We start from the raw sequence: 56,770 nt of genomic DNA, 5'->3' as shown, positions 1-56,770 counted from the left end.
TGTATATCGGCTATATCATCATTGGCCTCGATTATGCCTTTACGCTGGCAGTCTTTGCGATGTTCTTGATTATTGTCCCCTTTTTAGGCCCATTGATCGGCATTATCCCGGCTATATTTGTCGCCTTGATGAGCGGAGAGCCGTTGATGGCCGTAAAAGTTCTCGTTGTGCTTTTAGTGGTCCAGCAATTGGAAGGAAACTTGGTGACGCCGAATATCATGGGAAGCCGGTTGAATATTCACCCCTTGACGATCATCCTGTTGCTGCTTATTGCCGCAGCACTTTACGGTTTTGTCGGAATCTTAATTGCCATTCCATTATACGCCGTATTAAAAACAGTAGTTCATAACTTCCGTTTATTTATTCGGCTTAGAAAAAAACGTCAAATTTCAAAAGAAGTAGCTGAAAAGAACTAGACAACTAAGGAATTGGTTGTCTTTTTTTTATTTTGAAGGTTCTGATTTGCTGAAAATTATGATATATTGTTGAAGAGATGAATCTCATTTATATTAAGGGGGAAATGAATTGAAAAAGATCAGTTTATTCATGCTTCTTATGGCAGTCATGCTAATTATCGCGGCCTGCGGTTCAGACGACGCAGCTGATAACTCAGGCAGTTCGTCGGGAGACGGCGGAAGCGAAGGTGCAAAGTATACAGTTGGTATCGATACTACATACCCACCATTTGAGTTTGAAGAAGACGGCGAATACACTGGAATCGACATCGATTTGATTACAGCGATTGCCGAAAACCAAGGTTTTGAGATCGAATTCAGCCCAATGGATTTCAGCGGCATTATTCCGGCATTGCAAGCAGGCCAATTGGATATTGCAATCGCGGGGATGAGTATTACAGATGAACGTAAAAATGTGGTGGATTTCTCAGATCCATATTTTGATGCAGGGCTAACTTTGGTCGTTTCTTCAGACAATACGGAAATTGAAACGTTAGAAGATCTACAAGGCAAAACAGTAGCAGTTAAAAGCGGAACGACTGGAGCGGAATTTGCGAGAGCAAACGAAGGCGAATACGGCTTCACGGTTTCCCAGTTTGAAGACAGCCCGTCAATGTTCCAGGAAGTTTCAAATGGCAATGCTGATGTTTTAATTGAGGATTATCCGGTTATCGCCTATGCGATTTCTGAAAGTGGATTAGACTTGAAAACGGTTGGAGAACGCCTAAATGGTGACCAATACGGAATCGCTGTATTAAAAGGCGAAAACGCCGATGTGTTGGAACAAATCAATGCAGGTCTTCAAGAATTGCGCGACAGCGGAGAATACGATGAAATTCTTGGCAAGTACATCGCAGAATAAGAATGGATTGCAGCGCGCAATTGTGCGCTGCATTTTTTGTACAGCATAGAAAAATGATTTGCGCATTCGGTGTCTAGACTCTAGCGCCCGGTCCTCGAAACCTTAAGCTGTTTGAGGCTGGATGGGCGCTTGCGCTTTTCTTACAAAGGAGATGTGTTGATGGATACGATTAGAAATGCCTTTCCCTATTTAATGGAAGGCTTGCAAGTCACGCTTTATATCTTTGTAATTGCCATTATTCTTGGGTTCTTAATCGGTTTGCTTGTCGCATTATTAAGGCTCGCCCCGATTAAAATCTTGAACTGGATCGCAAAAATCTTCGTTGATGCCATTCGGGGAACGCCGTTCATCGTTCAGTTGTTCTTCATTTATTTTGGATTGAATTCCCTTCAGATTTTCTCAATGGACAATACGACTGCGGGGATTGTAACTGTAGCCATCAATGCCGGAGCCTATTTCTCGGAAATTATTCGAGCAGGCATCCAGTCAATTGACAAAGGACAGACGGAAGCGGCGCGTTCGCTCGGGCTGAATGCTACGCAAAACATGCGCTTTATCGTTTTGCCGCAGGCATTTAGAAGAATGCTGCCAACCATTACGAACCAAGCCATCATTTCATTGAAAGACACGTCGCTCTTGTCGGTCATCGGAATTGCGGATTTGACGCAAGAAGGACGGATTCAAGCCAGTGCCACATTTGATGCGTTTAATGTGTATTTGATTGTCGGTGTCATTTATTTTGTGGTCATTTACTTGCTTTCATTGCTGGCTAGTTTTGTAGAAAGGAAGTTTGTATTGCGATGACAATGATCAGAGTAGAGAACTTAAAAAAATCATTCGGCAAGCTGGAAGTTTTGAAGGATATCAGCACGGTGATCGAAGAAAAAGAAGTGGTATGCGTAATCGGTCCGTCTGGATCAGGAAAAAGTACGTTTCTCCGGTGCTTGAACCGTTTAGAAGATATTACCGGGGGCCACGTGTATATTGAAGGCGTGGATATCACCGAACCTAAAAATGATATCAACAAAATTCGCCAGGATGTGGGAATGGTGTTCCAGCAATTTAATTTGTTTCCGCATAAAAGTGTATTGGAAAACGTCACATTGGCACCGATGAAATTAAAGAAGAATGATAAAAAAGCAATTACGGAAAAAGCGTATGAGCTATTGGACAAAGTCGGTTTGCGTGAAAAGGCGAATGTCTATCCAGGCCAACTATCCGGCGGACAGAAACAGCGGGTGGCGATCGCCCGGGCGCTGGCAATGGATCCGAAAATCATGCTTTTCGATGAGCCGACTTCTGCACTCGATCCGGAAATGGTCGGGGATGTGTTGGACGTTATGAAGCAATTGGCGGTAGAAGGGATGACGATGGTCGTTGTAACGCATGAAATGGGGTTCGCACGTGAAGTGGGCGACCGTGTCATGTTTATCGACGGCGGCTATATCGTTGAAGAAAATGTGCCAAGTGAATTATTTGGCAATCCGCAGCATGAGCGGACAAAATCATTCTTAAGCAAAGTATTATAGAAAACACGCCTTGTGCGTGTTTTTTTATGGAGTTTTTCGGTTAGAAGCGTATTTTGTCAGCATTGGGGCGTATTCTCGGCTGGCTTCTATACGTATTTGCGGGATAACTGTGCGTATCTAGAAAAAATCATAAAAAAGCCCGGCTTGATTATTCAAGCCGGGCCATTCGCACTCTTATTCTTCGTCGAATACGTGGACTTTCGTCATTTTGTCGCCGTTTTTCATTGCGCGTGCGATTTTCACGCCAGCTTCGTCAACTTTTCCGAAGACTGTGTGGACGCCGTCAAGATGCGGCTGTGGTTCATGGACGATAAAGAACTGGCTAGATCCAGTGTCTTTGCCGGCATGAGCCATCGACAGGCTGCCTGCTTCATGCTTATGCGGGTTGCCTTCAGTTTCGCATTTGATTGTTTTGCCGCTGCCGCCAGCACCCGTGCCGGTTGGGTCGCCGCCTTGGCTTACGAAGCCAGGAATTACGCGGTGGAATGTTACGTCATTATAGAAACCTGAGTTTGCAAGCTGCTCGAAGTTTGCTACAGTGTTTGGTGCTTCATTTGGGAAAAGTTCGAAATTGATGATTTCGCCGTTTTCCATGTGGATGTGACCTTTTTTAGCCATTAAAAACATCTCCTTTTTAATTGGTTCATTTTCCAGTATATCGATTTTTCGGTTGGCTGTATAATCATTTGCCGTTTAAAGTGCTTTCAGCAAGCCGCCTTCCACGACCAACGATTGCCCGGTCATATACGTATTGGCGGAGGAAGCAAGAAATACCACGACTTTCGCAAATTCTGCCGGTTGTCCGTAGCGTCCGATCGGCAGGCCCGCTACCTTTTGTTTCGTCAGTTCTGCGAGCGGAAGCTGCTGTTTGTCGGCTTCCAGCTGATCCAGTTCGGTGACCCGGTCTGTCTCTATCCGGCCGGGGCCGATGGTGTTGACTAAGATATTGTCGCTTGCCACTTCACGGGCCAAGGTTTTTGCGAATCCCACCATGCCTGCGCGGAAAGTATTGGATAAGATCAAGCCGTCCAGCACTTCTTTCGTCGAAGAAGACGAGATATTGATGATGCGCCCGAATTGCTGCTCTTTCATAGAAGGAAGAACAGCGCGGGTGGTGCGGATATAGGATAATAAATTTTGTTCGAATGAGGCGTACCAGTTCTCATCTGTCACATCGCTGAATCCGCCTGCTTTCGGTCCGCCTGTATTATTGACGAGAATATCGATTTTGCCGAACTCGCTCAGGATGGCGTCGAAGAAAGCGCTGATGTCCTTCTCTTTTGACATGTCGCAGACTTTTGTATGCACGGAAGCACCTGGGCTTTGCTGTTTAATCTCTCGGCATGTTATGTCCAGTTCTTTTCGATGCCGGCTCGAAATGATGACAATCGCTCCTTCTTGCGCGAACTCCAAAGCCGCAGCTTTTCCCAGCCCTTTGCTGGAAGCCATGACTACCGCTACTTTATCCGTTAAACCTAAATCCATTGCCCCTCATCCTTTCTCCAACACTCTACCACCCAGTGTACGCAATAAACGCCTAAAAAGCAGTTAATAAACGAAATTCTCCGACTTTAACGTTTTCAATTTCAATCAATAGTCTGATTGCGTGAAATAGGGGACAATATGATAGGATATAATTATTGAGTAGATTAGGAGTGTTGAAATGGAAGAGCGTGAAATTTTTGATATAACAATCATTGGCGGCGGTCCAACCGGCTTATTTGCTTCTTTTTATGGCGGCATGAGAAAAATGAAAGTGAAAATTTTAGACAGCTTGCCTCAATTGGGCGGACAGCTGACTGAATTATACCCAGATAAATTTATTTATGATGTTGGCGGATTTACGAAAGTCCTTGCGAAGGATCTAGTAGACAATCTAGTTGTCCAAGCAAATTACGGAGATCCTTCCATTTGTTTAGAAGAAACGGTTTCCACGGTTGAACGTCAAGATGACCATTTTGTGATCCAGACAGATAAAGGTCTGCATTACACGAAGGCTATTCTTTTGACTGCTGGAGTAGGGGCATTCCAACCGCGTAAATTGGGTGTTGAAGGTTCTGAAGCATTTGAAGGTACGTCTTTGCATTACGGAGTAAAAGATTTGACGATGTTCAGCGGCAAGAAAGTGGTCGTCCTTGGCGGAGGAGACTCGGCTGTTGACTGGGCGATGATGCTTGAAAATGTTGCTTCCCATGTTACCTTAAGCCATCGCAGAGACAAGATGACTGCACATGAGGCAAACATTGACACGTTGATGGAATCGAAAGTTGAGATTAAAAAACCTTACGGCGTCAAGGAATTGGTCGGCGAGAACGGGCAAGTCCGTGAATTGGTGCTGATTGACAAAGAAGGAAACGAAGAACGCCTCGAAGTGGATCACGTCATCGTCAACTATGGCAATATCACTTCACTTGGGCCAATCAAAGAATGGGGCCTTGAAATGGAGAAAAACTCCGTGGTCGTAAATTCAAAAATGGAAACCAGTGTTCCAGGAATCTACGCAGCAGGAGATATCGCAACGTATGAAGGAAAAGTGAAGCTGATTGCGGTGGGCTTCGGTGAAGCGCCAACAGCGATCAACAATGCAAAAGCGTATTTGGATCCAAAATCGAAGATCCAGCCGCTTCACAGTACAAGCGTATTCAAATAAGAAAAAACGGAGGCTCAGAGCAGCTTCCGTTTTTTTTGTGCTGAAAATGCCGGTTTTTTAAACGAAAAACATAAAAATGTAAATAAAATCCTTATTTCATTGGCGAAATCAGATTTATTACAGATTGTAATATAGTAGAAGATGACGTAACGTAATTGTTATTTTATATCTGTCGGTTTGTCATTGTCTTGAAATCTGTAGGTGGTATGATGACTCCTGTTAGTGAAAAGGAGGAAATTCATTTTATGAAGAAGCAAATCATTACACTAACTGCAATTGCAGCATTAAGTGTAGGAGCAGCCAGCCAAGCTAGCGCTCAATCATCTTATACAGTAGAATCCGGTGACACGCTGTGGAGCATTTCACAAGCGCAGAACGTTACAGTAGAACAATTAAAAGGATGGAACGATTTATCATCCGACATCATTTACCCAAAACAGCAGCTTGAAGTTGCATCAGAAGAAAAGGTTGAAGTGTCACAAGAAAAGTCTACATACACTGTAGCAAGTGGCGACACCCTATTCAAAATTGCACAAGCCCATGGTATTTCACTTGATACGCTAATGAGCTGGAACGGAATTACAGGACACTGGATTTATCCTGGCGACAAATTAGTAGTCAGCGGCGGATCTCCAATTTCTGTGCCGAAAGCACCTCAAGAAGCAGCGCCGGCAAAAACGGCATCTCAAGCAGCTCCTGCTAAAACAGCAGCACCTGCAGCATCAGAGCAATCTGGTAAAGAAATGACGGTTTCAGCAACAGCTTATACAGCTTATTGTGCAGGATGCTCTGGCGTAACTGCAACAGGAATCGATCTTCGTTCAAATCCGAACCAAAAAGTCATTGCCGTAGATCCAACTGTCATCCCGCTTGGTTCAAAAGTTTGGGTTGAAGGGTACGGAGAAGCAATTGCCGGCGATACTGGCGGCGCAATCAAAGGAAACAAAATCGACGTTTTCATCCCGACTCAAAGCGGAGCTTTGGACTGGGGACGCAAATCGATCAACATCAAAATCTTAAACTAATATAGTACATGCTACAAAGCCGAGGTGACCATTCCCTTGGCCTTTTTTTATGGAAAATAAAAGAGCGGAAGCCAGCATTAGAGCCGCTTAGTCTGTTTCTTTCTAAAAAATTCAAAACTTTTTTCTCACAATGCGTGTATTTTTTTTTCAAAAGGGTATTATACGAAAATATTCATTATTTTTAATTTATGAAAAGGGGGCAAGGAAAATGGCAAAAGAAACTAAAAATTATTCAAGGCGCGACTTTCTGAAGACTTCAGGAATTGCGACAGGAGCTCTTATCGGCGGTGGAATTATCGGCGGTCTTATTGGCGCGAATTCAAACAACAACAACGCTTCATCCAATGCACCGGCCCCAAGTGGGGAACAGCACGGGGAAGGGTCAGCCGGCGGAGTCAGGGGATTAATGTTCTTTAAAAATGATGCTGAATTCCAAATTTTAGCAAATGCCACAGAACGTATTTTTCCGGAAGACGATCTTGGACCAGGAGCCATTGGACTCGGGGTGCCTTATTTTATCGATAAGCAATTGGCAGGAGCCTACGGCGAAAATTCAAAAGAATATATGCAAGGGCCGTTTGAAGAAGGCCAAACTACGCAAGGCTACCAGAGCCGCCTGAAGCGAAATGAAATGTTCCGCCAAGGGCTGCAATTAATGCAGCAGGAAGCGCAAAGCCGCTTCGAAACGGATTTCGTAGAGCTTGAAGGAGAGCAGATGGATGAAATTTTAACAGCGTTCCAGGAAGATGAAATCGAAATGAAAGGTGTTTCGGCTTTGTTTTTCTTTAAATTACTGCGCATGGCGACGCTTGAAGGAGCCTATGCAGATCCAATCTATTCAGGCAATGAAGGAATGGAAGGCTGGAAAATGAAAGGCTTCCCAGGGCATCAGGCTTCCTATATTAATCAAATTGAAAGCGAAGAATATGTAGAAATCGAACCGAAATCTCTCGGTATGCAGCATTAACAAGGAGGGGGAATCTCAATGGTCACAACTTTGGATAAAGTAGACGTCGTAACAGTCGGAGTAGGCTGGACGGGCGGCATTGTTGCTGCTGAATGTGCAAAAGAAGGACTGAAAGTCGTGGGCCTCGAACGCGGGCGGGAACGCGGAACGGAAGATTTCGCGATTGTCCATGACGAATACCGCTATGCGGTCCGTTATGAATTGATGCAGGATTTGTCGAAAGAAACGATTACGTTCCGCAATAGACGGGACCAAAAAGCCTTACCTATGCGCCAAATGGGCTCATTTTTGCTCGGAGAAGGCCTTGGAGGATCTGGTACGCACTGGAATGGCCAAAACTGGCGGTTTCTGCCGTATGATTTCCAAATTAAAACAATGACAGATGAGAAATATGGAGCCAATAAACTTCCTCCTGAATACACAATTCAAGACTGGGGCATAACTTATGATGAGTTAGAGCCTTATTTTGACCGTTTTGAAAAGACCGCAGGCATCTCCGGAGAAGACAAAAATCCATTCGCTGGCAAACGCTCAAGCGATTACCCGACTCCGCCAATGAAAAAGACGCCGATATTGAAAAAGTTTGAGTCAGCAACAACTAATCTCGGCTATTCGCCGTTTATGATGCCGTCCGCAAACTTATCTGAAGCTTATGAAAATCCGGATGGCCAGCAAATCAATGCTTGCCAATACTGCGGTTTCTGTGAACGTTTCGGCTGTGAGTACGGAGCGAAAACTTCACCGGAAATTACGGTTGTCCCAACGGCAAAAGATACAGGGAATTATGAAATTAAATTTAATTCAAATGTAGTGGAAATCATGAAAGAGGGAGACCGGGTAACAGGAGTCCGTTATTTTGACACCGTTACTTTCGAAGAATTTATCCAGCCGGCAGAAGTGGTGGTATTGACCAGTTACATGCTGAACAATGCAAAACTTCTCATGGTATCAGAAATCGGCGAAATGTACGATCCGGAAACTGGAAGAGGAACGCTGGGCAAAAACTATGGCTATCAAATCCTTCCAGGAGCATCCGGCTTCTTTGATGAGAAGATGAATGTCTTCATGGGCGCTGGCGCGTTAGGAATGACCATTGATGATTTTAATGGCGACAACTTTGACCATAGCGATTTGGACTTTATCCATGGAGCGAGTTTGTCGATTACCCAAACCGGGAATCGTCCAATTTTGACCAACCCTATTCCGCCGGATACGCCGTCATGGGGAGCCGATTTTAAGAAAGCTTCCATAGAAAACTACTTGAAATCTTTATCGATTGGCGGGCAGGGTGCTTCCATGCCGCACCGTGACAATTATTTATCTCTAGACAGCACCTATAAAGACATTTATGGCGTGCCTTTGCTGCAAATGACGTATAACTTTACCGACCAGGACCGGGCGATGCATAAATACGTATCAGAACGGGCTGCAGAAATCATGCAGGAAATGGGTGCGAAGACGGTAGTAGGAGGAAGCCCGATTTCCGATTACGACATCGTGCCTTACCAGACGACCCATAACACCGGCGGTACGATTATGGGAGCAGAGCCTGAAACGAGCGTAGTCAACAACTACCTCCAGCATTGGGATATGGAAAACCTCTTCGTAGTAGGAGCAGGGAACTTTGCGCATAACGGCGGTTACAACCCGACCGGAACCGTAGGCGCTCTAGCTTATCGCTGCGCAGAAGGAATCATCAACTACAGCAAAAATGGAGGATCCTTAGTTTAAAAAGAAAAGCGGATTGAAAGACTATTTAAGCAAGAAAAAGGAGGAGACATCTTATGGGCGGCTTAGCATCAATTGGAGTTCCAGGATTGATTATTATTTTGGTGATTGTTCTGATTTTATTTGGACCGAGAAAATTGCCGGAAATCGGTGGGGCAGTCGGAAAAACCCTGTCTGAATTTAAACGTTCCGCAAAAGACATTATGGATGACGACGAAAAACCGGAAGTGAAAGAAGAAACAAAATCCGAAAAAATTTGAAGGTGGTTAAATGGATCCGTATGGCGAACGCAAATTAATCAGCCCGCTGCATAAAAAAGCGGTACAGCCAGAAATCCCTGCGGAGAAGATTCCAGAGGCCCCTGCTGCAGAAATAACTGCAGCAGAGCCGCCGACGGAACCGCCAAAAGGGCCTTCTGAAGAACCGGTAGAAACTTTGGTGGACCATCTGGGAGAATTACGCAAGCAATTAATTAAAAGTGCTTTTGTTTTTCTGTTCTTCCTGCTGTTGGTCTTTTCCACTTTGAATTTTTGGTTTCCGTATGTGGTGAGAGGGCATGATCTTGTAATTCTTGGCCCGCTGGAAATTATTAAATTCTATACATCGATTTCTGTCACTTTGGCACTCGGTTTGTCATTGCCGTTTTTAAGCCATTTTCTTTGGCAGTTCGTAAAACCGGGATTAAAAGAAGAAGAATCGAAATTTCTCGGTTTGTATTCACCGGTCATGCTCTTGTTATTCATACTCGGCGTAGCATTCGGCTACTTTATCTTGAATCCGTTAAGTTATCAATTCCTCGTGGGTCTTGGAGCGGCCAATTTTGCCGTAATGATTTCAGCGAATGAATATGTACATTTCTTGATCATGACCACTGTACCTTTGGGGTTATTATTTGAATTGCCGATTGTGGCATTGTTTTTATCTTCCATTGGAATTTTGACTTCCACATCGATGAAAAATGTAAGAAGGTGGTCTTATCTTGTGCTGGCCATAGTCTCGGCTTTGATTACCCCACCGGATTTCATCAGCCAATTGCTGGTGTTGATTCCGATGGCGATCCTTTATGAAGCAAGCATTTACCTCGTCAAAAAAATGGAAGCCAAAAAAGCGGATATTGAATCTTCCGCGGTATAAATGCAGACAGGAGCCTTGTAAATACAAGGCTTCTTTTTAACCTATTTGAAAATTCACTCTTTTATGGATTGTTCAGCGCTTTTTCTATACACTAAAAGAGCAAGGTGAAAGAAATGTTGGAATCCGTAAGAAATGGCAATTCAAAACCATGATGAGGAGGAGCGACATGACGAAGAACTTAAAGCAAATAACTGATTTGAAATCGGTGGATGTCTCAAAACTGGTGGAAGAAAGTGAAGCCGAAGGCTATCGCTTTCTTAGACGGCTCGTCAGCCAGTATGAAGATGGCACCAATACGTTCAATCAAGAAGGCGAAGTGCTCTATGGTGTATGGGACCATCATGATCATTTGGTTGCCATTGGCGGTTTAAACCGGGATCCGTATTCGCCAAAAGAGAGTGTGGGGAGGCTCCGGCGCTTTTACATTTCTCCGAGTGCGAGGCGACAAGGCATTGGCACGGAACTATTAAAAGAAATCATTAATTATGGGCGGGGCCATTTTAAAGAGATCGTGGTCCGCACAGACTCATCAATGGCCGATGCGTTCTACCGGGCCAATGGATTTTCGGCAGACCTGGGGCTTCCGGAAGCGACGCACGGCATCACTTTGGATCAGGAAGCGTCTAAAGCTGCCCAATAATAAAGAAGGAAGAGCGGCTTGCGCCTGCAAGCCGCTTTTTACTGTCTGCGAGAGGATGTTTAGATGCGAAAAGTGGAGATTTGCGATTATCAAGAAGAATGGGAAGAGCTGTTCCGGCAAGAAGCAGAAGAAATTAAGAGGATTTTGGGAGAGGAGTGTGTAGCGGTTCATCATATCGGCAGCACAGCTGTGAGAGGATTGGCGGCTAAACCTGTCATCGATTTGCTGCCGGTTGTAAAAAACATTGAAACGGTTGATCGATTCAATCCCAAATTTGAGCTATTGGGTTATGAAGGCAAAGGAGAAAACGGATTGAAAGGCAGAAGGTATTTTCAAAAAGGCGGCGACTTACGCACTCACCATATGCATATCTACGAAAACGGCAGCGGTGAAATTTATCGCCACTTAGCATTTCGGGATTATTTGAAAAAACATCCCCAAGAAGCGGAAAAATATGGTACTTTAAAAAAGGAATTGGCCATGAAATACCCGACGGATATCGAACGGTATATCGAGGGCAAAGAATCGTTTGTGAAAGAAATGGAAAAACGGGCATTGGAGGAGTTTTAATGGAAATGGCGAACTGGAAAGGTGCAGCAGGCGTCTGTATAAACGACAAGCAAGAAGTTTTGCTGGTTCTCCAAGGGCCGCCTGATGAAGATAAAAGATGGTCAGTGCCGGCAGCAGGACTCGAAGCAGGAGAAAGCCTCCAAGGCTGCTGCAAACGGGAGTTTTTTGAAGAAACCGGACTCCAGGTTATGGTCCAGGAAGAACTGAAAGTGAGAAACGGCGAATACGAGAATTCCGCTGTCTTATTTGAAGTGCATTATTTCCGAGTGGAAATCATCGGAGGTGAGATCCACGTAGATGAAAACGATCCGTGGATTCAGGAAGTCGCCTGGAAACCGATTGCTGGACTGGCAGAACTGGATATGGCTTATCCCGACGACCAGGAATTGTTTGAATCGTTGATTGGGCAATAGCCAAAATACGAAGAATGTTAGGAGATTGCATGAACGCTTTTGTAAAAACACTGATTACTTTATTGGGCATTGCCGGCATGTTGGCGGTTTTTGTTTTTGGCGGCTTATACGTCTTTAATACCGCAGAAGAGGGGCTGCTCGTAACTTTAGGAGCGGTCCTTGTTTCGATGATGATACTGCTTATCTATATCTTAGAACGCCGCAACGGCAAGAAAACGGCGATCTGGATAGCGATATGTATGCTTGTAGGGATCGGGTTTGCGGCCCCTTATTACTACAAAGAAAGCTTTGCGAAAGTCAACGATTCGGAAGTGGACCTTTTTGTTTATGAACCGTTTCAAGGAAATGAGAAACTGGCTAGGCTGGACAGCAAAGCTTCGTTTGCCATTGAAGGCGAACTTCCAATTCTAGACGGTGCAACGGCGCTTTATCCGTTATTTGCCGCATTCGCTGAAGCGACTTATCCAGAAGGGGTGTATGAGCCTTACCGGGGGCCGGTTGCTACGACGACCACTCCTTCTGCTTATAGCCGCCTCATTAAAGGGAATGCCGATATTATTTTCGCTGCAGAACCTTCAAGCGGCCAGCTGCAGGAAGCGCAAGAAGCGGGTGTGGAGCTGAAGTTAACGCCGATTGGACGTGAAGCTTTCGTGTTCTTCGTGAATTCCCGCAATAAAATAAATGATTTGTCGACTGAAGAGATTCGCGGCATCTATTCCGGGGAGATTGAAAGTTGGAAAGAAGTCGGCGGGAAGAACCATGAAATCAGGCCGTTCCAGCGTCCGGAAGACAGCGGCAGCCAAACCATGTTCATCAAATTTATGGGAGATGCGAAAATTGAAAAACCTGAGACGGAAGACCTGACGGGCGGGATGGGCGGCGTTATTGAAGAAGTGGCCAGCTATCGGAACTATAAAAACGCGCTGGGCTATACGTTCCGGTTTTATTCCACGGAAATGGTCAAAAACGATAAAATCAAGCTGTTGTCGATTGATGGCATTGAACCAAGCCGCGAAAATATCCGCTCAGGCGACTATCCGCTAGCTTCGGAATTTTATGCGGTGACTGCCGGCAGCGAAAATCCGAATGTCGAGCCATTTCTGGAATGGATTCTGTCAGCTGAAGGGCAAAAGCTAGTAGAAGAGACAGGATTCGTCCCGCTTAATTGAGGATTAGAAAGCAACGGAAGGGGTATTTACAGGAGTAGGGAGGGATGGTTATGAAAAAGGATAAGCAAGACCATGAAGGGGAAGAATTGCTTCCGGAAGTGGAACCGCGCCGAAATATGCCAGATGAAAAAACCCTAGACCCGATGCCTGACCGAGACTTGGAATACGAAGAAAATTCAAATGAAAAATACAGAGACCATACGAGCGAAAAAGATTGAACAAGCCGAAACTGGCTTGTTTTTTCATATAGTGAAAATGCCAAGGAGGGGTTTGAGTGCCTCAATATCATTTCAAACATGCCATTTGGAAAGAGGAAAGAAATATTACGGACGAAGAATTTCAACAGCATTTGCCGAATAGCCATAAAATGCGAAGCTGGATCCAGGATTCCCAAAACTTAACGGTCAACATTTTGCATATGGAAACGGCGGTTCCGGGATCCGAGGTCATATGGGGATCGCTTATTTACCGCCAAAATGCTGAGAAAAAGCATGACATCCAGGCTTTTCATTTTTTCTTGTCCAACGATTTTCTGCTGACCAGCAAATTGGATTTTGAATCAGACGAAGATTTAAGGAAAGAGCCGCTGCTTGAGCAGATGGAATCCGCCGCATCTGCCGTTGAGCTGATGATGATCATTTTAGGGCATATGGTTAGCTCCATCCTACATAAAATCGATGTATTCGAAGAGCAATTGCGCAATCTGCTATGGGAGATCCGGGAAAAGAACGACCGCGACACGTTGAACAAAATTGAAACGCTGAGGCACCGCATTTTGCTGTGGAAAAATTTAATTCTCGGGTTCCGGGAGATCAAAATGGCCATTCCTGAAACGTTCGGAAAGGAAGTAATGGAGGGAGCCGAATTCAACCGGACATCTATGCGGATTGACCGCTGCCAAATGCTTATCAATTCGTATAAAGACGAGATCAACAACATGGTGGATATGGAGAATGTTGTCGCCAATTACAGAGGAAATGAAATTATGAAAACGCTGACGGTGCTGACCACTTTATTTACACCGGTTATGGCGTTTGGCGCTTTATGGGGGATGAATTTCGACCATATGCCGGAGCTCAAATGGAAGTACAGTTATTTAGCGTCCATCCTACTAATTATTGGCTCTACACTCTTCATGTATTGGTACCTGCGAAAACGCGGATGGACAGGCGATATTCTGAAATCTCTAAGCAGCAAAAAGGAACGAACAAAAGAGCGGATAGGCCGGTAACTTGGTCCATCCGCTCTTTTTGCTACGAATACTTCGGCTTGTCTTTTTCCAGTTCCGCCAATAATTCAGCATAGCGCTGCAAATCCTGGTCGCCATGCTTATCAATATAGGAGGTGATTAAGGTTTTTAATTCTTTTCGCTGGCGTTCGACCGTCACCAGCTTTTCTTTCAGCGACTGCCTTCTCCACAGTTCGGCATCCTTCACATCATCCATTTTTTCGAACATATCAATTTCAGCGAGCAAAACGAGCGCTTCGTTCTTTTTATCCTCGTACTTCTTCAATGCTTTTTCGACTTTTTTTGTGTCGTTTTCAAAAGCCATTCTCGAATACATTGACAAAGTCTCCACCGCCTTCCTCTCAACTTGTTCTTAAAAATCTTTTCCCTATCTAATTCGCATTTATGCCCAAAAACCCTTTTATTTTCGCATAAAATATAAAGATTCTGACTTTTTATTGACGAATTTTTGCGTTTCCCTTATGATAAGAGAAATAAACGAAGGAGGTGGGTATGATGAATCAAACTGGTAAGCGCATGACAGAATGTCAAGAATATCTTTATATTCTGCATGGCGTTACTTTCACTTTAGCAGCTGTACGGGATAAGTCTGTCTTTTTTCAGACAACTGCATCTAAGTGAAATAAACCAGTGAGAGACATCTGCCTGCAAACGGATTTTGTAAAAAGGCATGCGTCTTCGCATGCCTTTTTATGATGCGCGCGTCTCTCGGAACGAAAGGGAGAGAACGATGATTATTAGCCAATTCCAACAAATTATGTGCCATTTTGCGACACAAAAATTATTTAACCAGATTAAGGGAGATATAGCGGAAGGCCAACGAATCGGATTGGTTGGACGCAATGGGGAAGGGAAGACCTCCCTATTAAATATATTGGCGGGAGAATTGCAGCCGTCGGAAGGCTCAGTCACTTGGAAGAAAGGCTGCCGGATTGGATTGTTAAAACAGTCACCGGAGGAGCCGGATGATTGGACGGTTGCGGACCTATTAAAGACGGCTTTTTCTGACCTTGTCCGAATTCAGGGAACACTGGAAGCGATGGAAATGCAAATGGCCACGGCTGCCCCGGAAGAAATGGAGCGTTTGCTTGCCCGCTACGGCACAGTTCAAGAGGATTTTATCCAACGCGGAGGATATGAAATTGAAGCTCGCATTGACCAAGTGTTGAATGGATTGAAGATCAAAGCTTTGAAATTTGAAGCTTGGGGCCATTTAAGCGGAGGCGAACGGACGAAAGTCGGTTTGGCAAAATTACTGCTGCAAGAGCCGGACCTTTTGCTTCTCGATGAACCGACGAACCATCTGGACTTAGAAGCGATTGAATGGCTCGGTGCATTTATTAGCCACTACAAAGGCACCATTGTACTCGTGTCGCATGACCGCTATTTCCTGGATGAAGCCGTCACCCACATTTGGGAATTGGATCAGGGAGACCTCATTCAATACAAAGGAAATTATTCGGCCTACGTCAAAGAGCGGGAAGCCCGATTATTGATCGAGTTTCAACAGTATCAGGACCAGCAGAAAAGGATCAAAAAAATGAAAGATACGGTGAAGCGGTTGAAAGAATGGGCAAATCGCGCGAATCCGCCGAATGCCGGCATGCACAGGCAAGCGAAGAGCATAGAAAAGGCAATTGCCCGCATCGAATTGCTTGACCGGCCAGTGCTCGCGAAAAAGCAGATGGCGCTTGGTTTTCAGATGGCCGAGCGAAGCGGCAAAGATGTGGTGCGCGTTGAAGAGGTCTGGAAAGAGTTTGGAGAAAGAACGCTGTTCCAAGACGTCAACATGCATATCCGTTTTGGTGAACGAGTGGCGATTGTCGGCTCGAACGGCACGGGGAAATCTACGCTGTTGAATATGATTCTTGGAAAAGGCGAACCGGATGCAGGAGAAATCAAACTTGGCAGCAGTGTATCGATCGGCTACCTTTCCCAGCATACGCTTGAAATGGACAACAATCGGACAGTAATCGAAGAGTTCCGGGATGCTATTGCCGTTTCTGAATACGATGCGCGTCCGATGCTGGCAAAGTTTCTATTCTTTGGCAATATGGTCTTTCAGCCAGTTCGCCAACTGAGCGGGGGAGAAAGAATGCGCCTGAGATTGGCGCAGCTGATGCATATGAACCACAATCTATTGATTTTGGATGAACCGACCAATCATTTGGACTTGGAAGCAAAAGAAGTGATGGAAGAAGCCCTTGCCGAGTTTCCGGGGACCCTTATATCGGTCTCCCATGACCGCTATTTCCTGGATAAAATTTTCCCGGTCACTTATTGGATCCATGACCAGACAATGGAACGGTTTGACGGAAGCTACTCTTTTGCCCGTGAAAAAAAGAATGCCATCAGTGTGGCAGGAAAATAAGAAGAAACGAACAAAAATAAAACAGCTTATCCGCTGAAAGGATAAGCTGTTTTATTTAGTCTCAATAGGGTCGATCCAGACTTGAGACCAGTTTTGGATTTCATCCATGACCGGTTTTAATGAAAATCCTTTTTCAGTCAACTCATATTCAATCCGTACTGGCGTTTCCGGATAGACAGTGCGCGTCACAATTCCTTGTGCTTCTAAATTTTTTAAGCGTTCGGATAGGAGGCGGCCGCTAATGCCGATCACATCCGTTAAATGGCTGAATCGTTGAGGCCCTGATAAAAGTTGATAAATGATCAAGCCGGTCCAGCGTTGGCTTAAAAGAGAAATCGCACTTTCAAACCGTGGACAAATAATAGCAGTATCCATATCAATCACTCCTTTGTTTTATCATAGCATATTTACTCTGTGGAGCAAAAGAATTAAGTTACTTGACATATATTTGTTCCATTTATATAATTGGTTACATAAAGTAACTAAAGAAAGAGGGATAGTGCATGAACTTTCATCAAAAGCCGGTCACTTACGTGGGCGAAGTCGGATTAAAAGTAATGGATCTGGAAGGAATGGTCCAATTTTATACAGAAACAATCGGTTTTGAATTGCTTTCTAAAAGCGATGCGAAGGCAGCATTAGGCGTACAAGGGAAAACTTTATTGAATTTGGAAACTTTTGAAGGAGTGGAACCGAAAACGGGCCGCTACGCCGGTTTATATCATTTCGCGATTCTTTTGCCAAGCCGAAAAGAGTTGGGGAAAATTTTGATCCATCTCCACAATAACGGAATTCGCCTCGGTTCATCGGATCACTTGGTAAGTGAAGCGTTGTATTTATCGGATCCGGAAGGCAATGGGATTGAAATTTACCGGGACCGTGAACCGGAACAATGGGACTGGGACGGAAAAGAGGTCAAAATGGCAGTGGATCCTTTAGATGCCCAAGGCGTCGTGCAAGCAGCCGCCGATTCAGGGGAAGCATGGATGGGCATGCCAGCGGATACGGTCATGGGGCACATCCACCTCCATATTTCGAATATGGCAGAGACACAAAAATTCTACGTCGATGGACTGGGATTTGAAGTGCTGACTTCAATGGGAGCGCAAGCGATGTTCTTAGGAGACCAAAAATATCACCACCATATCGGCGTGAACGTATGGAACGGCGTTGGAATTCCGGCGCTTCCTGAAAAGACCGCAGGCCTGCATTATTACACATTGGTGATGGCAGATGAGGCGAAGCAAGCAGAAGTTGCTGAACGCCTTCATCAATTGGGAGCAAAAGTGGAGGATCGCGGAGATTATATGGAAACCCAGGATCCAGCAGGAAATTGGATCCGTTTAGTCGTTTAAATCAAAGAAAGCCGACTCATTTAGAAGAGTCGGCTTGTTTTTTTCTTCAAGGAGCTGCCTGGCCGCAGCTTTCAGCGAGATTGATATAGCTTGGCTCCTCGCTTTTGGCCATCGCTTTTAACGGAGCCGCCTCAGCAACAGAACTTGTTTCCAGTTCACTTAGGTCTTGAATCGTATGATGGTCCGTGGAATGATTTTCACGTGTTTCCATATATGCGTACATTCTTTCCTGGCTATTCATTTCTTCCAATGGATTGCCGTAGAAAGATAAGAGGATCAGTCCAAATGCCCCGACGATTAAAGTGATGCCTAAAAGGGAAAGAAACCCTTTCATAATAACCCCCGCTTTCTTTTGTTGCTTCTTAGTAATCTTTAACGTATTTTCTGTTGAAAAGTTCCCGTTTGCGCCATAATGTAAGTTAAACAAGGTTTCGAAAATCGGGAAACCGCAAGGAGGCAAAAGTATGCTCACATGGAAAACCGATATATGCAAACTGTTCAACATACGATACCCCATCATTCAAGCGGGGATGGCAGGAGGGCCGACAACGGCAGAATTGGTTGCGGCTGTCTGTGAGGCAGGCGGGCTTGGAACTTTGGGAGCTGCCTATCTCACTCCGGAGGATTTGCGAAAAGCCATTCGACAAATAAAAGAACGGACCAGCCAACCGTTTGCGGTGAATATTTTCTCGGAAAGCTCAGAAGACGATTATAGCCGTCTCGCTGAAGTGCAGCAAGCTTTAAATCCTTTTCGAAAGGAATTGGGAATCGAAGAAATTCCTGCGGCATATGCTTCACCGAATTGGAGCCGGCAGCAATTCGACATTTGCCTGGAGCTTCAGGTGCCGATTATCAGTACAGCGTTCGGATGCTTGCCAACTGAACAAACGATCATGGCGAAAGAACAGGGAATCCGATTAATTGCGATGGCCACGACGGTAAGAGAAGCGATCGAAGCGGAACAAGCAGGAGTCGATGCCATCGTTGCCCAAGGCAGTGAAGCGGGCGGGCATAGAGGCACCTTTTCACTTGAAGAACATCCGATGGGTGCGTTGGTCGGGACGATATCCTTGGTGCCTCAAATCGTCGATGCAGTGAAAGTGCCGGTGATTGCAGCGGGAGGAATTGCGGATGGCAGAGGACTTATCGCTTCGCTCGCACTGGGAGCGAAAGGCGTCCAGATGGGAACCCGGTTTTTGCTGGCAGCTGAATCCGGTGCGTCCAGCTCCCATAAACAGGCGGTCGCCGAAAGCACGGAAGAAAGCACCGTAATCACAAAAAGCTTCTCCGGCAGGCCGGCAAGAGGGCTGCGAAACCGATTTATCACCGAGTTCGAAGAAGCAGGAATCGCACCCTTGACGTTTCCTTCCCAAAATACCGTCACAAAAGATATTCGCGCGGCAGCGGCACAGCAAGGAAATAGTGAGTTTATGTCTTTATGGGCTGGGCAAACGACCCGGATGCTGGAGGATGGCCAAAGCGCCAAGGAAATTATCGATTCCATCATGAAACAGGCAGAAGCGCTTTGTAAAACGGAATAAGTTTTGTTTTGGCGGCTGAGCCTATCGGCCGCTTTTTGTTTGGTTGAAACTTTTAGATGATTGAATCGTATAAAAGGTATCAAGAAATCAGCAAGTATAGAGGAGAATTCGTTATGGGAAGTATTTTATTATTTTCAGTGGTTGTTGCAATCGCAGCCGCTGTTATCATTGTTCCGTTAACCGGTGCAAAAGGGGAAGAGGAAAAGGGCAAGTCATTAGTAGTCCCGGCACTTTTGTTTACTGCAGTGATTGGGGCAATCGTTATTGCGCTCGCTTATTATTTCCTCAATATTGACCGGAATTTAACGTCGCTTTGGCCCGTGCTCGCAGTAGCAGCCGGCCTTGGCGCATTATTTTCAAAAGGGTTGGAACAAAAAGCAAAAAGCGTTTTGTTCGGTGCCACACTCTTGTTTGCAGCCTATCTATTTGCAGCGCCGCTCTTAAATGCAGATGAGAAATTTAAAATGGTGGAGATGGATGAGGAAGTGGAAATCGAAGCATTTGATGAAACACAGACTCCAGCCAGCGTACCGCCAAAATTTGCACGAAATAAGATGAAGAAAGCATTTGGACAAGTGCCAAATACGAGCTACTATGAATTGGGGCAGCTGCAAGTACAGAAAGTGAACGAAGAATTCGTTTATATTGCGCCAGTCGAATTTTCGGGTTTCTTTAAATGGTGGAACGCGGATGTCACCCCGGGTTATTTCACTATGAGTGCAACAGATGCATCAGCTAATCCAAAATTCATCCAATCTGAAATGAGCTATACGCCTTCTTCTTATTTCAATAAAAACATTGAGCGCCATATGCGTTTGGAAAATCCGGAAGCAATTTTCTATGGAGAAGTTCAGTTGGAAGTAGATGATGAGGGCAAGCCATACTATATCCGGTCATACGGTGATTTCGTCACTGCTAGAAACGGCTTTGATGTAAAAGGAATTGTCGCAATCGATCCATCTTCCGGGGAAAGCATTACGTATAAACTGGAAGACGTACCCGCATTTATCGATGGAGCCGTTTCGCCGGAATCGGTGAGTTTGGAGAACAGCTACTACGGGAACTATGTACATGGTTTTTGGAACAGCAAATTCGGCAAAAAAGACGTGAAGCTTCCTTCGGATGAAGGCACAGAAGCGAATGTCAGCCCGATTTTTGACGCTGATGGCGAGATGTATTATTTCACCGATTTCACAAGTCCGAAAGAAGGCGTGGATTCGATGCTGGGCTATTCATTGACGAATGCCCGCAGCGGGGAATCGACTTATTTTACAGGAAGTCTGGAAGATTCCTATATGGACTCGCAAGGGAATTTGCAAATCATTGAAAAGCAATTTATCGAGAAGGAGTGGTCTGGTGAAATGCCGGTCCTCTATAACTTCTACGGGGAAGCTAGCTGGTTGACGCCGGTTCTCGATTCAAACGGTTTCCTACAAAACTATTTTATCGTTTCAGCAGCAAATCCGGAGATCTCCGTTTACGCAGGAACGCCAAATGAGGCATTGAAACTCTATAAGACCGCGTTGCAAAGAGGCGGCAGTACAGTAGACGGAAGTTCTGAAGCGGAAGAAGCAAAAACTTCTGGAGTAGTAGAGCGGGTATTTAAAGAACAGGTCAGGGATTTCACTTCCGTTTCGTTCTTGCTTGAAGATGGAACCAACTACATCGTCTCTTCTGAAAATGTGCCGTTAGCCATCTATTTGAAGGAGAATGATCAAGTGAATATGACTTATTTCCAGACAGGCGATATCTTCCTGCCGGTGAAGGAATTGGTGATTGAAGGAGTCAATTGATTGAACGGAAAGCCATTTGCGAATGCAAAGAGGCTTTTCTTTTTCGAGAAATTCTTTTTGCTTTATTGAATAGGGTTTTGCGATTAAACTGATGGAGAGGTGATGCGCGTGCGAAAAGTTTTTTGGTTGGTTGTCTTGCTGGTGCTTCTTTTTTTCGCACGGCCATTGTGGGAAGAAAAAGCCAGTGAGTATGTGGATGTCAGTTTTTTAGAGTCGATTGATGAAATGATTGAACAAGTGGCCGGGAATCCTTCCATTACGAAAGCGGTCGATCAAGCAAAAGAATTCACCGCAGATATCGGCGGGCAATTGCAGACTTTTGTCGGCCAAAGTTCGGCGGAGATGCCGGAGCAAGTGGATAAGCCGGAGCTTGAAGGAACGGAATCATTAGTTGCGATCCATAATATTACGCTCGGAATGTCCAAAGAAGAAGCACAGGCGATTGTGGGCTTACCGTTGCGCTTGATGCGAAATGAGTATGGCACCGACTGGCATAGCTATCATCAAGATTATCAGAACTACATGCTTCTTTCTTATAATGATAAGGGCCAGGTCAACGGCATGTTTACAAATCAGGACCTGATTTCTTCTACCAAAGGGATTACGATGGCTTCGGATCGGGAAGCGGTCAGAGCTGCCTTTGGGAAGCCGTTAAAGAGCCTTCAAAAAGGCAATGTGCAATACATTCTTGATACACGGAATGAGTACGATATGTTTAAAGTAAACCATCTCTATATTACGGTTTTTTATGATATACATGAAGAAAATACGGTCACAGCTATCCAAGTGATCGATGAGAAACTTGAAGCGAAGCGGCCCGACATCTATGCGGAGCCGGATAAGGAATTGAAAGAAGGCTATGAGTTCCTGTTGTTCGAATTGACCAACTCAGCCCGCATCCAAAGGGAACTTCCTCTATTGAAATGGGATGAAACCGCGCGCGGTACAGGGCGCAAACACAGCCAGGACATGGCAGAGAACGATTATTTCAGCCATACCAATTTGGCCGGCCAGTCGCCGTTTGACCGGATGGGCGATGACGGCATCACGTTCTTTGTGGCAGGCGAAAATTTGGCCTATGGACAGTACAACAGCATTTTCGCCCATGAGGGCTTAATGAATTCAGCCGGGCACCGGGAAAATATCGTGAAGCGTGATTTCGGCTATTTGGGAATAGGCGTCGCTTACAATAGTGAAAACCAGCCCTATTACACAGAGAACTTTTTTAACCGGTAGTTGTATAAAGCTGCTATGAGCAAAAATGAAAAAACAGCATCCGCAAGCAATGCGGATGCTGTTTTTTAGTTCATCAAATACCAAGCGAGCAGGACAAGCGGCCCGACAATGAAGCAATAGAGGGCAAAATATCTCAATTTTCCTTTTGCCATGATATTCATAAACCATTTTAATGAAAAATACGTGGCGACAAGCGAGCCGAGGAAAGCGACCGTATAAGGAACCGCCATCTCTGCCAAGTTATCGGCATTCAAAATGTCGGTAAAGCTTAGCATGGCCCCGCCAAAACTGATCGGAATAAACAACAGGAAAGAAAAACGCAATGCCGTCTCTTGATTAATTCCGCGTGCCATCGCGGCCACAATTGTGGCTCCGCTCCGGCTGATTCCCGGAATCAATGCCACGGCTTGCGCGCAGCCGATAATGACGGCATCCTTCATAGTCATCTGGCCGTCTTTGCGCTGGCCATGCATGTTGCGGATCAGCCAGAGGCCAACCCCTGTAATGATTAATGTGCAGCTGACCGTTACAACGGTTGAAAGGTTAGCATCAATCTTTTCTTGGAAAAGCACCCCTATCAGACCTGCTGGAATTGTCGCAACCACTAAGTACACAACAAACATAAAGTCGCGTTTCGTTTCTTCATTTTTCACTTTGAAATAGCTTAGCCCATTTATCACCAGCCGTTTAATATCCTTGCGGTAAACGATCAAGACCGCAATTAAGGATGCGCTGTTCACTAAAAGAGCGAATGTCGAGTTGCTTCCTTCAATTTCCACGCCCAAAAAGTATTGGGCAATCAGCAGATGACCGCTTGAAGAGACAGGGATTGGCTCGGTCAATCCTTGGAAAAGCCCGAGCAGTAAAAATTTAATTGTTAGCCATAATTGGTCCATAGAATAAGTCCTCCAAAAATTTCATCATTCGCCTATTATACGGGACGCATAGCGGCTCGAAAAGTTCGGGCGGACAGAAATATAAATTGATATTTCATGGTAAACTGGGTATACACGTATAGAAGAAAGGAAGTGAACCGCTTTGACAAATAAATTATGGTTTCAAGTAGGGGTTGGAATTATATTAACTTTAGTAATCATCCGATTATTCATCGAAGTCCAATCCATATTTGATCCGTTATTCATCATTGCCCAAACTGTATTTGTGCCGCTATTGCTTGGTGGAGTCCTTTTCTACTTAAGCCGGCCAATCCTGCACTTTTTAGAGAAGAGAAAATTTCCCCGATGGGCGGGCGTCCTTACGATTATCCTATTAATCGTTCTCGTATTTTATCTGTTTTATGTGATGATCGGCCCAATGGTGACAAAGCAGGTCAATTCTTTGGTTGATAATGCACCTGCAATCATCGAAGATGTAGAAGATTACGGCATGTACTTATTTGATCAGCGGGACCGGCTGCCGGATTCCATTGAAGAGCAGATCAATGGGCTGCAAGGGCGTGTCGGAGAGTTTGCCAGCAATATCGGCGGCTGGGTCATTTCGTTCCTGGCAAGTTTTGTATCGGGCGTCGTTACGTTGGTGCTCGTTCCATTCTTCTTGATCTATCTGTTGTTGGATCATGAGAAGTTCGCTCCTTTTATCGCCGGATTCTTTAAAGGAGAGCGCAAAACCTGGATTCGCAAAACTATGAGTGATATAGATGAAACGCTGCAAGCTTATATTCAAGGGCAGCTATTCGTCAGTTTCCTTGTAGGGGTTATGCTGCTGATCGGCTATCTGATCATCGGCTTGGATTATGCGTTATTGCTGGCGCTGATCGGTATGGTGACCAACGTCATCCCGTTTTTAGGGCCGTATATTGCGGTCTTCCCGGCTATCGTTATTGCACTCGTACAAGATCCGATCATGGCCGTTTATGTAGCCATTATCATGCTTGTCGCCCAGCAGATTGAGAGCAATTTCATTACGCCGAATGTCATGGGGAAATCGCTGGATGTTCACCCGCTTACGGTTATTACCCTAATTTTAGCAGCTGGGAATATTGCCGGATTATGGGGGATTATTCTCGCTATTCCGGTTTACGCGGTTATTAAAACAATCGCAAAAAATATTTATGCACGCAGACAGGAAATTCGTCGTACCGCAACAAAAGAAGTTTAAAAGAGTCCCAGATGGCCGCCGTGCCTTCTGGGATTTTTCTATAGAGTATATTGCTTGACTCGAACTAGTCTACCCCCTAAACTAAAAGTATTGGTTTAGGGGGTGAACTAGTTGGATGACCGAATAAAAGAAGCCGTGGATCTTTTTCAGGAAGTGATGTTTTACGGAACGGAAAAAGTCATTAAAGGCGTCGATAATCCGCTTTGGAAAGAATATTCTCCGGAACAGCTGCAAATGCTGAAGCTGATCGGCAAAGAAGGGAAAACCACTTCGAGCAGGCTGGCCGTTTTGCAGTCGGTGCATAAAAGCGCCATTTCCAGCCGGATTAAAAAGCTGCTTCAAAAAGAAGTGATCCGAATTGTCCAAGAGGATCAAAAAGATCGAAGAGAGAAGTTTATCGAACTGACCGATAAGGGAAAAGAGATCCTTATGAAATCGGATAAGGCGGTAAATGAATATATTGAAAACCTTTTAGCCCGGAATATTGAAGACGAGGAAATCGAACAGTTCTTGTCGTTTTTTCGGAAACTGAGACATATTATCAAAATGGATGGAGTGGAATAGATGAGAACGGTATTGAAATTGAAATGGCCGATCACGATTGTCATGATCGCCTTGACGGCAGCTTTGTTTTTGCTCGCCCCGAACTTAACGGAGCAGGCCGAAGAAGCCGGGTCGTTCCAGCTTTCTGAGGAAGCATCTTCTCAACTGGCAGCTACGATCCTGTCAGAGGCGGGGGCCGCTGAACAGACGATTTCCTTAGTCATTGATCTGGACGAAGATTTGGATGAAAGCATGAGAGACTCGCTTTCTTCCATGGCTTCGGAAATTGAGGCATTGGGCGATCCGATTACGGGTGTATTAAATCCGGTAGAAAGCCCGGAACTGGAAGAACAATTGATTTCAGAAGACCAGAAAACGGTCTTGATTCCGGTGACGGTCGATGGAAACGATGAAGAAGTAAACGAGGTAGCGGATGAAATCCGTGAATCGATCCTTCCGGATGATTTAACAGCGTACATTACAGGCGAAGCCATTATTAATAATGATGTCAACATTAGTGCGCAGGAAGGATTGAAACGGACAGAAGTCATTACGGTCATCTTGATCTTCGGTCTGTTGCTTGCTGTATTCCGTTCGATTGTGACGCCGTTCATTCCGCTTGTTGCAGTCGGCATTTCCTATTTGTTGAGCCAATCCATCGTGGCCTTTTTCATCGATTGGTTTGGTTTCCCGGTATCGAACTATACGCAGATATTCCTGGTCGCGATTCTTTTCGGAATCGGGACGGACTACTGCATCCTGCTGCTGAGCCGCTATAAAGAGGAATTGGCTGCAGGGCATGGCGTTGAAGAATCGATCATCAATACGTATAAAACAGCGGGCAGAACACTGCTGATCAGCGGAATCGCCGTGTTTATCGGTTTCTTCGCTATCGGGTTTGCGGAATTCCCGATTTTTAAATCCGCTGTTGCAGTGGCGGTCGGCATTTTTGTGCTGCTTCTGGTTTTATTCACAGTCGTACCGTTTTTTATGGCGTTGCTAAAAGAGAAATTATTCTGGCCGGCGAAAAAATCGGCTGCCCATAAAGACAGCAATCTTTGGATTGCGATGAGCAAACTGTCCATCAACCGTCCGTTGTTGTCGATGCTAGTCGTAGCGGTCATTACGGTACCGCTGCTGTTTACGTATAACAACTCGCTGTCGTTTAACACGGTAGATGAAATCGGTTCGGAATACGAATCGGTGAAAGGGCTGCGCGCTATTGAAAAAGGCTTCGGCAAAGGGGATTCTTTGCCGGTGGAAGTGGTCGTCAAATCGGACGAATCGTTAGTGGATGAAACGACCGTTCCTTATTTCGAAGCGTTGAGCAGAGAAATCGAAAAAGTGGACGGCGTTGAAAGCGTCCGCGCCATTACGCGCCCAACCGGCGAAGTGATTAACGAATTGTATGTGGATGAACAGCTCGGCTTATTGGCTGATGGATTAACGGAAGCCCGCGACGGCCTCGGGGAAGTTCAATCCGGCCTGACGGAGATCGAAAACGGCCTATCTGGCGTTAGCGGCCAAACCGGCGGAGCAGGCGGCCTGGGCGATGCAGCAGCGAGCCTCGCGCAGCTGAACGGACAGCTTGGCCAAGTGACGCAAGGATTGCAGGCGACCGGCAATATCCAGCAGACCGTTGGCGCCTTATCGCAAATTAGCGGGGGACTTACCCAAATCCAGCAAGGGCTGGAAGGTGCGGCCGACCAAGCGGGAGAACTTGGAGCAGGCATTGCCCAGCTCTCAGAAGGCATCAGCGCTGCAAATAGCGGCTTGGGAGAAATTGAAGATGGACTATCGGAAGCTGTCGAAATGATGCAGGCAATGAGCGATAGCGAGACGGTTCGCGATACAGGCTTGTTCATCCCGGAAGGCACTCTTGAAAGCGAAGATTTCGAACAAGTATTAGACCGCTATACATTTGCAGAAGGGACTGGGGTGACGATGGAAGTCATTCTGTCGGACGACCCTTATTCCCATGAAGCGATCGAAACAACGGCTAACATTAAAGAGGCGGTAGAACGGAGTGCGAAAAACACGCCGCTTGAAGATGCAGAAATTGCGTTCAGCGGAATTTCAAGCATCAACAGCGATCTTCAAGATGTATCTTCCAATGACTTCACCAACACTGTGACGATCATGTTGATCAGCTTGTTTGTCGTATTGGCGATCCTCTTCCGTTCGTTGATCATGCCGCTCTACATGATCGGGTCGTTGTTGCTGACCTATTACACATCCATTTCCATTGCGGAACTGATTTTCGTCAACGGCCTTGGCTATGACGGCATCAGCTGGGCAGTGCCATTCTTCGGCTTCGTGATGCTCGTTGCGCTTGGAGTCGATTATTCGATCTTCCTGTTGGACCGTTTCCGCGAAGAGTCATTCAATGGCATCAGCGTGCGCGACGCGATGAGAACATCGATGGCGAAAATGGGGACAGTCATCATTACAGCAGCTATCATTCTGGCAGGTACATTCGGTGCGATGATGCCATCAGGTGTCTTAAGCCTCGTGCAAATAGCGACGATTGTCATCACGGGCTTGCTGCTATACGGCTTGATTGTTCTGCCGCTCCTGATTCCGGCGATTTCAGTTTCCTTCGACCGCGGAGTCTGGTGGCCATTCGGCAATAAACAAAAGAAACGTTAAACGAAAAGGCTGCCTCCGGGCAGCCTTTTTTTATTTGGATGCAGCAAAACGGAGGAAATGACATTTGAATTTGGGATTTAAGAAAATCTTAAGGTTTTTCCTGCTAAATTCTTTAATATTATCGGCTATTTTTAGAAATAAGCAGAAGACAAGTTGAGCTCAGAAAATATTATGGGCGGCTTGGTGCAGAAAGGCTGGAAACTGATGAGTACAAAACAACGCAAGAGGATCTGGGCCATCTTGGCCATCTATTCACTCCTCATTGTCTATTTCATGTTCTTTGGCTTTGGAAGGCCGACAGCAGCAGGAGGACTTCAGGAATATCAATTTAATCTCATGCCCCATACACTCGCGCTAAAATTTCCGAATTTCTCGGATTTAAAATATTTCCACATTTGGTTTTTTAACTTAGGCAATTTAGTCGCTTTTATTCCTTTTGGCATCTTGATCCCGTTGCTGCTGCGCTTGAAATTTCCAACATTCATCGCCTTGTTTTTTAGCGGTATTCTTATTTTAGAAACGGTGCAGATGCTTACATTTCTCGGCAGTTTTGATATAGATGACGCTTTAGTAAATACTTTAGGCGCAAGCATCGGTTTTTATGCATACGAGCTTGGCTCCCGCTATACAGATAGAGGGAAGAGGGCCATTGCCATCCTTTTGTGGGCCGGAATCTTTTCGTTTGCCGTGATTGGTTTTTCAGAACTGCTAAGCAAAATGGCGGCTCCGGTAGAAGGGCCGGAACAGGTTCTAAGTGAAGCCGGATCCCTTCCTTATGAACCCGACCAACGTTTTCAAATAGGCTCAGAAAGAATCGAACCCGCTAAAAACTTGTATAGCGGAAATGCTGAAGGCCCAACAGAATTTGTTTATCAATTAGACGGAAAAGATATTTTGCTTTCTTTAAATTACGGAATTCCGGCCGCTGCAAAAAGCGATACGGGACAAATCCACATTTCTGTTGATGGCAAAGAAGTAGACACTTACTCCGTATATAAAGAGCCGAATTCTGCCAATGCTTCGGAGACCGCGATGGAAAAAGTCAATGAATTGGTGATCACGATTGAAGGAGAAGTGATGTTATGGGATGTGACTTTTAAAGAGATGGGGCATTGGTGGAGCGACTGAATCTCGTCCGCAGGGAAAATCAGGAATCACCCCGTTCATCTACAGTTCTGCTGTCGGAATCAAGTGGCCGTGTTATACTAATGGCAGAGTGAACTTAAGAAACGGGGTAAATCTATTGCTAACATTTGAACAGAAACTGGCGATTATTGAATCGTTCCCAGAATTGACGCGCAAGGACGTATCGATGAAACGTGTGAATTTCCATTACGAAGAAAGCTTGTACGACAAGAAAATTGTGGTCTACCATTTGCATCCGAACGGCAACGGCTTCGTGTATGTCGGAAACTTGCCGCAGTATGAAGCGGATGACCGCGGCTTTGTGAACGTCCGCGATTTCTCTGAAAAGGAACTTCGCAGCATTATTGCCGATTCATTGGATTATTTATCTCTTGAACCCGAACCGCCCTACGACAAGACGTGGACAAACCGCGACAACGAAAAGCTGGATTTGGTTTATGAAGAGCCTTTCTGGAATATCTACACCGGCAAAAACCTGGAAGAAAGCTTCGGAACGTTTAGCGATGCCGAAGATTATTTGATCGACCAAGGTTTTAAAGAGCCGAAGTAATGGACATCCGCCAGCTTGCAAAAAGTGAAGCGCCGCCGATGGACTTGCTGCTTGAAGCTGACCCTTCTGAAAAAATGGTCCGCCTTTATTTGGATGAAGGGCAGTGCTATGTTGCAGAGGTGAATAGCCGAGTGGTGGGCGTTTACGTGCTTATGCCACTGTCAGAAGCAGCCGCGGAAATCAAAAATATAGCGGTTGCCGAAACCGAAAGAGGCAAAGGCTATGGCAAAAGAATGATTAAGCATGCACTGGATGAAGCTCGAAAAGCCGGGTTCCGGCATGTGGAAATCGGTACAGGCAATTCAAGCTTTGAACAGCTGGCCTTGTATCAAAAATGCGGTTTCCGGATGAAATCTATTGACCGCGGCTTTTTTACCCGCAATTATCCCGAGCCGATTGTGGAAAACGGCTTAATGTGCCAGGATATGGTCCGTCTGGAATTTACTTTTCAAAACCCTTCAATTTGAAGGGTTTTTCTTTTTGGCGTAAAATAATTTACGTTATAAAGAAATTTATGTTGCTTTTTAACGTAATCTTAGTTACTATATAAAGTAACAAGGAGGAGGGGAAATGGAAGATATCCGATTGAATGTCCCATTGCTTAGAAAAAGAGTTCCTAATTTGACGACTGCCGCAAAAGAAGCAGGCATTCGTCCCGCAACAGTCTCAAATTTATGTACAGGTAAAATCGATCTCGGGAAAGCGGAAGTAAAGACCTTGGTCGGCCTTGCAAAACTTGCCAATTGCACAGTAGATGAATTGATCCTTCGAGGGGAGAAGATGAAGATGATTGAAACCGGAATCAAAGCATTAGATTTTTTCGCACCCGTTGTCAAAAATGGCTCGACCGGCATTGTCGCACGTCCTGGAATGGGGCAGTTGGTCATTGTTGCAGAACTCTTGCATCGATATAAGGAACAGGGACTTGCCACCGTGTTCTTAGTTCCAGCCGGTTCTCCTGCAGAACTCGAGGGCATTGCTGAACTGGCAAGCTGGGTGGCGGACACGATTGAAGAGGCGATAGATAAGTTAAAAGAAATCGGAAAAGAAGCGGTTTTCGTGACGGACAAAAGCTATGTGGATTCAGGAGCCCTTTTTGAAATACAGGAGCAACTGGGACATGATTCTATGACTACTTTGCTGGTCGATTTATCTGGTGAAGTGGTAGATGACGATTTTCCTTTTGGCCCGCTTGAGACCGTTTGGCAATTGGATGCGGATTTAGCAGCCCGCCATCAGTATCCTGCACTAAGCCCGCTCCATTCCACTTCTTCTTTGCTGGAAGACGCGCAGCTGGATGAACGCCATTTCCAATTGCGCCAGCGCACACAGAAAGTGCTGCGCCGTTACCGTGAGCTTCGGCCGCTCGTGCAGATGCGCGGGTTAGACAAAATCAGTGATGCGGATTTGGCAACTTACCGAAAAGGAGAACGGCTCGAAGCCTATTTCACACAAGCGTTTTATACTGCGGAAGAATTTACCGGACAGAAAGGCCAGAAGGTTTCTCTGGAACAGACTCTGGCGGATGTCGAGAGTCTCTTGAATGACCAGTCTGATGGGCGAAGCGTGGAAGAATTGCGTTATATCGGTACCTTGTCTTAAAAAAACGTCCACTTTTTGTGGACGTTCTTTTTTATGGAAAAGGAAGAGATGATGAAATCCGAACGGCTTACATTTAGTGCCTAAATTATAGTCGGCCAAAAGAAAACAACGGTCCATAAGAATCAAATTATCAAATTAAATTTGATTTTATAAAAAATTTGTTTAATTCACATCCTTCTTTCTATAGAATAGGATTAGATTTATTATTTGCCGTGATTCGAAAGGGAGATGCTGCAAGAGACGAAAAGCAGAATGATCAAAGGCAGGCAAAGCTATTTGAAAAATCATCAAGGGGGAACGGATATGAAAGTATTGAAGATGTGGAATCGGATAAGCTTAGTGAAACAAATAATGATCGGTTTGGTTCTAGGGGTTTTAATGGCTGTTTTAATTCCGGAGATAGCCAAATCCTTCACCATTCTTGGAACATTATTTGTCGGCGCTTTAAAGGCAATCGCGCCGGTACTGGTTCTGTTCTTGGTCATGGCATCAATTGCCCAGCACAAAAAAGGGCAGCAAACCAATATGAAAGCAATCGTCTTCCTTTATTTATTAGGTACATTTTTAGCAGGTTTAATCGCAGTTGTGGCTAGTTTCATCTTCCCGGTAAGCATTACGCTTACGCAAGGAGCAGAAGGGTTGGAACCTCCAGGCAATGCAATTGAAGTCATCAAAACTTTAGTGCTGAATATAGTGGATAATCCGGCAAATGCGTTGATGAACGCCAACTACATCGGCATTTTAGCTTGGGCAATTGTTCTTGGATTGGCACTTCGAAATGCTGCTGATTCAACGAAAACAGCCATTACGAATTTCTCAGAAGCCATTGCGAAAGTGGTCGGCTGGGTCATTAAATTGGCTCCGCTTGGCATCTTTGGCTTAGTAATAGAATCGATTACCGCAAATGGCCTTTCTTCTTTATTAAGCTACGGAAAGCTATTGGCTCTATTAATCGGCTGTATGCTTGTGGTGGCGTTGGTCGTCAATCCGATTATCGTCTTCATCAATATCCGCCAAAATCCGTATCCGCTTGTCTTCAAGTGCCTAAAAGAAAGCGGCATTACGGCATTTTTCACACGGAGCTCGGCTGCGAATATTCCGGTCAATATGACTTTATGTGAAAAGTTGGGTCTCGATAAAGAAACGTATTCCGTATCGATTCCACTTGGCGCAACGGTTAATATGGCAGGTGCTGCTGTAACGATTTCAGTTTTGACGCTTGCTGCTGTAAACACGCTCGGCATTCAAGTGGATCTGCCGACAGCCGTCATCTTGAGTGTGCTGGCAGCCGTATGTGCATGTGGTGCTTCAGGCGTTGCAGGCGGTTCGCTCTTATTGATTCCGCTCGCGTGCAGTTTGTTCGGAATTCCTGCAGATGCGGCCATGCAAGTAGTAGGAGTGGGCTTCATCATCGGCGTCTTGCAGGATTCATTTGAAACATCGCTTAACTCGTCGACAGACGTTCTTTTCACAGCGACTGCTGAGTACAAGAAACGTTTGAAAGAAGGCGAAAAAGTAAATTTCAAAGAAGTATTTGAGCTTAGCAAAGTTTCCAATGACTTAGCGAAAAATTAATCAGGAAAGGCTGTTCGTCTCCTTGCGTGAAGGAAACGAACAGCCTTTTTCATTGTCTGATAAATTGATGGAGGAAAAAAAGGAGCAAGTTCGGTATGCTTAAAGCAAGAGGTGATTTCATGTTCAAAAAAGTCGTTTTATATACAAACCGGTTAGAAGAGATGAAAGGTTTTTATGAATACCAAATGGGCTTTCGCATTGTGGAAGAAGATGCAGCGAGTTTTACTTTGGCTATCGGGGATTCCCAGCTCGTTTTCGCAGAAAGTGACCGGGCTGCGATCTATCATTTCGCATTAAACATCCCGGGCAATCAGTTTTCGCTGGCTAAAAGCTGGGCAAGTTCACGGGTGGCCTTGAACCGGCAAGAAGGCATGGATGAAATCTATTACGCGAATTTTGATGCGGATGCTTTCTATTTTCAAGATCCGGCAGGCAATGTGGTGGAATTGATCGGCCGGCGGAATGTGGACCGAATGGGGAACTTCTCCATCGATTCGTTGCTGAACATCAGCGAAGTCAGCATTACAACACCGCATGTAAAAGAAGTGGGGGAGCAGCTGGAAGATTTGGGAATTCCGGTTCGGGGCAATAAAGGAATTGATCCTACAGCATTAAACTTCTTGGGCAGCGGTGATGCGTTCATTCTCCTCGTTGCACCTAAGCGGATTTGGTATTTTTCAAAACAGAAAAGCGAAGTGCATCCGCTGTCGATTGAATTGATGGACGGCCGCCAGATTGTAATTGATGAAGAAGGAAATTACCAGCAAGCTTCAGCCTACAATCCTATTTCGGATGGTATGGAGGAACTGGACTTCTCGGGAGCGGTTTTATGGAAAAAAGAAGAGCCGTGGTCGACGGCAAAAGGCTGGGCGGACCGGGCGAATGAACGGCCGAATGCCATTGATACCCGTTTCGGCATCGCTTCCGGCTGTAAAATCTTTACGGCGGTAGCCATCTGCCAATTGGCGGAAGAAGGGAAGCTTGCGTTTGAAGATTGGCTTTCAGCCTTGCTGCCGGAAATTTTCCCGGATTTTGATGCCACAATCCATCAATTGCTGACCCATACTTCAGGGATTCCGGATTATTTTGACGAAGAAACAATGGATGATTTTGAAGAATTATGGATTCAGCATCCGATGTATTTGATGAAAACGGGAATGGATTTCGTGCCTTTATTCAAAGACGCGCCTATGATGTTTGAGCCTGGAGCAAAGTTCCACTACAATAATGCCGGGTTCATTGCACTTGGGCTTGTGGTTGAAAAACTTTCTGGAATGGCCTTTACGGATTATGTAGAAGAGCGGATTTTTGCACGGGCAGGAATGGCTGCTTCGGGGTATTTCCGGATGGATCAGCTCCCGGCGCAGACCGCTTTCGGTTATATTGAGGAAGGCACTTCGTGGCGCACGAACCAATACGCTTTGCCGATTAAAGGCGGGGCGGACGGCGGCGCATACGTAACGGCTGAAGACATGGCGTCTTTTTGGGAGTCTCTGATGGGGGCTGAATTGATGTCCAGGGAGATGGCAGAGCGGCTGCTGACGCCGCACGCTGGAGATGAAGAGGGCGAATACGGATACGGCGTCTGGATTGACCGGCATGAAAGCGGAGTGAAGAAGTTCCATGTCATGGGCTATGACCCGGGCGTGAGTTTCCACTCTGCCTATTATCCGGAAGATGGCAGCAGCCTTACTGTATTGTCCAATAGAAGCAAAGGCGCTTATGATGTTGTAAAATTAATTGAAAGGATACGCTCAAACGATTAAGGTCGCTCTTATGCGGCAGCGAATCTCGTAAATGAAGGAGTGAAGAGCATGGACGGAAAGAAATTAGCCTTGTTTGTGATCATCGGCACCATTCTGGCATGCGCGCTGATTTTCTTTGGATTCCAGCTATACTTTAAAATGAATCCGACCCAATAAAAAGAAGGCGGGAGATTATTTCCGCCTTCTTTTTTATTTTCGCTGAAAGTGGAGAGGGACGGCTGGATTTAGCCGGGTTGAGAAGAGTGGAGCGATTGCGCGTTCGCGGCAATTTGCGCGCGCTCAAAAGAAAATACGTGCGTTCAAAACGATTTGCGCGCGTTCAAAAGAAAATGCGCGCGCTCAGAGAAGAATACGCGCGTTTGCCAAATACGTCGCGAAAAAACCATAAAAAAACGGACCCTCCAAAAGGAGAGTCCGTAATAAGAGCTTAAAATTAAGCTTTTTGTACGTTAGTAGCTTGAAGACCGCGTTGGCCTTGCTCGATGTCGAAAGTAACTTCTTGACCTTCGTCTAAAGATTTGAATCCTTCGCTTTGGATAGCTGAGAAGTGTACGAATACGTCGTCTCCGCCTTCGCGCTCGATGAAGCCGAATCCTTTTTCTGAGTTAAACCATTTTACTTTACCTTGTTCCATGTGTGTTTCCTCCTCGTATGCAAATGCATACATTGTATTACTATCCTTGCTCAAATCTTGCAGATGAATATCTGACACTTTATAAAAAGTTATCCGAACAAAAATAATTCTTCCTTAGAATAACATGGGGTTACAGATATTGCAAGTACTTAGATGAAATTAGGCCATCTATTTTTTTGAAATGATTTTCTATATACTAAAAAGACTGCGGAAAAGGGGGATGGGCAATGAAAAAAATCATGGTTGTCGGCGTATCGGCGGGAGCAGGGAAATCGACGTTTGCTGCGGAATTGGGGAAAAGGCTGGAATTGCCGGTCCATCATTTGGATTCGTATTACTGGAAGGCGGGATGGGTTGAATCCGAGTTGGCGGAATTTCGGGCAGCACAGGAAGAAATCGTCAAAGGCGATGCGTGGATCATTGAGGGAAATTACAGCAATAGCTTTGACATTCGGACAGCGCAGGCGGATACATTTATTTACTTAGAGCTTCCGCTTTGGGTTTGCCTTTATCGAGTATTGAAAAGGTGGGCGACCCATATCGGACAGAATCGCCCCGATATGGCAGACGGCTGTACAGAAAAAATGGATTGGGCATTTTTGAAATTTATCGTGACCACATATGCCGAGCGCAAACGCAAAATGCATAAACGGATGCAGCAATTTTCACAAGCCGACCCTGCCCGCCAATCGATTTACCTGGCCAATAAAAAACAGATTTCCGGATTCCTAAAAACGCTTTATAAATAAACATGCTAATTTTCTGATAAAAATTTAGAGTTTCTCTTAAAAGGGCAACACGGGAGACTTTGGAAATGGTATTCTAAAATTAACATATCAAGACAGTGGGGGAATGGCGATGAAAGTTTTATATGAAGGCACCATCAACAATCAAGTGCTTCGTAAAAAGCAGCCTTTCTATATGAAGCAACTTTACTTGGAAGATTTGCCTGCTATAGAGAAAGTGCAGGATGCAGTACTCAAATCGCTTCCGGAAAAAGCGGTGCTTCAGCCATTATCGACGGAAGAATTTCTTTTCATTTTAAATGAACGCGGGCTCTTGATCGGCGCCTATGTAGACGATCAGTTAATCGGCTTTCGAGCTTTGCTGATACCGGAAATCGATGAAGAGCATCTGGGCCTGGACATTGGTTTGACGGAAGCCGACTTGCCGCGCGTCATTTACCAGGAAATATCAGTCGTTTTGCCGGAATACCGCGGCAATCGCCTGCAGCAAAAACTGGCTGAAGTCATCATGAAAGAATTGCCGAATTTGAAAGAGCAGTTCCAATACGTTTGCTGTACGGTAGCCCCGATGAACATCCCGAGCTTGAAAGATAAATTTACACAGGATATGCGCATTGCGGCATTAAAAGAAAAATACGAAGGCATGCGGCGCTACATTTTAGTGAAAGACCTGAAAAATCCTGCTCCACATTATACGAACCATACAAGTGTGAAACTCGATGATTTGCCGATGCAGCAGCAATTATTAGCGGATGGCTATCTGGGAATCGGTTTCCGGCTCGTCAATGGTTTTCATGAAATCGAATTTGCAAAGGAACAATAGGTTCTCTCTGCGTTTTGTTTAGAAGCAAGAGGCTGTCCAATAAGTCATTACTCGACTTATTGGGCGGCCTTTTTATTTTTTTGTTCAATAATTCTGAAACTTTTGCAGGTCTTATCCGTAAATAGGATAGAATGTCTAAGATGGGAGGTTCTGGAATGGAATGGTTCGGATTGCCGATGGAACAGTTCTACATGTACACACTTATTTTTGCCGGAGCACTTACGGTCTTATATGTATTTTTTGGAGATATTGCAGAAGCGGGAGAAGGCATTCCGTTCTTCAATCCAGCGGTCATTCTGGCATTTTTCACCTTGGTTGCAGCGATCGGCTTTGTTTTGGAAGCAACAACGGGGCTTAGCGGTATGGCGGTTCTCGGCATTTCGGTTTTAGGTGCCGCCGTTCTTGATCTCTTGCTTTACTTCTTTGTTCTCTTGCCGATGTCCTCGGCAGAAGCATCTCTTGCGTACACGGAAGATTCGCTTCTCGGACAAGTCGGGAAAGTGATCATTCCGATACCGGCAGACGGCTACGGAGAAGTGGTCATCGAAACCTATAGCGGCATGATCTCTAAAAGAGCGGCTGGCTATGACAATGAAGCGATTGGACAGGAGCGGCAAGTGCTGATCATCGAGGTACGCGATGGAACTTTGTATGTGCGGGATTATGAACCGGTGACATTCATTAAATAAAAAGGGGGAATTAAGATGGAAATGACATGGATTGCAATTGGAATAGCGGCCTTCATTGTACTCGCGATTGTCGGGGTTTACATTACGAAATACAAAACGGTCGGGCCGGACGAGGCGCTGATTGTCACAGGAAGCTATTTAGGGTCGAAAAATGTGCATACGGATGATTCGGGCAACCGGATCAAAATCATTCGCGGGGGCGGAACGTTCTTGCTTCCTGTATTCCAGCAGGCAGCCCCGCTGAGCCTTTTATCAAGCAAGCTTGAAGTGACCACGCCGGAAGTGTATACGGAACAAGGGGTGCCGGTCATGGCGGACGGAACGGCCATTATCAAAATCGGCGGATCCATTTCAGAAATCGCGACCGCCGCTGAACAATTTTTAGGGAAGTCAAAAGAAGACCGGGAAAATGAAGCGAAAGAAGTGCTGGAAGGCCACCTTCGTTCAATCCTAGGATCGATGACCGTAGAAGAAATCTATAAAAACCGCGATAAGTTTTCGCAGGAAGTGCAGCGTGTCGCTTCACATGATTTGGCGAAAATGGGATTGATCATCGTCTCTTTCACAATTAAAGATGTACGCGATAAAAACGGCTACCTGGATTCCTTAGGGAAAGCGAGAATCGCTCAAGTGAAACGGGATGCGGATATTGCAACGGCCGAGTCTGAAATGGAGACGCGCATCAAACGTGCCGAAGCCGGCAAAGATGCGCAACGTGCGGAAATCCAGCGCGCAACTGAAATTGCCGAAGCGGAAAAAGAGAATTTATTGAAAGTGGCTGAGTACAAGCGTGAGCAGGATAGCGCGAAAGCACGCGCCGACCAAGCGTATGAACTTGAAACAGCCCGTTCCAAGCAGGAAGTAGTCGAACAGGAAATGCAGATCCGCATCATTGAACGCCAGAAGCAGATCGAATTGGAAGAAAAAGAAATTCAGCGCCGTGAGCGCCAATACGATTCAGAAGTGAAGAAAAAAGCCGATGCCGACCGCTACTCAGTTGAGCAAGCTGCCGAAGCGGAAAAGTCGAAGCAATTGGCTGATGCCGATGCCCAGAAATACCGCGTTGAAGCAATGGCGAAAGCCGACGCAGAAAAAATCCGTTTGGATGGTTTGGCGAAAGCCGATTCCCAACGGGCACAAGGGGAATCGGAAGCGGATGTCATCCGCCTGAAAGGTTTGGCAGAAGCAGAAGCGAAACGCAAAATTGCGGAAGCCTTCGAAATGTACGGCCAGGCAGCGACACTAGATATGATTGTTAACATGCTTCCGGAATACGCGAAGGAAATTGCGAGCCCGCTTAGCAATATCGACAAAATCACGGTTGTCGATACAGGCGGTGGCGAAGGCGGCGGAGCAAACAAAATCACGTCTTATGCAACGAACCTGATGTCATCGCTGCAGGAAACGTTGAAAGAGTCCTCGGGAATTGATGTCCGCGAAATGCTGGAGAATTTATCCGGAAAAAATGACTACAGCCAGCCAATTCAACCATTGCGCTATGAACTGGAAGAAAAAGAAGCAGTGGAAACCGAAAGTTAATTCATTATTTTCGCCTTAAAAGCAGAAATGCTTTTAAGGCGGTTTTTTTATGCTAAAATTCGGGTAACAAAAGGTAGGTACAAGGTATGAAATATCTGATTTAAAGGAGCCTTGATTTTACAAGCTTTTCAGTTTCTTAGTAAAATATAGTGTGAAATGCCATAAGTCCAAGGAATTAGGGAATTTAGGGCTTGGTAAATTTCCAATACGACAAAATAGATGCTTAAGGGGTGTCAAATGGATATTCGATTCAATCACATTCCGCGTCTTTTACCTACTGGCCTTTATGGACCGGAGACACAGGAAATCAATGCGCTCGCTTACAACTCGGCAGATGTGGAAAAAGGGACTGCCTTTTTTTGTATTGCCGGAGAAAATACCGATGGCCATCTCTACATCCAGGAAGCCATCAATAAAGGGGCTTCTGCCATAATCGGCACGGATGCCGAAGTTCTCAGCCGTTTTGCCGATACCTATAAGGAGCTGACGTTTCTTGTGGTTGAAGATTCCAAAGCGGCGCTTGCGTGGACGGCTATCCACTTTTTCGGAAATGCCCAAGACCGTTTGATAAAGGTTGGTGTAACCGGAACGAACGGCAAAACCACCACGTCTACATATGTCTATAATCTGTTTAATCTTCTCGGCATCCCGAGCGGCTTTTTAGGGACGACGGGAATTTGGAATTCCAAAGGGAAGATGCCGGTTAAAAAAAGCACTCCGACTACCCCGATGTCTTCGGACATCCATCAAACTTTTTCACAGCTGGCTGCATTGGGAGATAAAGCAGCTTCTATGGAAGTTTCTTCAATTGCCCTCGATCAGAAAAGAGTGGAAGGCATCATTTTTGATGTAGCGATCCATACCAATATTTCAGAAGAGCATTTGGAATATCATCATACGTTCGAACATTATTTAACATCGAAACTCGCCTTATTCAAACAAGCCAAGTCGGCCGTCGTCAACATAGATGATGCAGGCATGTCTAAAGAGATTTTAGCGGTTGTCGATTATCCGGCTTTGACGTACAGCCAGCACCGCGATTCAGGCGCAGATCTCGTTTGGAATAATATCCGGGTAATGCAGAACGGCATGAATTTCGATTTGCATTATCAAGGGCAAAGCTATCTCGTGGACGTCCCGCTTTATGGCGAGTACAATGCGGGGAATTTAACAGCGGCGATTGGCGCCGCATTGTTAACTGGCGCCGAACTGGAAAGCATCCTCGACGTCTTGCCGCAGATGCCGCAAGTGGAAGGCCGCTTTCAGGTGATCGAAGGGCCTGAATCCCGGAAAATTATTTTGGATTATGCGCATACGCCAGTCGCACTGGATTTTGTGCTGCGTGAAGTGAACAAGCTTCCGCATAATCGGTTGATCGCTTTAATTGCGGGCATCGGCATCCGTGATTTTGCGAAGATGCCGAAAATGGCAAAAGCTGCTGAAGGAAAGGCCGATGTTCTAGTGGTGACCGTTGATCACCCTGGATACAATGATCCAAACGACGTGGTGGATGAAGTATTAAAAGGCTTCACGGTCCCGTATAAGCAGGAAGTGGTGACGGCCACTTCCAGGCATGACGCCGTAATTGCGGCGCTGAAAGAAAGCGGACCGAATGATATCGTCCTCTTGTCGAGCGGCTGCATCAACGGCGCGCAAATCGTCAAAGGCGAGTACATTCCCCATTCAGATGAAGAAATTATCGAAGGATTTTTCTTAACGCAAAATTAGCGGCTTTTTCCTGTGAAAGGTCGCTTTTTTTGGCATGTTTGTGTTTAATAGAAGAGAAGGATGCATATAGAAAATGAATTGGAGTGAATGGAATGCAATATCGTACAGAGAAAGACACGATTGGTGAAATTCAGGTAGAAGCTGACAAAATGTGGGGAGCCCAAACTCAACGCAGTGTGCAGAACTTTGCCATCGGCACTGAGCGTATGCCGCATGAAGTTGTAATGGCATTTGCTCAATTGAAAAAAGCGACAGCGAAAGCGAACCATAAACTAGGGAAATTATCCGAAGCTAAAATGAAAGCGATTGTAGCCGCTGCTGACGAAGTGATTGAAGGCAAATGGAATGACCATTTCCCATTAGTTGTTTGGCAAACCGGAAGCGGTACGCAATCCAATATGAACATGAACGAAGTGTTGGCGCGCCGCGGCAATGAAATCTTGGCTGAGCAGTCTTCAGAAGAGAAATTGCATCCGAACGACGACGTCAACATGTCTCAAAGTTCAAACGATACGTACCCAACAGCAATGCACGTTGCGGGCGTTGTGGCGGTTACTGAAAACTTGCTGCCAGCAATCCAGCAGCTGAAAGCGACATTGGATGAAAAAGCGAAAAAATTCGATGACATTATCAAAATCGGCCGTACGCATTTGCAGGATGCAACGCCGCTTACGCTTGGCCAGGAAATCAGCGGCTGGAAGCATATGCTTGAGAAAAGCGAGCGCATGATCCGTGCGAGCGTTGAAGAAATGCGCGAACTTGCGATCGGCGGAACCGCTGTCGGAACAGGCATCAACGCGGATGCGACATTCGGTCCTTCGGTTGCAGAATTTATTACAGAAGCGGTGGGCACAGCCTTCACTTCAGCTGAAAATAAATTCCACGCGCTGACAAGCCATGACGAAATGGTTTACACGCATGGCGCGATCAAAGCGTTGGCAGCGGACGCAATGAAAATTGCCAACGACGTACGCTGGTTGGCAAGCGGCCCTCGCAGCGGCATCGGCGAAATCACGATTCCGGCAAACGAGCCGGGAAGCTCGATTATGCCAGGGAAAGTCAACCCGACGCAAAGCGAAGCGTTGACGATGGTGGCTGTTCAAGTCATGGGGAACGACGCAGCGATCGGTTTTGCTGCAAGCCAAGGGAACTTCGAATTGAACGTCTTCAAACCGGTCATCGCTTACAACTTCCTGCAATCTGTACGTTTATTGACTGACAGCTTGATCAGCTTTGACGAGCACTGTGCAGTGGGCATTGAAGCGAACTTGGATGTCATCGGCAACCACGTGAAAAACTCATTGATGCTTGTTACCGCATTGAACCCGCATATCGGCTACGAAAAAGCGGCAGCTATTGCGAAGCAAGCGCATGCTGACGGGTCGACTTTGAAAGAGTCTGCAGTAAAAAGCGGCCATTTGACGGCTGACCAGTTTGATGAATGGGTTAAACCTGAAAACATGGTAGGAAAATAAAATGATCGGCGGCCAGAGAATGTCTGGCCGCTTTTTTATTGCATTGGTTGGAGGGGATCATGCAGAAGAGTCGCTTAAACTGCAGAGCTCCAAAAGGATTTATTTTTCCAATGTCGAAATTACTACAAGAGAAAACAGATAAGAGGTGCAGCATGCAGAAAACATTTGTCATGTCATGGAGCGGCGGGAAAGATTCGGCGCTCGCTTATTACCGGGCCGTAATGGAGGGGCATGTGCCCATCGTTTTGTTCACGATGTTTGAAGAAGATGGCACAAAATCGCGGTCGCATGGTTTGCCGCCTGACGTAATGGAGGCTCAGGCTGAGCGGATGGGCTTGTCGCTCGTAATCGGAAAAGCCGATTGGTCCGGCTACGAAAGAGAGTTTATCGCCCATTTGAAAACATTCAGCGAGCAAGGAATCCAGATGGGGGTTTACGGGGACATCGATTTGGAGGATCACCGGACGTGGGTCCAAAAAGTCAGCACAGAAGCAGCGATGGAAGTGCATCATCCGCTCTGGCAGGAAGCCCGTAAAGCATTGCTTAAAGAGTTAGTGGAAGAGGGCTTTAAAGCCGTCATTACGGTAGTGGATACAGCACGGTTGGATCCCAAGTTTTTAGGCCGGGAGTTTACGCTCGATTTGATCGAAGAACTGGAGGCAGCCGGGGTGGACGCTTGCGGGGAAGAAGGCGAATTTCACACGGTGATCGTGGATGGACCGATTTTTGTCGAACCGGTGCCGCTTGTTTTCGGAAACCCAGTTGATGCAGGAAATTATCGTATGCTGGAGGTTAAACTTCAATCCGGGGAGTGATTTCATTGATTCAGTTTATGGGTGTCGAAGATCGCCATGTCCGCCAGATGGCCGTGCTTTTGGCGAAACGCCAAGAACGTGAGCGAAAGCGGTTTTCTTTTTTAAAAGCTGCATTTGAAGAAATTGACGAAACGGAAGTCATTCTGCGCACGTTATTGGATCGCCCTTACGTCAGCGGCATTGTCGCGGTAAGGGGCATTGATGTCATCGGCTATCTCCTCTATGAATTCAAGGAAAGTGCCGAACGAGGACGATATGTGTTCATCGACTACGCCTCGATGGCGATTAGCGAAAACGAGCATCCACGGCTTTTGCGCTTGCTTTATGCAGATGTTGGAGCGGAATGGGTCAAACATGGCTATTTCCATCACGTCCTAATGGCGCCGCTTGGCCAGCCCTTACTTGTGGAAGAAATGCTGGATCAAGGTTTTCGCTATGAACAGAAATATGCGGTCCTGCCGCTCAAGGATTTCACTCCGGCAGAAAGCGGACGGGAGCCGGGGCTGGAGTTTCGAAAAGGAACGCCGGCTGATGGGCCGCTGCTCAAGAAAATGGCTGCATGGAACAGCATCCACCAGGCAACGGCACCATCTTGGAATCCGATCACGAAAGAAACCTTGGATGATATTAAACAAAGCTACAGCGAAGTGCCGGACGACGAAGAAGCACTGTTTTGGCTGGCTGAACAAAGCGGACGGATTGCCGGTTTCCATATTTACTACCGGAAAGAAGATCCTCAGAATTTAGCGGTTCCGTCCAATTGTGCGGAACTCCCGGCTGCATCAACGAATCCGGAAATGCGCGGGAAAGGAATCGGCCGCGCGCTTGCCACCTATTGCTTTGGAGAAATCAAAAAGATGGGCTTTGATTACATTTATACCGATTGGCATACGCCCAATCACCTCTCTTCCTATTTTTGGCCGCGTATGGGCTTTGAACCAGTCATGGTGCGCATGTCCCGCCAAATCGACCCGCGAATTGCCTGGGCACATGGACAAGAATAAGGAGCGGAGGCTGAAGGCATGAAACGAAAAACGCAGATCAAATCGAAACTTTCTGTCGCCTTTTCAACGAATTTCCCTGAAGCGTATAAGAAATTCACCCTAAAGCATGTGAACGAACGGCAAGGCAGCCCGGAAACCGTGTTGGCGAAACCTTTGACCGAATGCAAAATCGCGCTGATCACCACTGCCGGCGTCCATTTGAAAACGGATCGCCCTTTTGATGTGGATAACCCGGCGGGCGACCCCACGTATCGCCTGATTCCAGCCGCGGCGCAAGAAGAGGAATTAACGGTCACGCATATTTACTACAATTCGAAATTTGCGAAAACCGATCCGACGATCGTCTTTCCTTTGCCTCAGCTAAGAGAACTTAAAGACAAAGGCAGCATCCATTCCTTGGCAGATATGAATATTGGGTTGAACGGCGGCATTCTTGACACGAGTAATGTGGAGCAAGAAGCGATTCCCCAAGTAATGGCACTTTTCGAAAATGAACAAGTGGACATCGCTTTATTGGTTCCTGGCTGAGGTTCTTGCCATAACGTGCTTGGGCTGTATGCCCGGGCTTTAGAAGAAAGTGGAATCGCCACGGCGATGATCACCATTTTGCCGGAAGTCACCGATGCTGTCGGCGTCCCAAGAACCATGCATGTGCCTTTCAAATTGGGACGGCCATGCGGAGAGCCCTTTGATTTTGAAACCCGGAAAAAAGTCGTCGATCAGCTTCTCGCATTGGCTTTGAAGCCAAGCGGGACCCGAATCGAATATGAAGGATAAATGACAAAAACTCCGTTTTCCTCAAAAAGGAGAACGGAGTTTTTTAGGCGGCGGAAAAGATAAAACCGGAAATGAATTTCATCTGTGAAAAGGCAGGAGACAAAGCAGCGAAGTTTTAATTCCTATTTTTGAAAAGTTCTTCAGCGCCGGCGCGGTTCCGGACAGGGTGGAGCAATAAGACGAGTGGTCTTCTCGTCTTATTACGGGAACTTTGTCCATAGCGCCGAAGCGCTCTATTGAAGGCGGCGCTTTGATTCAACCAGATTCTCTACAACCCGAAACTCCGTCTTCCCCAAAAAGGAAAACGGAGTTTTTTACTCTTTTCTGAAAACCCATGCACGCTGAACGACAAATCCGAAAATGAACAGCAGCGTGTCGACAAGCACTTTGAGGACCACTTCGCCTCGGCCTAGCCATTCGGCATAGAGGAAGTGGACCGATCCGGCAGAGACCAGCATGATAAAAGCAGCCAGCAGGTAGTAGCGGATCAGTGACTGGCGCGAACCTTGGCCAAATACTTTGTGCCGGTTGACGTAATAATTGAATAGGGACGATAAGACCCGGGCGGCAATCGTCGCCAATACGATGAATAATTGCGGGGCTTCCGGCCGGAATAACTGCAGGAAAATCCAATACAACCCGATATCGAGGCCGAACGATGCGGCGCCTGAAAGGCCGTATAGCAGAAATATCTTATAGATATGAAAAGAGTCGCGCAATGGATGGAAATGCGAAGATTTATTCTCATCGATATATACGGTTTCGATCGGCACTTCAGCTATTTGGATCCCTTTCGGTTTTAACGCAGCGAGCATATTCATTTCGTATTCAAACCGTTCCCCGAGTACTGTCAGCAGGAGGCGCAGCTGGCTGACGGGAATTCCGCGAAGCCCTGTTTGGGTATCTGTAAGCGAAGTACCCGTCGATAAGCGGAACAGCAGGCGAGTAAAACGGTTGCCGAAACGGCTCCGGAAAGGCACGTCTTTCTGAGTGAAATCCCGAACGCCCATTACGAAACGATGGGGAGTGCTCGATAATTGCACGGCAATTTTCAGCATGTCGGAAACTAAGTGCTGGCCATCCGCATCCGCCGTAATTACGGCTTCATATGGAAGGTTCTGATTGAGTATGTAATGGAAGGCGGTTTTTAAGGCGCGCCCTTTTCCTTGGTTGGCTGCATGGCGAAGCACGGTCACTTCCGGCAGCGGCATCAAAGAATCAAAAAAAGGTGCGTACTCGGGGCCGCTCCCATCATCGACCACAATAATCCGTTGAAATCCGGCTGCCAAGATTTCGGTGATCAGTTTTTCGCATTTATGGTCCGGTTTATAAGCCGGAATAATGATAGCGAATTGTTTCACGAAATCCCTTCTTTCTTTTCTCTTGGGATAAGAGTTATTTTATGTACGAGGGTTCTGGTCTACTTCGAGAATTGCATATTCTCATTGGCAAGTCAAAAACCTTATTAGAAAAATACCCTCCTTCTTTCCTATTTATCCCTCTTCTTAAGAAATTCTTCATAAAACTCCTCGGGAATCGTTAAGATTTGCTCTCTATACTTGATTTATCCAGTAAGAGAGGGGCATTCAGCCATGATTGAAATCCAAAACCTGCGCCATACGTTTGCAATTGGCAAAAAAGAGCACGAACGGAAAGTTCCGGTGTTAAAAGGAGTCACGCTAGACGTCCAAAAAGGGGAGATTGTTGCGATTCTTGGAAAGAGCGGATCCGGCAAATCGACGCTATTGCACATTCTAGCCGGCTTCATGACGCCCGAATCGGGTTCGGTTTTAGTGAATACAAAAGAGACCGCCAAGATGAAGGAAGAGGAGAAAGCGGATTTCCGCTTAGCCAATTTCGGTTTCATCTTTCAGAATTTCCAATTGATGCCGGGCCTCACTGCATTCGAAAATGTGGAACTGCCATTGAAGATTAAAGGAGAGACGGTGAAAAAGCGCCAGGCGAAAGTTCGCGCATTGCTTGAAAAAGTAGGGCTGCAGGACGTCGCTGACCATTATCCGAATGAACTGTCAGGCGGCCAGCAGCAACGCGTCAGCATTGCGCGGGCGCTTGTCACCGATCCGCCGATTCTGCTGGCAGATGAGCCGACCGGGAGTTTGGATTCGGAAACTGAGCAAGATATTCTGATGTTGATCCAATCGCTGAACCAGTCGCTCGGACTGACTTTTGTGATTATCACCCATGACGATGAAGTCGCAAATGTCGCCCACCGGCAATACCGTCTGCATGACGGGGAATTAGTGAAAGGGGAAAAACGCCATGCAATTTAAAGATCAACTGGATTTTATTAAACAACATATGAAACGCAATAAACTTCGGGTAGCCACAACCATTTTAGCTGCCATGATGGGCTGTGCTTTTCTGATCATTCTCGCATCGGTCGGATTCGGCATGCAGCAGACGGTCACGGACCAGGTGCTCGACAATCAGATTGTGACAGAAATCGAAGTGGCCGGCAGAGAAGACGGCGATTCCATTACTGATCAAGAAGTGGAAGCGATGCACCAGATTGCACACGTGAAAGCCGTGACAGACCGGACTTCGCCAAATGCTGATGCGGTTGCAAAAATAGGCGATCGGAGCGGATTCGTAGCCGCTGCTACGGTTGATATGGAGCAGGAACAAAAAGCTGGATTGAAACTGTCGGAAGGCAAGATGCCTTCTTCAGCGAACGAAGTCATTATCGGCTATCATTTTGCACAAAATTTGTTGACGGAAGAAGAGCGGAAAAAAGTGGACGACGGCGAGGAAGTTTCGGGCGGATTTGCCGGAAGCCTTATTGGGCAAACGTTTCAGCTGGAATTGACCCCTTATGAAGGAGAAACAGAAGCCGGCGTATGGGAATTCACTGTGGCTGGTATTAAGGAAGAGCCGGGCAAAGATTGGATCAGCGACAATACGCTGTTGATCGATGATTCGTGGGCCCCCGTGTTCCAGGAAGAGTTGGCGCTTGAAGAAAGCGGGCGGCAAGTGCTCGTTTATGCAGACGATCTGCAGAACGTCGCGGACATCACGCAGACGTTAAAAGATAAAGGCTATTACGTTTACTCGGTTACAGAAGAATTGGGCTCGATGAATATGTTCTTCACCGCCTTGAAAGCGGGACTGATTGTCGTTGGGACCGTCGCGGTTTTGATTGCCTCCATCGGTATTTTCAACACGATGACCATGGCCGTGACAGAACGGACACGTGAGATCGGCGTCATGAAAGCGATCGGCGCGAAGCCGAAGCTGATCCAAAAGCTATTCCTCATGGAAAGTGCGGCCATCGGCATTATCGGAACGGTGCTCGCTGTTTTGGTTTCCTACGGCGTCAGCATCCTCGCAAACTGGCTCGTGCCGAAAATCATCATGAGTTCTTTAGGCGAAGACGGCGAGGGGATGGGCGATGTCAGCATTTTGATTTCGGTCATTCCGTGGCAATTGGTTGTGATTTCAGCGATCATCAGTATTGGCGTCGCCATGATTTCAGGCTGGCGGCCTGCGCGTAAAGCCACTCAAATTGACGTCATTCAAGCTTTGCGCCAAGAACTGTAGGAAAAAGCGGATCGTGCAAATAAAAGCGGAGATTGCGCAAGTAAAGCTGTGGATTCCGCAAGTAATCACGGGAATCGCGCAAGTAACCGTCCGGATTCCGCAAATAAAACAAGAAATTCCGCAAATAAACTCAAAAAACCAGCGTGGTTCCAAGCGAACCACGCTGGTTTTCTATTCCACGACGTCTTCCGGCCGATAGCCTTGCTGCAATTCGTCGATCGACAAGCCGAACGTCATCTCTAGATGCGGATAATCCTTGAAACGCTGCCAGTCGCCACCCCAAGCAAATCCGAGTTCTTTGCCGATGGCCGCCACTTCGTACCAATCGCGTTCGCCGTTGCCGTTATTATCCCGTTCAATGTCCCAGACGACATCGCCGTTATCGAGGCGAAGGGCAAAATCGATGGCGAGGCCGTAATTATGGTAGGACTCGCCGCCGCGTGCATAGGTCACGATATTGCCGGCAGCGCTCCGTCCTTGATTGTGCAAATCATTCTGTTCTTCAGCAGACCGGAACCCGTCCGTGATTAAAATGTCGATGCCGATGCTTTGCGCTTGCTGGACCAATTGATCGGTTTTCTCTGCAACAATCGGATGCAGTCCGGAAGGCGCCGGACGCTTGGCCAGCTCTTCCTGGAATTCCCGCTCGTTTTGGATCCAAACAAACAGAAAACCGCCGAGCATCAATAAAAAAAGAATCGAAAAAATGGCTTTCGCTCGCTTCAACCTGTTCACCTCATCTGCTTTTATTGTAGCAAAAATCGTTGGAAGAGTATCATCTCAGATTATTTGATAGGATAAGAGAATAGAGTCAAAGGAGGAAGAAGAATGGTTATTGAATTGATGAAATCCCACGCTTCGGTGCGTGATTATAAAGAAAAGCAGCTGACAAGAGAAGAGGTCAGTGAATTGATCCAGGCAGCGCAGCATGCGGCCACGTCCCATTTTGTCCAGGCTTATTCCGTCGTCTGGGTGACGGATCCGGAAAAACGCAAGAAATTGGGCGAGCTCTCACGCAACTCGAAACAGATGGAAGGGGCCGGCGCAGTGTTCCTAATGTGTGCGGACTACAACCGCTTGAAGCATGCGGGCGAAATACAGGGGGAGAACATTGTTTTTGACCAAGCGGAAAATCTGCTCGTCGCTGTTACAGATGTCGGCTTGCTTGCGCAGAATTTAGCCTTGGCTGCTGAATCGAAAGGCTACGGAATTTGCTATATCGGCGGCGTCCGCAACAATATGGAAGCGATCAGTGAACTGGTCGGCTTGCCGGAAGGCGTATTCCCGGTCTACGGTTTGACGGTAGGCGTGCCGAACGAAGGCAACGAAGTGAAGCCGAGACTGCCGGTCGAAGCGATTCTTCATGAGAACGAATACGACGAAGCGAAATATGAAACCTTGCTTCCTGAATACGATATGGCCATCCAGCAATATTACGAGCGCCGCAGCACCAACCAGAAATCAGAGACGTGGACGCAGCAAATGGCGAATTTCCTGAAGCGCCCGCATCGCCAAGACTTGAAAGGCGTGCTGGCCAAAAAAGGATTCTTATTCAAGTAAATCAGTCTGTGGAAAGGAGAATGAAGATGAACATCACAATTTTCGGGGCAACCGGCCGGGTCGGCCAAGAAATCCTAAAGCATGCGCTAGTGGATGGGCATCAGGTAAAAGCTTTAGTGCGTTCGCTTAAGCTGGAAGACCATGACCATTTGGAAGTGATGACGGGCGATGTACGCAATCAGGAAGACATTGAACGCGCCATCCAAGGCGCCGACTTGGTGTTTAGCGCACTAGGCACGGACCGGACAACCACTTTGTCGGAAGCAGTTCCGTTCATTAAAGAGGCCATGGAAAAGCAAGGCATCAAGCGTTTAATTACGATTGGAACGGCAGGAATCTTGAATAGCCGGATGACGCCTGGCGTATTGCGCTACCAAGGCGGCGATTCCAACCGCAAATTGACGTTCGCTGCAGAAGAGCATGAGAAAGTGTACCGTTTGCTTAAAGCGTCGGAATTGGATTGGACGATTGTCTGCCCCACATACTTGCCGGACGGGGAAGCAAGCGGCAGCTACCGGACAGAAAAAGATTTTCTGCCGGAAGAAGGACGGGAAATCACAGTAGGCGATACGGCTGATTTTGCATACAAACAAATGGAGAGCGCGGAGTTTTCCAAATCCCGTGTCGGAATTTCCTATTGAGTGCGGGGAAGCGCCGGGCTATCCGGATTTTGATTGGCTTTATTGCGCTGATTGCTTTGATCATTATCGGGTTTGTCGTCTATAGCCAATTCGATTACGGACCGAGTGAAGTGCTGAAAGAACAGGTGGATCTCGAAGCGGTCGAACGGGACGGCCAAGGCATCATTTTCATGCCGGACGACCCGAACGGCCAAGGCATCATTTTATACCAAGGCGCCAAAGTGGAAGCGGAAGCTTATGCTTATCTTGGGGAGAAACTGAGCGAGCAAGGATATACAGTATCGATTCCGGATCTGCCGCTGAAGTTCGGGATTTTCGGAGTGGATACAGCAGAAGCGGTCATCGGGGAATATCCGGAAATCGATTCTTGGTTTATTGGCGGCCATTCGCTTGGCGGCGTCGCTGCTGCGATGTATGCCGAAGACCATCAAGATGAATTGGCGGGCTTGTTTTTCCTGGGTTCCTATCCTGCAGGGGATTTCGCTTTAAGCGATTTGCCGATGCTGTCCGTTTACGGAGAAAAGGATGGATTGACATTGTTCGATGATATCGAAGACAACCGCATCCTGTTTTCAGCCAATAGTGAATTTGTCGAGATTCCAGGAGGCAACCATGCCCAGTTCGGCCTGTATGGCGAACAAAAAGGCGATAACCCGGCAGCGATCTCGCCGCTCGAGCAGCAGGATCTGGTGGTCGAGGCATTGCTGAACTGGATGGATGGCAAATGAAAAAAGGATCTGGACGTCAGTAAGCTGACGGTCAGATCCTTTTTATGGCTGCCTGCGCTTTTCGCTTACGCCGTAACATCTCTTCTTGAGAACGTCCAATAGCTGACGGCCATGAAAATGAGGAAGTAAACAGCGAGAACAATAAGCGACATAGTCATGGTGATATCCGGTACAGGCATAAAGCCGGTATAGAATTGCGTTAAGTCCGTATGGGTGAACAAATAGTATTTGACGATTTCGTAATTAGCGAGCAAGTAGACGGCCTGGATCCCGGTGAACATCAGGAAGATCGATAAGCCGATCGCAAGCGAGCTTGAACGGAAAACAGTCCCGAGCATGAAGGCGAACGTTCCGATGATCCACACGCTGGCAAAACTCAACCCCGCCATTTTCAGCGCTTCCATCCAATAAGATCCTTCAACGACTTCTGAGCCGTTCCAGACAAGGAAAGTTCCGTCGCCGATGCCAAAGAAAATCAAACCGGCCAGTGCACTGACGGCAATCGTTAAAATGGACAGCAAAATAGCATAAATCATCGTGGTGATGTATTTAGATGTTAGTATTTTCCATCTTTTAACAGGGCGTGTTAACAGCATTTTGATGGTGCCCTGGGAAAATTCCGAAGCGACAATCCCGGCAGCCACTATCACCGTAAACAGTGTGACAAGCGACAGCATCATATGGGCATCGATGACTTGCTGCTGCATGCTCGCATATTCAAAGGCAGGGACTTCATTCGCAAGCCGATATTCTGCAATTGCGGCTTGGCCTTCGTAATATTCCTTCTGCGGGTCGCTCAAGTTCGGATCCTGCAGCATTGCTTCCGCATTCGTCTGCTGGTTCGTGGCGACTTCTTGCCACGTTTCTTCTTGATTGGCCATCATGCTGGAATTGACCCATTTTGTAATGCCCATGGATGCGAATAAAATGACCACCAGCAAAGCGGCCATGATCCAGCTTGATTTCTTGCTCCATAATTTCATCCATTCATTTTGAATGAGTTTCAGCAATTTGGCCACCTCCGGTCATTTCCAGGAATTGATCTTCAAGCGTTGCCCGGTGCGGTTGAACGGCATAAATTTTTGCGCCGGCAGATACGAGCATATTAACAGCTCCAGGAATGTGCTGCGATTCCGTATCGATCAAATAGCCTTTGTCATGCGCAGTAACCGGGAAGCCGGCGCCGCTCAAAACTTCGAGTGCCAGTTCATTTGGTTCCGCATGAATGTAGTAGCGCGAAACATGGAGTTCTTTGACGTTCTTAATATCGATCAGTTCGCCGTTTTGAATAACGGCAATCCGGTCGCACAATAACTCGATCTCTGACAAAAGGTGGCTGGAGACAAAAACAGCGACGCCATTTTCGCGTGCCACTTTTTGCAGATACATCCGAAATTCACGGATGCCGGCAGGATCCAGGCCGTTGGTCGGTTCATCCAGGATCAGGAATTTGGGATCATGCAAAAGCGCTTGTGCGAGGCCGAGCCGCTGGCGCATCCCCAGGGAATAAGAGCTGACTTTTTCATTGATGCGATTTTGCATGCCGACTTGCTGAACGACTTCGTCGATGCGTTTTTTGGAAATCCCTTTGTGCATTCGGGAAAAATGCAAAAGGTTTTTGTAGCCGGTCATGTACTTGTACATTTCCGGATTTTCAACAATTACCCCCACTTTCTGAATGCTTTCTTCAAAGTTGGATTGGATTGATTGTCCATCAATGAATACTTCGCCTTCTGTCGGGCGCATCAATCCGACCATCATGCGAATGGTCGTCGTTTTACCGGCGCCATTTGGCCCGAGAAAACCAGTGATTTGGCCTTTATATAAGTCGAGGCTCAGATTCTTAATGATATTCTTCTTTCCAATTGTTTTCGAAAGGTTCTTGATTTGCACAATCGGTTTTTCTGTCATCTTCTACCACCCGCTTTCCGCAGCTTGAATCCGCTGCGTGTGTCATTATGTATTAACGATTAAAGGCGCTTGAAGTTTCAAAAATCCCTTAATTCAACCGAAGCGGTGAAAATAAAAGCATAAACAAATTGAAAAAGGGGAATAAAGGCACTACATACGAGAAAAACGGAGGGATGAAAGATGAACGGACAACTTCAAGATAAAGAGCAAATCTTAATGGCTTATTACACGCAATATTATACAGCTGCCACGACTGAAGATGTTCAAGCGCTGGATGCCCGGTTAGCTGAAGGAATCGGAACCGAGCCGTATAAAAAAGCGATGGAAGAATTAAAAAAAGAAGGGCTCGTCAATGGATTGGATGAAATCCAAAAAGAAGACGGGGAAGGCCCTCCGCTGCCAATGGCAACCAATGAAGGAATGCTTTACATCAATAACACCCTAAATCTTCAATCCGATGCAGTAGAGGACCATCAATTGGATTACTTGGACAATAATCTAAAAACAAGCGGATTGGAATTGACGTTGGAGCCCGTTAAATCCTATATAGAAGAAACGATTCGCCAACAAAAGAAAATGTGAAATTAAAGAAGCGAAAACCGCGGCATCGCCTATCTAAGGCGATGCCGCGATTTTTTATGCTTTATTCCTTGCATTTCAAATGTTAAGAAATTGTGAAAAAAATAATTTCTTCTTTTGTTTTAAAGAATTATGTTTATAATGCTTATATTGGGGGGATGAGCATATGAATCATTTTTCAATAACAGAAATTAAAGAGCGCAACAGTCAATCTGCTCAAGCAATCGGCTTTTTGATCGCTGGAATTCTCGCAGCACTCGTCTATGGAATTGTCCAACTGTCAGTGCCAGCCTTTTTACTGGTGCTTGTTTTCGCCATTAATCTGTTCCTGGAAACCCGTGAATACAAAAAGAGCTGCCAGATTGAATTGGAAGCTGCAAAATATAATGAAGACCATCTGAATTCTTAACCGCTTATATAAGAAAAGCCGCCTGCCTCTAATCGGAGACAGGCGGCTTTTTCCGCTTTAGAGCCCAAAAATGAAAAATGCCAGGAAAATCGAAATGACGACAATGAAATTGATGGCCATAGCGCTTTTTTTGCCGACTGGCTTTTCAAGAGAAGGGAAACGGTTTAGCAATTTCATCAACCCGGCGATCAAGCCGACAATCACCAGCACATTCACGATTAAATGCATATCGTAGATTTTCACATCGATAAATCGGACGAGGATAACGGTAAAAGCGAGAACGATGCCGTTGGCCAGATTTTTCCGTGTCATAGGAGCTCCTTCAATTCGTTTTCAAGAAAAGGTTTGGCTGATAAGAGCTGCGTGAATTGCTGGTAGCGTTCAAATTGTCCGGGCGCAGGTTTTTTTCCTGTTTTATAAGCGCGGATCAAAATATTTTTGGGTGTATGTTCCATATCGATGAATTCCATCAATTGAGTTTCATAGCCGACAAGCGACAATAATTCCGCACGGATGGAATCCGTTGCGAGTGCACTGAAGCGCTCTTTGATCAAGCCATGCTGAAGCATGATGCCGAGCTCCGGTGCTTCGATCTGGCTATTGAGTTCATGCTGGCAGCACGGCACGCTTAAAATGACGTTCGCATTCCACTTGACAGCGCGGGATAACGCCATGTCCGTAGCAACGTCGCAGGCATGAAGCGTGACCACCATATCGACTGCAGATTCCTCATTATAGTCATTAATGTCGCCGACTAAAAACTCTAATTGATCGTAATTCAAGTCATCAGCAATGCGTTGGCATTCTTCAATGACTTCTTTTTTTAGATCGAGTCCGGTGACCCGCAAATCCAGTCCTTTTTCAACCCGCAAATAATGGTAAAGAGCGAATGTCAGATAGGATTTGCCTGAACCGAAATCGAGTATGCGCACCGTCCGGTCTTTTGGCAAATGCACAAGGGCATCATCGATGAATTCGATAAACCGGTTAATTTGGCGGAACTTATCGTATTTCTGTTTTTTGACTTTGCCGTCCGGGCTTTGGACGCCAAGGCGCACCAAAAACGGATAAGGGACGCCGTCTTCCAGCAAATACTGCTTTTTGCGGTTATGGGAAAGCTCGGCTTTTTTCGCTTCCGTCTGTTCCGATTTCCAGGTAACTTTGAATTTCTTAGAAAGCTGGATTTGCACTTTTTCTTCAGTAAACTGAAAAAGCCCTTGGCGGAACTCTTCGAACAAAGGCGCAAGCTTGGCAGAGGCATCCTCAATGGAAAGGTTTTCGTGTTTCAAGACGTGCTCATATTGATATTCAAACTGAATAAAATATGCATTTTTTATTTCAACGGGCTTGAGTTTCACCCGTTTGATGCTATTCGATTTTAAGCGCGGCTGGCTGATGGTGGCGGAAACAAGTTCCTGCTGCTGCAAACGAGCAGCGAGCGAATCATGCATTGATTGTATTTCCATTTCAATTCCCTTTCGTGGTCCAGAATACTTCCATTTTATCATGCTTAGCACTTAAAGGGCGAAAGCTTAGTTTGGCGCTCGTTTACTAAAAATAATATTGTTGGAATTTTATGATAATATGATAAAGTGAAATGAAACCGTTTACATAATGGAGGGATTTAAAATGGCGATTTTAGAAAAGACCGTAGGCCAAATTGTGCGACAGCAGGCAGCACTCCATCCGGAAACAGAAGCTTATGTGTATCCGGAACTTGGCATCCGCAAGACATACCGGGAGTTTGATCAGGAAACAGACCGCCTGGCAAAGGCTTTTATGGGAATAGGAATCGAAAAAGGCGAGCACATTGCGATATGGTCCGATAATAAACGCGAGTGGCTGCTCAGCCAATATGCGACAGGGAAAATGGGCGGGGTGCTAGTGACCGTTAATACAAGTTATCAAGCAAGCGAACTTGAGTATCTTTTAAAACAATCCGATGCGACGACCTTGATATTAGGCGAAGAGTTCAAAAGCTCCAATTATATTGAAATTTTGAATACCATTTGTCCGGAACTGAAAACAGCAGAGAAAGGCAATGTTACAAGCAGCAAACTTCCGTATTTCAAACGTGTCATCGTAATGAGTGAAAACCAGCATCCGGGAATTTATACGTGGAGCGAATTCGAAGCATTTGCGGACCGGGTGGCTGATGAGGAACTGGAAAAGCGTTTTAACTCAATGGATCCGGATGAGGTCATCAATATTCAATACACTTCAGGAACGACCGGTTTTCCAAAAGGAGTCATGCTGACGCATTTGAATGTCGTCAATAATGGCAAACTTGTCGGCGACACGATGAACTTAACGGAAAACGACCGCTTATGCATACCGGTGCCTTTTTTCCATTGCTTCGGCTGTGTGCTCGGAACGATGGCCGCTGTGACGCATTCGACTACGATGGTCATTGCGGAGCAATTTGAACCGAAACGGGTGCTTCAAATGGTGCAGGATGAAAAATGTACAGGCTTGCACGGCGTTCCGACAATGTTTATTGCCGAACTGAATCATCCCG

62 protein-coding genes (2 of these 62 running past the window's edge) are annotated in these 56,770 nt (G+C 46.2%); 49 read left to right on the top strand and 13 right to left on the bottom strand.

Annotation, left to right across the window (positions count from 1 at the left end):
- From MTR82_RS13585 to MTR82_RS13570, 4 genes are all read left to right on the top strand, one after another.
- Window positions 1-416: the 3' portion of an AI-2E family transporter gene (locus MTR82_RS13585; RefSeq protein ID WP_052654677.1), read on the top strand. Its footprint begins 682 nt before the window's first position; 416 of the gene's 1,098 nt are visible here — the last part of the coding sequence; its start codon lies beyond the left edge, outside the window; it ends in the stop codon at window positions 414-416.
- A 109-nt stretch (window positions 417-525) separates the two neighbouring features.
- Window positions 526-1,317, top strand: coding sequence for a transporter substrate-binding domain-containing protein (locus tag MTR82_RS13580; protein WP_052653412.1), 792 nt, complete (start codon window positions 526-528; stop codon window positions 1,315-1,317).
- 159 nt (window positions 1,318-1,476) lie between these two features.
- Window positions 1,477-2,121 (top strand): amino acid ABC transporter permease, encoded by a 645-nt coding sequence (locus tag MTR82_RS13575; RefSeq protein WP_246809480.1) that lies wholly within the window; start codon window positions 1,477-1,479, stop codon window positions 2,119-2,121.
- On the top strand, window positions 2,118-2,846 hold the full coding sequence (locus tag MTR82_RS13570) for an amino acid ABC transporter ATP-binding protein (RefSeq protein ID WP_052653410.1): 729 nt from the start codon (window positions 2,118-2,120) through the stop codon (window positions 2,844-2,846). The genes MTR82_RS13575 and MTR82_RS13570 overlap by 4 nt, the downstream gene beginning before the upstream one ends.
- A 174-nt stretch (window positions 2,847-3,020) precedes the next feature.
- Here MTR82_RS13570 and MTR82_RS13565 read toward each other — a convergent pair whose 3' ends face one another.
- Window positions 3,021-3,464: a peptidylprolyl isomerase gene (locus MTR82_RS13565; protein ID WP_246809479.1), complete on the bottom strand. Its 444-nt coding sequence runs from the start codon at window positions 3,462-3,464 to the stop codon at window positions 3,021-3,023.
- Window positions 3,465-3,539: 75 nt separating this feature from the next.
- Window positions 3,540-4,331, bottom strand: coding sequence for an SDR family oxidoreductase (locus MTR82_RS13560; protein WP_246809478.1), 792 nt, complete (start codon window positions 4,329-4,331; stop codon window positions 3,540-3,542).
- Window positions 4,332-4,509: 178 nt separating this feature from the next.
- Between MTR82_RS13560 and MTR82_RS13555 the strand changes: the two genes are divergently transcribed.
- From MTR82_RS13555 to MTR82_RS13500, 12 genes are all read left to right on the top strand, one after another.
- Complete coding sequence (locus tag MTR82_RS13555) at window positions 4,510-5,496, top strand: NAD(P)/FAD-dependent oxidoreductase (RefSeq protein WP_246809477.1); 987 nt, start codon at window positions 4,510-4,512, stop codon at window positions 5,494-5,496.
- A 245-nt stretch (window positions 5,497-5,741) separates the two neighbouring features.
- Window positions 5,742-6,521 (top strand): 3D domain-containing protein, encoded by a 780-nt coding sequence (locus MTR82_RS13550; protein WP_246809476.1) that lies wholly within the window; start codon window positions 5,742-5,744, stop codon window positions 6,519-6,521.
- 208 nt (window positions 6,522-6,729) lie between these two features.
- A complete protein-coding gene (locus MTR82_RS13545) occupies window positions 6,730-7,488 on the top strand; it encodes a gluconate 2-dehydrogenase subunit 3 family protein (RefSeq protein ID WP_246809475.1) in 759 nt (252 codons plus the stop codon).
- An 18-nt stretch (window positions 7,489-7,506) separates the two neighbouring features.
- Complete coding sequence (locus MTR82_RS13540) at window positions 7,507-9,219, top strand: GMC family oxidoreductase (protein ID WP_052653398.1); 1,713 nt, start codon at window positions 7,507-7,509, stop codon at window positions 9,217-9,219.
- Between the two features lie 53 nt (window positions 9,220-9,272).
- Complete coding sequence (tatA, locus tag MTR82_RS13535; protein ID WP_052653396.1) at window positions 9,273-9,476, top strand: twin-arginine translocase TatA/TatE family subunit; 204 nt, start codon at window positions 9,273-9,275, stop codon at window positions 9,474-9,476.
- A gap of 10 nt (window positions 9,477-9,486) precedes the next feature.
- Window positions 9,487-10,350 (top strand): twin-arginine translocase subunit TatC, encoded by an 864-nt coding sequence (gene tatC, locus MTR82_RS13530; RefSeq protein WP_246809474.1) that lies wholly within the window; start codon window positions 9,487-9,489, stop codon window positions 10,348-10,350.
- A gap of 166 nt (window positions 10,351-10,516) precedes the next feature.
- On the top strand, window positions 10,517-10,990 hold the full coding sequence (locus tag MTR82_RS13525; protein WP_246809473.1) for a GNAT family N-acetyltransferase: 474 nt from the start codon (window positions 10,517-10,519) through the stop codon (window positions 10,988-10,990).
- A 63-nt stretch (window positions 10,991-11,053) separates the two neighbouring features.
- Complete coding sequence (locus MTR82_RS13520) at window positions 11,054-11,560, top strand: GrpB family protein (RefSeq protein WP_052653390.1); 507 nt, start codon at window positions 11,054-11,056, stop codon at window positions 11,558-11,560.
- Between the two features lie 5 nt (window positions 11,561-11,565).
- Window positions 11,566-11,973: an NUDIX hydrolase gene (locus MTR82_RS13515; RefSeq protein WP_246809472.1), complete on the top strand. Its 408-nt coding sequence runs from the start codon at window positions 11,566-11,568 to the stop codon at window positions 11,971-11,973.
- Window positions 11,974-12,002: 29 nt separating this feature from the next.
- Window positions 12,003-13,142, top strand: a complete 1,140-nt coding sequence (locus MTR82_RS13510) for a PstS family phosphate ABC transporter substrate-binding protein (RefSeq protein WP_246809471.1) — start codon at window positions 12,003-12,005, stop codon at window positions 13,140-13,142.
- A gap of 50 nt (window positions 13,143-13,192) precedes the next feature.
- Window positions 13,193-13,360: a hypothetical protein gene (locus tag MTR82_RS13505; protein ID WP_199876633.1), complete on the top strand. Its 168-nt coding sequence runs from the start codon at window positions 13,193-13,195 to the stop codon at window positions 13,358-13,360.
- A 56-nt stretch (window positions 13,361-13,416) separates the two neighbouring features.
- Window positions 13,417-14,373, top strand: coding sequence for a magnesium transporter CorA family protein (locus tag MTR82_RS13500; RefSeq protein WP_052653383.1), 957 nt, complete (start codon window positions 13,417-13,419; stop codon window positions 14,371-14,373).
- Between the two features lie 22 nt (window positions 14,374-14,395).
- Here MTR82_RS13500 and MTR82_RS13495 read toward each other — a convergent pair whose 3' ends face one another.
- Window positions 14,396-14,707 (bottom strand): hypothetical protein, encoded by a 312-nt coding sequence (locus MTR82_RS13495; RefSeq protein WP_234398978.1) that lies wholly within the window; start codon window positions 14,705-14,707, stop codon window positions 14,396-14,398.
- Between the two features lie 179 nt (window positions 14,708-14,886).
- On the opposite strand from MTR82_RS13495, the gene MTR82_RS17115 reads away from it, so the two are divergent.
- Together MTR82_RS17115 and abc-f are read left to right on the top strand one after the other, a co-directional pair.
- A complete protein-coding gene (locus tag MTR82_RS17115) occupies window positions 14,887-15,012 on the top strand; it encodes a hypothetical protein (RefSeq protein ID WP_279577087.1) in 126 nt (41 codons plus the stop codon).
- A gap of 109 nt (window positions 15,013-15,121) precedes the next feature.
- Entirely contained in the window at window positions 15,122-16,762 is a 1,641-nt protein-coding gene (gene abc-f, locus MTR82_RS13490; protein WP_246809470.1) for a ribosomal protection-like ABC-F family protein, read from the top strand.
- A 51-nt stretch (window positions 16,763-16,813) separates the two neighbouring features.
- Here abc-f and MTR82_RS13485 read toward each other — a convergent pair whose 3' ends face one another.
- Window positions 16,814-17,137 carry a winged helix-turn-helix transcriptional regulator gene (locus MTR82_RS13485; protein ID WP_052653377.1) on the bottom strand — a complete coding sequence of 108 codons (324 nt, stop codon included), beginning with the start codon at window positions 17,135-17,137 and terminating at the stop codon, window positions 16,814-16,816.
- 128 nt (window positions 17,138-17,265) lie between these two features.
- Between MTR82_RS13485 and MTR82_RS13480 the strand changes: the two genes are divergently transcribed.
- A complete protein-coding gene (locus MTR82_RS13480) occupies window positions 17,266-18,117 on the top strand; it encodes a VOC family protein (RefSeq protein ID WP_052653375.1) in 852 nt (283 codons plus the stop codon).
- A 46-nt stretch (window positions 18,118-18,163) separates the two neighbouring features.
- On the opposite strand, the gene MTR82_RS13475 is transcribed toward MTR82_RS13480, so the two are convergent.
- Entirely contained in the window at window positions 18,164-18,451 is a 288-nt protein-coding gene (locus MTR82_RS13475) for a hypothetical protein (RefSeq protein ID WP_052653373.1), read from the bottom strand.
- Window positions 18,452-18,581: 130 nt separating this feature from the next.
- Between MTR82_RS13475 and MTR82_RS13470 the strand changes: the two genes are divergently transcribed.
- The 3 genes from MTR82_RS13470 to MTR82_RS13460 all read left to right on the top strand — a co-directional run bounded on the left by MTR82_RS13470 (window position 18,582) and on the right by MTR82_RS13460 (window position 22,687).
- Complete coding sequence (locus tag MTR82_RS13470; protein ID WP_246809469.1) at window positions 18,582-19,658, top strand: NAD(P)H-dependent flavin oxidoreductase; 1,077 nt, start codon at window positions 18,582-18,584, stop codon at window positions 19,656-19,658.
- A 113-nt stretch (window positions 19,659-19,771) separates the two neighbouring features.
- Window positions 19,772-21,451 (top strand): sulfite exporter TauE/SafE family protein, encoded by a 1,680-nt coding sequence (locus tag MTR82_RS13465; RefSeq protein ID WP_246809468.1) that lies wholly within the window; start codon window positions 19,772-19,774, stop codon window positions 21,449-21,451.
- Between the two features lie 108 nt (window positions 21,452-21,559).
- Window positions 21,560-22,687, top strand: a complete 1,128-nt coding sequence (locus MTR82_RS13460) for a CAP domain-containing protein (RefSeq protein ID WP_246809467.1) — start codon at window positions 21,560-21,562, stop codon at window positions 22,685-22,687.
- A 65-nt stretch (window positions 22,688-22,752) separates the two neighbouring features.
- Here the strand turns inward: MTR82_RS13460 and MTR82_RS13455 are convergent, their stop codons facing one another.
- The gene (locus MTR82_RS13455) at window positions 22,753-23,583 is read right to left on the bottom strand and encodes an undecaprenyl-diphosphate phosphatase (protein ID WP_052653367.1); all 831 of its coding nucleotides are present in this window, start codon (window positions 23,581-23,583) and stop codon (window positions 22,753-22,755) included.
- A gap of 142 nt (window positions 23,584-23,725) precedes the next feature.
- Here MTR82_RS13455 and MTR82_RS13450 point away from each other — a divergent pair, with 142 nt between their 5' ends.
- The 9 genes from MTR82_RS13450 (at window position 23,726) to MTR82_RS17160 (ending at window position 34,636) form a co-directional block, all read left to right on the top strand.
- The gene (locus MTR82_RS13450) at window positions 23,726-24,805 is read left to right on the top strand and encodes an AI-2E family transporter (RefSeq protein ID WP_052653365.1); all 1,080 of its coding nucleotides are present in this window, start codon (window positions 23,726-23,728) and stop codon (window positions 24,803-24,805) included.
- 111 nt (window positions 24,806-24,916) lie between these two features.
- Complete coding sequence (locus tag MTR82_RS13445) at window positions 24,917-25,369, top strand: MarR family winged helix-turn-helix transcriptional regulator (protein ID WP_246809466.1); 453 nt, start codon at window positions 24,917-24,919, stop codon at window positions 25,367-25,369.
- The gene (locus tag MTR82_RS13440) at window positions 25,370-27,997 is read left to right on the top strand and encodes an MMPL family transporter (protein ID WP_246809465.1); all 2,628 of its coding nucleotides are present in this window, start codon (window positions 25,370-25,372) and stop codon (window positions 27,995-27,997) included.
- A gap of 204 nt (window positions 27,998-28,201) precedes the next feature.
- Window positions 28,202-29,125 (top strand): VanZ family protein, encoded by a 924-nt coding sequence (locus MTR82_RS13435; protein WP_246809464.1) that lies wholly within the window; start codon window positions 28,202-28,204, stop codon window positions 29,123-29,125.
- Window positions 29,126-29,240: 115 nt separating this feature from the next.
- A complete protein-coding gene (locus MTR82_RS13430) occupies window positions 29,241-29,693 on the top strand; it encodes a hypothetical protein (RefSeq protein ID WP_052653357.1) in 453 nt (150 codons plus the stop codon).
- Window positions 29,693-30,160, top strand: a complete 468-nt coding sequence (locus MTR82_RS13425; RefSeq protein WP_052653355.1) for a GNAT family N-acetyltransferase — start codon at window positions 29,693-29,695, stop codon at window positions 30,158-30,160. The genes MTR82_RS13430 and MTR82_RS13425 overlap by 1 nt, the downstream gene beginning before the upstream one ends.
- Window positions 30,161-30,263: 103 nt before the next feature.
- Entirely contained in the window at window positions 30,264-31,295 is a 1,032-nt protein-coding gene (locus MTR82_RS13420) for an ATP synthase beta subunit C-terminal domain-containing protein (RefSeq protein WP_246809463.1), read from the top strand.
- Between the two features lie 303 nt (window positions 31,296-31,598).
- Entirely contained in the window at window positions 31,599-32,870 is a 1,272-nt protein-coding gene (sstT, locus tag MTR82_RS13415) for a serine/threonine transporter SstT (protein WP_246809462.1), read from the top strand.
- A 119-nt stretch (window positions 32,871-32,989) separates the two neighbouring features.
- Window positions 32,990-34,636, top strand: coding sequence for a serine hydrolase (locus MTR82_RS17160; RefSeq protein ID WP_341801988.1), 1,647 nt, complete (start codon window positions 32,990-32,992; stop codon window positions 34,634-34,636).
- A gap of 433 nt (window positions 34,637-35,069) precedes the next feature.
- Here the strand turns inward: MTR82_RS17160 and MTR82_RS13400 are convergent, their stop codons facing one another.
- Window positions 35,070-35,270 (bottom strand): cold-shock protein, encoded by a 201-nt coding sequence (locus tag MTR82_RS13400; RefSeq protein ID WP_006830093.1) that lies wholly within the window; start codon window positions 35,268-35,270, stop codon window positions 35,070-35,072.
- Window positions 35,271-35,497: 227 nt separating this feature from the next.
- On the opposite strand from MTR82_RS13400, the gene MTR82_RS13395 reads away from it, so the two are divergent.
- The 10 genes from MTR82_RS13395 to MTR82_RS13350 all read left to right on the top strand — a co-directional run bounded on the left by MTR82_RS13395 (window position 35,498) and on the right by MTR82_RS13350 (window position 44,866).
- Window positions 35,498-36,019, top strand: a complete 522-nt coding sequence (locus MTR82_RS13395) for a P-loop NTPase family protein (protein ID WP_246809461.1) — start codon at window positions 35,498-35,500, stop codon at window positions 36,017-36,019.
- A gap of 109 nt (window positions 36,020-36,128) precedes the next feature.
- Window positions 36,129-36,839: a hypothetical protein gene (locus MTR82_RS13390; RefSeq protein ID WP_246809460.1), complete on the top strand. Its 711-nt coding sequence runs from the start codon at window positions 36,129-36,131 to the stop codon at window positions 36,837-36,839.
- Window positions 36,840-36,994: 155 nt separating this feature from the next.
- Window positions 36,995-37,528 (top strand): NfeD family membrane protein, encoded by a 534-nt coding sequence (locus MTR82_RS13385; RefSeq protein ID WP_246809459.1) that lies wholly within the window; start codon window positions 36,995-36,997, stop codon window positions 37,526-37,528.
- A 15-nt stretch (window positions 37,529-37,543) separates the two neighbouring features.
- Complete coding sequence (locus tag MTR82_RS13380) at window positions 37,544-39,067, top strand: flotillin family protein (protein WP_246809458.1); 1,524 nt, start codon at window positions 37,544-37,546, stop codon at window positions 39,065-39,067.
- Between the two features lie 237 nt (window positions 39,068-39,304).
- Window positions 39,305-40,795 carry a UDP-N-acetylmuramoyl-L-alanyl-D-glutamate--2,6-diaminopimelate ligase gene (locus MTR82_RS13375; protein WP_246809457.1) on the top strand — a complete coding sequence of 497 codons (1,491 nt, stop codon included), beginning with the start codon at window positions 39,305-39,307 and terminating at the stop codon, window positions 40,793-40,795.
- Window positions 40,796-40,887: 92 nt separating this feature from the next.
- Window positions 40,888-42,270 (top strand): class II fumarate hydratase, encoded by a 1,383-nt coding sequence (fumC, locus tag MTR82_RS13370; RefSeq protein ID WP_052653340.1) that lies wholly within the window; start codon window positions 40,888-40,890, stop codon window positions 42,268-42,270.
- A 152-nt stretch (window positions 42,271-42,422) separates the two neighbouring features.
- Complete coding sequence (locus tag MTR82_RS13365; protein ID WP_246809456.1) at window positions 42,423-43,085, top strand: Dph6-related ATP pyrophosphatase; 663 nt, start codon at window positions 42,423-42,425, stop codon at window positions 43,083-43,085.
- A gap of 5 nt (window positions 43,086-43,090) precedes the next feature.
- Window positions 43,091-44,089 (top strand): GNAT family N-acetyltransferase, encoded by a 999-nt coding sequence (locus MTR82_RS13360; RefSeq protein WP_246809455.1) that lies wholly within the window; start codon window positions 43,091-43,093, stop codon window positions 44,087-44,089.
- An 18-nt stretch (window positions 44,090-44,107) separates the two neighbouring features.
- A complete protein-coding gene (locus MTR82_RS13355; RefSeq protein ID WP_246809454.1) occupies window positions 44,108-44,617 on the top strand; it encodes a glycine/sarcosine/betaine reductase selenoprotein B family protein in 510 nt (169 codons plus the stop codon).
- 15 nt (window positions 44,618-44,632) lie between these two features.
- Window positions 44,633-44,866, top strand: a complete 234-nt coding sequence (locus tag MTR82_RS13350; RefSeq protein ID WP_052653334.1) for a hypothetical protein — start codon at window positions 44,633-44,635, stop codon at window positions 44,864-44,866.
- 314 nt (window positions 44,867-45,180) lie between these two features.
- On the opposite strand, the gene MTR82_RS17155 is transcribed toward MTR82_RS13350, so the two are convergent.
- Window positions 45,181-46,227, bottom strand: coding sequence for a bifunctional glycosyltransferase family 2/GtrA family protein (locus tag MTR82_RS17155; protein WP_246809453.1), 1,047 nt, complete (start codon window positions 46,225-46,227; stop codon window positions 45,181-45,183).
- A 231-nt stretch (window positions 46,228-46,458) separates the two neighbouring features.
- Here MTR82_RS17155 and MTR82_RS13340 point away from each other — a divergent pair, with 231 nt between their 5' ends.
- Window positions 46,459-47,157: an ABC transporter ATP-binding protein gene (locus MTR82_RS13340; protein ID WP_052653331.1), complete on the top strand. Its 699-nt coding sequence runs from the start codon at window positions 46,459-46,461 to the stop codon at window positions 47,155-47,157.
- A complete protein-coding gene (locus MTR82_RS13335) occupies window positions 47,147-48,424 on the top strand; it encodes an ABC transporter permease (RefSeq protein WP_246809452.1) in 1,278 nt (425 codons plus the stop codon). Before MTR82_RS13340 ends, MTR82_RS13335 begins: the two co-directional genes overlap by 11 nt.
- A 171-nt stretch (window positions 48,425-48,595) precedes the next feature.
- Here the strand turns inward: MTR82_RS13335 and MTR82_RS13330 are convergent, their stop codons facing one another.
- Window positions 48,596-49,150: a M15 family metallopeptidase gene (locus MTR82_RS13330; RefSeq protein ID WP_425024024.1), complete on the bottom strand. Its 555-nt coding sequence runs from the start codon at window positions 49,148-49,150 to the stop codon at window positions 48,596-48,598.
- A gap of 102 nt (window positions 49,151-49,252) precedes the next feature.
- Here MTR82_RS13330 and MTR82_RS13325 point away from each other — a divergent pair, with 102 nt between their 5' ends.
- Genes MTR82_RS13325 through MTR82_RS13315 form a run of 3 tightly spaced genes read left to right on the top strand, consistent with a single transcriptional unit; the run spans window position 49,253 to window position 51,353 of the window.
- Window positions 49,253-49,984 carry an NADPH-dependent oxidoreductase gene (locus MTR82_RS13325; RefSeq protein WP_052653324.1) on the top strand — a complete coding sequence of 244 codons (732 nt, stop codon included), beginning with the start codon at window positions 49,253-49,255 and terminating at the stop codon, window positions 49,982-49,984.
- Window positions 49,985-50,010: 26 nt separating this feature from the next.
- Window positions 50,011-50,625, top strand: a complete 615-nt coding sequence (locus MTR82_RS13320; RefSeq protein ID WP_246809451.1) for an NAD(P)-dependent oxidoreductase — start codon at window positions 50,011-50,013, stop codon at window positions 50,623-50,625.
- Window positions 50,622-51,353 carry an alpha/beta hydrolase gene (locus MTR82_RS13315; RefSeq protein ID WP_246809450.1) on the top strand — a complete coding sequence of 244 codons (732 nt, stop codon included), beginning with the start codon at window positions 50,622-50,624 and terminating at the stop codon, window positions 51,351-51,353. Before MTR82_RS13320 ends, MTR82_RS13315 begins: the two co-directional genes overlap by 4 nt.
- A 65-nt stretch (window positions 51,354-51,418) precedes the next feature.
- Here MTR82_RS13315 and MTR82_RS13310 read toward each other — a convergent pair whose 3' ends face one another.
- Window positions 51,419-52,372, bottom strand: a complete 954-nt coding sequence (locus tag MTR82_RS13310) for an ABC transporter permease (RefSeq protein WP_246809449.1) — start codon at window positions 52,370-52,372, stop codon at window positions 51,419-51,421.
- The gene (locus MTR82_RS13305) at window positions 52,341-53,264 is read right to left on the bottom strand and encodes an ABC transporter ATP-binding protein (protein WP_246809448.1); all 924 of its coding nucleotides are present in this window, start codon (window positions 53,262-53,264) and stop codon (window positions 52,341-52,343) included. The genes MTR82_RS13310 and MTR82_RS13305 overlap by 32 nt, the downstream gene beginning before the upstream one ends.
- Before the next feature lie 180 nt (window positions 53,265-53,444).
- Between MTR82_RS13305 and MTR82_RS13300 the strand changes: the two genes are divergently transcribed.
- Together MTR82_RS13300 and MTR82_RS13295 are read left to right on the top strand one after the other, a co-directional pair.
- Window positions 53,445-53,846 carry a hypothetical protein gene (locus MTR82_RS13300; RefSeq protein WP_246809447.1) on the top strand — a complete coding sequence of 134 codons (402 nt, stop codon included), beginning with the start codon at window positions 53,445-53,447 and terminating at the stop codon, window positions 53,844-53,846.
- Between the two features lie 163 nt (window positions 53,847-54,009).
- Window positions 54,010-54,252 carry a hypothetical protein gene (locus tag MTR82_RS13295; RefSeq protein WP_246809446.1) on the top strand — a complete coding sequence of 81 codons (243 nt, stop codon included), beginning with the start codon at window positions 54,010-54,012 and terminating at the stop codon, window positions 54,250-54,252.
- A 57-nt stretch (window positions 54,253-54,309) separates the two neighbouring features.
- Here MTR82_RS13295 and MTR82_RS13290 read toward each other — a convergent pair whose 3' ends face one another.
- Window positions 54,310-54,564: a hypothetical protein gene (locus MTR82_RS13290; protein ID WP_246809445.1), complete on the bottom strand. Its 255-nt coding sequence runs from the start codon at window positions 54,562-54,564 to the stop codon at window positions 54,310-54,312.
- On the bottom strand, window positions 54,561-55,718 hold the full coding sequence (locus MTR82_RS13285; protein ID WP_246809444.1) for a class I SAM-dependent methyltransferase: 1,158 nt from the start codon (window positions 55,716-55,718) through the stop codon (window positions 54,561-54,563). Before MTR82_RS13285 ends, MTR82_RS13290 begins: the two co-directional genes overlap by 4 nt.
- 163 nt (window positions 55,719-55,881) lie before the next feature.
- On the opposite strand from MTR82_RS13285, the gene MTR82_RS13280 reads away from it, so the two are divergent.
- Window positions 55,882-56,770, top strand: the 5' portion of a protein-coding gene (locus tag MTR82_RS13280; protein ID WP_246809443.1) for an AMP-binding protein. The gene runs 755 nt beyond the window's last position; only the first 889 of its 1,644 coding nucleotides appear in the window; it begins with the start codon at window positions 55,882-55,884; its stop codon lies off the right edge, out of view.

Origin of the sequence: Planococcus ruber (assembly GCF_022819085.1) — a bacterium.
GTDB classification, from domain to species: Bacteria; Bacillota; Bacilli; order Bacillales_A; family Planococcaceae; genus Planococcus; species Planococcus ruber.
Note: the sequence above shows the minus strand (reverse complement) of the source record. Positions and strands in the feature narration are given on the sequence as shown.

Coding starts and splice junctions, on each gene's coding strand:
- MTR82_RS13575 (WP_246809480.1), top strand. CDS start 1,477: ATGGATACGATTAGAAATGCCTTTCCCTATTTAATGGAAGGCTTGCAA.
- MTR82_RS13570 (WP_052653410.1), top strand. CDS start 2,118: ATGACAATGATCAGAGTAGAGAACTTAAAAAAATCATTCGGCAAGCTG.
- MTR82_RS13565 (WP_246809479.1), bottom strand. CDS start 3,464: ATGGCTAAAAAAGGTCACATCCACATGGAAAACGGCGAAATCATCAAT.
- MTR82_RS13560 (WP_246809478.1), bottom strand. CDS start 4,331: ATGGATTTAGGTTTAACGGATAAAGTAGCGGTAGTCATGGCTTCCAGC.
- MTR82_RS13555 (WP_246809477.1), top strand. CDS start 4,510: ATGGAAGAGCGTGAAATTTTTGATATAACAATCATTGGCGGCGGTCCA.
- MTR82_RS13550 (WP_246809476.1), top strand. CDS start 5,742: ATGAAGAAGCAAATCATTACACTAACTGCAATTGCAGCATTAAGTGTA.
- MTR82_RS13545 (WP_246809475.1), top strand. CDS start 6,730: ATGGCAAAAGAAACTAAAAATTATTCAAGGCGCGACTTTCTGAAGACT.
- MTR82_RS13540 (WP_052653398.1), top strand. CDS start 7,507: ATGGTCACAACTTTGGATAAAGTAGACGTCGTAACAGTCGGAGTAGGC.
- tatA (WP_052653396.1), top strand. CDS start 9,273: ATGGGCGGCTTAGCATCAATTGGAGTTCCAGGATTGATTATTATTTTG.
- tatC (WP_246809474.1), top strand. CDS start 9,487: ATGGATCCGTATGGCGAACGCAAATTAATCAGCCCGCTGCATAAAAAA.
- MTR82_RS13525 (WP_246809473.1), top strand. CDS start 10,517: ATGACGAAGAACTTAAAGCAAATAACTGATTTGAAATCGGTGGATGTC.
- MTR82_RS13520 (WP_052653390.1), top strand. CDS start 11,054: ATGCGAAAAGTGGAGATTTGCGATTATCAAGAAGAATGGGAAGAGCTG.
- MTR82_RS13515 (WP_246809472.1), top strand. CDS start 11,566: ATGGCGAACTGGAAAGGTGCAGCAGGCGTCTGTATAAACGACAAGCAA.
- MTR82_RS13510 (WP_246809471.1), top strand. CDS start 12,003: ATGAACGCTTTTGTAAAAACACTGATTACTTTATTGGGCATTGCCGGC.
- MTR82_RS13505 (WP_199876633.1), top strand. CDS start 13,193: ATGAAAAAGGATAAGCAAGACCATGAAGGGGAAGAATTGCTTCCGGAA.
- MTR82_RS13495 (WP_234398978.1), bottom strand. CDS start 14,707: ATGTATTCGAGAATGGCTTTTGAAAACGACACAAAAAAAGTCGAAAAA.
- MTR82_RS17115 (WP_279577087.1), top strand. CDS start 14,887: ATGAATCAAACTGGTAAGCGCATGACAGAATGTCAAGAATATCTTTAT.
- abc-f (WP_246809470.1), top strand. CDS start 15,122: ATGATTATTAGCCAATTCCAACAAATTATGTGCCATTTTGCGACACAA.
- MTR82_RS13485 (WP_052653377.1), bottom strand. CDS start 17,137: ATGGATACTGCTATTATTTGTCCACGGTTTGAAAGTGCGATTTCTCTT.
- MTR82_RS13480 (WP_052653375.1), top strand. CDS start 17,266: ATGAACTTTCATCAAAAGCCGGTCACTTACGTGGGCGAAGTCGGATTA.
- MTR82_RS13475 (WP_052653373.1), bottom strand. CDS start 18,451: ATGAAAGGGTTTCTTTCCCTTTTAGGCATCACTTTAATCGTCGGGGCA.
- MTR82_RS13470 (WP_246809469.1), top strand. CDS start 18,582: ATGCTCACATGGAAAACCGATATATGCAAACTGTTCAACATACGATAC.
- MTR82_RS13465 (WP_246809468.1), top strand. CDS start 19,772: ATGGGAAGTATTTTATTATTTTCAGTGGTTGTTGCAATCGCAGCCGCT.
- MTR82_RS13455 (WP_052653367.1), bottom strand. CDS start 23,583: ATGGACCAATTATGGCTAACAATTAAATTTTTACTGCTCGGGCTTTTC.
- MTR82_RS13440 (WP_246809465.1), top strand. CDS start 25,370: ATGAGAACGGTATTGAAATTGAAATGGCCGATCACGATTGTCATGATC.
- MTR82_RS13435 (WP_246809464.1), top strand. CDS start 28,202: ATGAGTACAAAACAACGCAAGAGGATCTGGGCCATCTTGGCCATCTAT.
- MTR82_RS13425 (WP_052653355.1), top strand. CDS start 29,693: ATGGACATCCGCCAGCTTGCAAAAAGTGAAGCGCCGCCGATGGACTTG.
- MTR82_RS13420 (WP_246809463.1), top strand. CDS start 30,264: ATGGAAGATATCCGATTGAATGTCCCATTGCTTAGAAAAAGAGTTCCT.
- sstT (WP_246809462.1), top strand. CDS start 31,599: ATGAAAGTATTGAAGATGTGGAATCGGATAAGCTTAGTGAAACAAATA.
- MTR82_RS17160 (WP_341801988.1), top strand. CDS start 32,990: ATGTTCAAAAAAGTCGTTTTATATACAAACCGGTTAGAAGAGATGAAA.
- MTR82_RS13400 (WP_006830093.1), bottom strand. CDS start 35,270: ATGGAACAAGGTAAAGTAAAATGGTTTAACTCAGAAAAAGGATTCGGC.
- MTR82_RS13395 (WP_246809461.1), top strand. CDS start 35,498: ATGAAAAAAATCATGGTTGTCGGCGTATCGGCGGGAGCAGGGAAATCG.
- MTR82_RS13390 (WP_246809460.1), top strand. CDS start 36,129: ATGAAAGTTTTATATGAAGGCACCATCAACAATCAAGTGCTTCGTAAA.
- MTR82_RS13385 (WP_246809459.1), top strand. CDS start 36,995: ATGGAATGGTTCGGATTGCCGATGGAACAGTTCTACATGTACACACTT.
- MTR82_RS13380 (WP_246809458.1), top strand. CDS start 37,544: ATGGAAATGACATGGATTGCAATTGGAATAGCGGCCTTCATTGTACTC.
- MTR82_RS13375 (WP_246809457.1), top strand. CDS start 39,305: ATGGATATTCGATTCAATCACATTCCGCGTCTTTTACCTACTGGCCTT.
- fumC (WP_052653340.1), top strand. CDS start 40,888: ATGCAATATCGTACAGAGAAAGACACGATTGGTGAAATTCAGGTAGAA.
- MTR82_RS13365 (WP_246809456.1), top strand. CDS start 42,423: ATGCAGAAAACATTTGTCATGTCATGGAGCGGCGGGAAAGATTCGGCG.
- MTR82_RS13355 (WP_246809454.1), top strand. CDS start 44,108: ATGAAACGAAAAACGCAGATCAAATCGAAACTTTCTGTCGCCTTTTCA.
- MTR82_RS13340 (WP_052653331.1), top strand. CDS start 46,459: ATGATTGAAATCCAAAACCTGCGCCATACGTTTGCAATTGGCAAAAAA.
- MTR82_RS13335 (WP_246809452.1), top strand. CDS start 47,147: ATGCAATTTAAAGATCAACTGGATTTTATTAAACAACATATGAAACGC.
- MTR82_RS13325 (WP_052653324.1), top strand. CDS start 49,253: ATGGTTATTGAATTGATGAAATCCCACGCTTCGGTGCGTGATTATAAA.
- MTR82_RS13320 (WP_246809451.1), top strand. CDS start 50,011: ATGAACATCACAATTTTCGGGGCAACCGGCCGGGTCGGCCAAGAAATC.
- MTR82_RS13305 (WP_246809448.1), bottom strand. CDS start 53,264: ATGACAGAAAAACCGATTGTGCAAATCAAGAACCTTTCGAAAACAATT.
- MTR82_RS13300 (WP_246809447.1), top strand. CDS start 53,445: ATGAACGGACAACTTCAAGATAAAGAGCAAATCTTAATGGCTTATTAC.
- MTR82_RS13295 (WP_246809446.1), top strand. CDS start 54,010: ATGAATCATTTTTCAATAACAGAAATTAAAGAGCGCAACAGTCAATCT.
- MTR82_RS13290 (WP_246809445.1), bottom strand. CDS start 54,564: ATGACACGGAAAAATCTGGCCAACGGCATCGTTCTCGCTTTTACCGTT.
- MTR82_RS13285 (WP_246809444.1), bottom strand. CDS start 55,718: ATGGAAATACAATCAATGCATGATTCGCTCGCTGCTCGTTTGCAGCAG.